Raw genomic sequence first — 56,166 nt, forward strand, 5'->3', positions numbered from 1 at the left:
TTCAGTTTTCAAAGGTCATAAAACCGCGATTTCTAAGCATTCGCTTTTGTTTTTCGCGACTTTTAAATCATATCATTTCAACGCTCATCTGTCAACAACTTTTTAAAAGTTTTTTTGACGGCTGTTAGATTCAAAAGTGATGAATCAGTAGCGCCGAGAACTAATATACCAAGTTTCTGGAAATAAGTCAACACTATTTATGCATAAAATTTAAGAAAAATAATCATTTTCTTTTTCCAGCTATATTGATGATAGGCGCTTATCCTCTTATAACAATTGATGTATAAGATATTCATCCACACCTTATAGCCCTTTTCAGAAAAACTGCCCCGCCAATTTAGCGGAGCAGCCAGATGATTATTCATTTATTTTTGATGTTTGGCTTTACATTCCGGACAGATGCCGTAAACTTCCAACCGATGCTTATTGATTTCAAAACCTGTGACATGTGCAGCAAAGTGCTCTACTTCGTCAAGTCCCGGATAATGGAAGTCAACTATTTTTCCACACTCGTTGCAGATGGCGTGATAATGATTGGATGTTGAGAAATCAAATCTACTTGATGAATCGCCATATGTCAACTCTTTGATTAACCCCGCATCTCGGAAAACACGCAAATTATTATATACTGTCGCTACACTCATATTAGGAAAGTTTCCTTCAAGCGCGCGGTAAATTTCATCTGCGGTTGGATGCGAATGAGAATTAATTAAGAATTCAAGTATCGCATGACGTTGGGGAGTGATTCGAACTCCGGTTTTTTTTAAGACGTCTATTGCCTCTTTAAGATGAGCATTAGACACCGTCATGCACTCCTTTCTTAAATAGTAAAAAACTTATCTATCTCCTATATTACAGGAAACCTTGATGGCGTGTCAATATTCCATCTATTAGTAACCCCTGTGCAAATCCACTTTATTAACAATCGGCAAATTTTGGCGCATCTGTTCAAGACTTGCAAACCAAATGGCAAAACTTCGATCCAGATAGCGTTCTGAATGCCCGGAAACGTGCGGGGTAATGGTGACATTTTCTTGTTCCCATAGCGGATGATTGGCTGGTAACGGTTCTTGCTCGAGCACATCTAAATAGAAATGCGCCATTTTTTTACTGCGGGCCGCTTCGACTAAGGTTTCTAAAGAGACGGCTGGACCTCTGCCAATATTCACAAAAACCGCTGAACGATTTGCTGCTTCAAAAAAGGCCTGGTCGTAAATATGGTAGGTCTGTTTTGTATTAGGCAGAACGGAAACAAAGAAATCCGCTTCGGCTACTTTCTGAATACCTTCTTTTAGATTGTAAACTTTCTCAAAGTTGGGACTTTCATGACCGCTCGTATTGATGCCGATGGTCTGCATATCAAAGGCCCGCCCGATTTGCGCAACCTTTTGACCAATTGCCCCTGTTCCTGCAATTAGGAGCTTTTTACCTGCAAGTTCAGAGACAGGATGCGTACTGTGCCATTCTCTTTCGCGGGACTTTTCTGCGAAATAGGACAATTGCTTCACATGATCAAGTAAATAGCCAAAAACATATTCAGCCATTGGGACTGCATGGATCCCTCGAACATTTGAGACGGTGATCGATCGGTTCAAAATAGCTTCTTTGGGTAAATTATCTACACCTGCTGAGAAAATCATCAGCCATGTCAATCTTTTTGCGCTTGAGATAATTTCATCAGTCAAGCCGCCTCCGTAAGAAACAATCGTATCCATTTCGGCTAACTTTTCAAACTGTGCCAAATCCTCTGTATAAAATGCTTCGATTTCTGGAAATTTTTCTTGTTGTGCTTGCTTTAAATGTGCGGGTATTGGCATGGTAAATACAACTTTCATCTGCACCGCCTCCTTTTTTCCAGTGTATGACTTTTTTTAGAAAACGGCAATTAACTTGTCCTGGTTGTGCATTGCGAGAATCCTTTTTTTCGCATAGAATGAAAAAGACAGGCTTTATTATGTAGAAGGAGATGGAAAGATGAACTATTCAAAATCTGAAGAACTTTATGCCGAAGCTACTCAGCATATCGTGGGTGGTGTAAACAGTCCCAGTCGTTCTTATAAGGGCGTTGGTGGCGGCATCCCAGTCACAATGGAGCGTGGTGAAGGAGCTTATTTCTATGATGTCGATGGTAACAAATATATCGATTATCTGGCAGCATTCGGCCCAATTATTACAGGTTTCGCACATCCGCACATTACAAAAGCAATTACGCATGCGGCAGAAACAGGTGTTTTATTTGGCACCCCCACTGTTCATGAAGTTACTTTTTCCAAAATGCTGAAAGAGGCAATTCCCTCGCTGGAAAAAGTTCGCTTTACAAATTCTGGAACTGAAGCCGTGATGACAACGGTTCGTGTGGCGCGTGCCTATACGGGTCGTGATAAGATCATTAAATTCGGCGGTTCCTATCATGGACACTTTGATTTGGTGCTTGTTGAAGCAGGTTCAGGTCCGTCTACATTAGGCACGCCGGACTCGGCGGGTGTAACGGAAGCGACGGCTAAAGAGGTTATCACGGTTCCCTTCAATGATTTGGATGCTTTCAAAGAGGCACTCGACGTTTGGGGGAACGAGGTGGCAGCTGTCTTAGTGGAACCGATTATTGGGAATTTTGGAATTGTTGGTCCGGAAAAAGGATTCCTGGAAGCGGTCAATGAGCTGACTCATGCGGCCGGGGCACTTGTGATTTATGATGAAGTGATTACTGCTTTCCGCTTTATGTATGGTGGCGCGCAAAATTATTTGGGTGTGACGCCTGATCTTACTGCAATGGGCAAAATTATTGGTGGTGGACTGCCGATTGGGGCTTATGGCGGTCGGGTCGACATTATGGAGAAAGTGGCGCCGCTTGGACCGGCTTATCAGGCTGGAACGCATGCGGGGAATCCGGCTTCCATTTTGGCTGGCATCGCTTGTTTGGAAGTTTTGCAAGAAGAGGGTGCATATGAACGGATGGCGGATTTTGGGGAGCAGTTGAAAAACGGGATCTACCAGGCGGCAGAAAAATATGGTCAGACCATTACGATCAATCAAATTGGTGGTGGCTTGACGGTCTTCTTTACTGACAAGATTATCAAAAATTATGCAGATGCAGAAGCCAGTGATGGAGTGAAATTCGGTCGATTCTTTAAATTGATGCGCGATTTAGGCATCAACTTGGCACCTTCTAAATTTGAAGCTTGGTTTTTGACAACGGAACATACACAGGCGGATATTGATGAGACTCTTCAAGCTGTCAATGAAGCATTTCGCCTGATGTCACTAGATGACAAGGGTCAGAACTAACATCTTCTAAGCAGAGCATGTATAATGGAACTAACCAAAAAGATCGCTAAATAGAGAAAGGAATTACCTACTATGAAATTTGGAGCTCGGATAGTCAAAACCGGGATTGCGATCAGCCTGGCACTTTTTATCGCCCAGCTTTTCCATTCTCCTTCGCCATCGCTTGCAGGTATTTCCGCAGTCTTTGCGATACAGCCTTCCATTTATCGTTCATATTTAACGATTCTTGAGCGGGCACAGGGGAATGTCATTGGAGCACTCATCGCGATTATATTCGGACTTTTTATTGGCAACGATTTTATTTTGATCGGCGTTGCTTCCATTTTGTGCGTGGCACTGCTCATTCAACTGAAACTGGAAAATACAATTGGGCTTGCGGTTGTGACACTGGTCATCGTAATGGATTCACCGGGGAATGATTTCCTTGAAGTCGCGCTGATCCGGTTCGGCACGATCATGCTGGGTCTTGTTGCTGCGTTTATTGTCAATTTAATTTTTATTCCGCCGAAATATGAAGTTTCCCTTTTTCAAACGATCTATCATACCAACACGGAGATCATGAAATGGATTAAGCTGAATTTACGTCATGCAGCGGACTTCCCGCTTTTGAAAAAGGATATGGAATGGATGCAAAAGCAAATCGCCCAAACGCGCAACACGTATCAGCTTTATCAGGAAGAGCGGACAATTTTCAAAAAAAATGCCGATCCAAAAGCGCGCAAGCTGGCCGTTTACAGACAGATGATTCAATGCTCGCAGAAAGCCTACGAACTGCTGAAAATCCAGCATCGTTATGAAAATGACTATCTGCTTCTGCCAGCTGAGAAACAAGAATTAATCCGGCAGCAGGTCGATTATTTGACCGATAAGCATGAACAGCTTCTCTTAGCTTATATTGACAAGGTCTCCATCAACATCGAGTATGTGGAGGATCATATTAAAGAGGACCCCAAAGAATTGCTGGAACTCTTTTTAAGCGAGATGGAAATGCGGGATTTAGCGGTGGAAAATGAGGATGAAATGGATCCCTATCACCTCATGCGGATTGTTGCCAGTATATTTGCCTATCAGGAAACGATCGATTACTTGGAAAAGCTGATCCACAGTTTCAAGCTGCGGCATAAAGAAGCGAATAAGATTGACATTAGCGTAACTGAAAACAAATAAAAAAACAGGTATCTGCTCCTTTGATGAACAGATACCTGTTTTTTTAACGGTATTCTTTGTACTTTTCGTACCAGATATCGATATAGTCTTTTGAAAAAGGACCTTTTTTATCGAGAATCCAGTGACTGAGGATGTCAACTTGATGGCGCAAAATGCGATCGATAGAATCAGGATATTTCATCTGTCTGCGATGCTGCTCATATTCCCCTTCGTCAAGCAGGTGGAAGCGGCCATCTGGAAAAACTTTGATATCAAGATCATAATCAATATACTTGATTGCCTCTTCATCAACAGCAAATGGGGTGCCCAGATTGCAATAATGATAAAGACCATCTTCGCGAATCATGGATATGACGTTAAACCAGTAATCACTATGGAAATAGCAGATTGCTGGCTCGCGAGTGACCCATTTTCTGCCATCTGATTCGACGACAAGTGTATGATCGTTTCCTCCGATAATCACGTTTTCGCTTGCTTTTAATACAATTGTTTTCTTCCAAGTACGATGAAGTTTACCGTTATGTTTATAGCTTTTGATTTGTACGATTTCTTTTTCCTTAGGCAGGTACATCCTCTATCCTACTTTCTTCATGTACTTCAATACCGGGTTCATCGTATATTATAACACATGAATGGAAAGAGGTGAAAATATTACACTGTTCCATTTTAAAACCTTTAAACAAGGAGGGTTCGGCCGCCATCCACAACGATTGTTTGACCGCGAATCATCCCTGCTTGGTCGCTGATTAGAAAGAGGACGGCATTCGCTAAATCGGCTGCTTGCACCATTCGACCGGCTGGTGTATTTTCTGCTGCATCTTTCAGCATTTCTTCGCGATTGGGGAAATGTGTGAGTGCATCCGTATCAATCAGACCGCCTGATACAGCATTGACAGAAATGCCAAGTGGCGCCAGTTCTACAGCCAGATAGCGCGTTAGATTTTCAACGGCTGCTTTTGAGACGCCCACCGTTGTATAGTTGTTCAAATAACGAATCGCACCGATCGAGCTGATGGCAACAATTTTGCCGCCGCCTTGTTTTTCCATCCGTTTTGCTGCTTCCTGTGCCGCAAACAGCAGCGCCTTGGCATTGATATCCATTGTCCAATCCCAATGATTTTCTTCTAGTTCCATTAGCGGACGTAATACGCCGCTCGCTGCATTATTGATAAACACGTCTAGGCGACCAAAAGTCTGATCAAATTGGTGAAACATTTCTTTGATTTTTGCCACATCGCCTACATTTGCCCGATAGATTTCGCATTTTCGTCCAAGTGCTTGGATTTCTTCTTGAACAGCCTCTGCTTTTTTACGGTTTCTGGCAAAATTCAACGCTATATCATAGCCTTGTTCTGCGAGTCGAAGGGCAATTTCTTTCCCCAACCCGCGACTACTTCCAGTAATAAATGCTACTTTTGTCATGTTAAATTTCCCCCTTTTGCTTTAAAAACGCTTGCCAAACTTTTTGGTAAGGTACTGGAAAGGCATACTGCGCCATTTCCGATTCATTCATCCATTTTACTTGCTCTGTATGATTTTCTGCAACTACTTTTGCCGTGTAAGCATCCATTTCCCACACTAAATGGGAAAATATATGCCGAACATGGACGAATGGTGTTTCTTGCCACTCAAGGTCTAAGCCATACTCTTTTTGAATGGCAAGGCGAATTAATTCCGGATGATCAGAAAGAGACACTTCAATGGTTGGAAATTGCCATAAATTAGCAAGCAGCCCTTCTTCTGGGCGTTTTTCTACTAGCACCTGCCCCTCTTTTTCAACAATCATGGCAATCCGGTCAATTTTTTTGGTTTTGATTTTCTTGATTTTAACCGGGTAATCTGTTTCTTTGCCGTTTATATGCGCGGAACAAAATTCTTGAAGCGGACAAAGGAGGCACATTGGTTTGGTAGGTGTGCAAACTAACGCCCCTATTTCCATTAACCCTTGGTTGAAAGAAGAAGGATCATCCGGGTCTATCAGTTGATAGAGCAGCTCTTCAAAGATTTTGCGCGTCTTGGATTTCATGATATCATCTGGAATTTCAAAAATACGGGAGATCACCCGCATCACGTTGCCATCTACAGCTGGTTCAGGCAATCCGTAAACGATACTCAAAATCGCACCTGCTGTATAAGGGCCGACTCCTTTTAAACTTAATACATCTTTTAAGTCGCGCGGCATCTCGCCGCCAAATTCCTCTATCACTGTCCGCATGCCAATTTGAAGATTGCGGACGCGTGAATAATAGCCAAGTCCTTCCCATGCCTTTAAAATCTCTGCTTCCTCGGCATAAGCGAAATCGGTCATCGTTGGAAATTTTGTCATAAATCGTTCAAAATAAGGGATCACTGTGTCCACACGTGTCTGCTGAAGCATAATTTCTGAAACCCAAATGCGATAGGGATCCTGATTCATTCGCCAAGGCAGATCACGTCGATTCTTTTTATACCAGCCGACAAGCGCACGACGAAAAGCGTCTATCTTTTCTGGAGTTAGTGTTTTCATTAGATTTTCAGTCATTTTCTCACCGTAATTCTCATAGTTTTTTAATGTGTAGTTGTGCGCAATGTGTAGTATAATTGATACAGGGAATAGATGAATAAGCAAGACTTTTTGAGTCCTGTTCCATTGTACTTAAAAAATCTTGTGTTGGGCAATGATTTGCTCAAATTCATCCCTGTTCATCAATTGTGACAATCATCAAGTTGTGAAACATTCAGAGGAGGAAGGCTTTTGGACACTGGCACTCACGTCGTTATGGGGATTGCACTCGGGGCGCTCGCTACGATTGATCCCGTTGTTGCAAGTAGTTCACACGCCGCGGTCGGTATTATGACGGCGACGATTATTGGTTCTCAGATTCCAGACGTTGATACTGTATTAAAACTTAAAAACAATGCGGACTATATCCGCAATCATCGCGGGATTACACATTCCATGCCGATGCTTGCTATTTGGCCGCTACTCATCTCATCTGTACTTTACCTGTTCTTTCCGCAAGCAACCTTTTTACACTTATTGTTATGGAGCTTTATCGCGGTTGGACTGCACATTTTCGTAGATATCTTTAATGCCTACGGAACACAGGCGATCAGGCCGTTCAAGGATACTTGGGTGGCATTCGGGTTCATCAACACATTCGACTGGTTTATTTTCGGCTCGCATGTGGTGGCCATTGTACTTTGGCTGTTAGGTGCTCCGGCTGGGCCAACATTCTTCACACTCTACGGCATTTTAGTTTTCTACTATCTTGCAAGATTTATTACGCAGCGAATGATTCGGCGCGTTGTTCTCAATCTGATTCCAGATGCGGAGGAAGTGATTATTGCTTCAACAATCCATTTCTTCCAGTGGCGCGTGGCTGTTACAACGAAGGAACATTATTATGTGGGTCGGGCTTTCAAGCGAAACATTTCCATCTATGAAAAATTTGATCGTCTGCCTGTTCCAGATAATGAAATCATTCGAGCTGCTAAAAAAGACAAGAATCTGGCCGCTTTTGTTTCTTTCTCAAAAGTGTATAACTGGCGGATCGAGGAAAAGATGGATGCCACCTATGTGACATTTACTGATCTGAGATACCGAAGCAATGGGCATTACCCATTTGTTGCCGTCGTTCGTTTAGATGATGATTTAAATATCCTGTCATCGAATACCGGGTGGATTTTCTCTACAGAAAAATTGCAGAAAAAGCTCATCCCGGCGGCTGTCTAACTTTTATCTCATAACAAAAAAAGTCCAAGTATCGCAAGTAGCGATGCTTGGGCTTTTCTTTATTTACCGGTACTGCCGACGCCGCCAATTCGCGCTTCATTTTGTACGCAATCTTCGTCTGCCACAAGATATTTACTAAAAATCCCTTGGGCGATCCGCTCGCCTGCACCAATTTCTACAGGGGCTGCGGTTATGTTTTTCATTGCGATGCCAATATTGCCGTCATTTCCGGGGTTACTGTAATAGGAAGAATCAATAATGCCGGTCGAGTTTGATAAGATGAGTCCTCGTTTAATTCCGATGGACGAGCGCACAAAGATGCTCAGCACTTCATCTTCCAGCATATAGGCTTTGATGTCCGTCCAGAAAACATGTTGTTCGCCCGGTGCAAGTATGGCCGTTTCATTGGAGAAAAAATCATAGCCGGCTGAGCCTTTATCCCCTCTTACAGGAAGCTGTACAGTTTCTTCAGGAAATTTGCGTTGTGATGGTGTAACGATTTCAAATCCTCTTTGTTTCATTTTTTGTCCTCACTTTTCTTTTTAGGTTCTAAATGATGCAGCTTGTCGCCATGAATGGCAATTTGTTTTTTGACATAGTCATAGGCGTATTCCTCGCCTCGATATGGATAGCCAGCTTTCGCATAGGAACTTTCAAAATCGCTCCACAAGGATTCAATCCATAAAAGCGCCTGTTCTTCACTAAGCGCCGGATTTTTTTCTAAAAGCAGGGCTGTGAGTTCTTCAATATAACGATTCATTCTTCCTCTCCCCCAAACCGAATTTCATGCTCACTGATGTAAGAGATAATCGTATCATAAGAAAAGCCTTTTTGCATCAATGATTGGATGATTTTTTGTTTTTGCTTGGCTGGCTCAAAGCGGGCATTCTTGCGGAGCAGCTTGTCGAACTGTCCACTTAACAGGTCCTCTTCGTCGCGCGGGGCTTCTTGGATGACTTTCCCCGCCAGGCTTTTGGCCGTCTCAGCTGGATAGCCTTTTTGCATCAGTTCAGTCGTGATTTTGCTGGTAAGCCGATGCCCTGTCAGTGATTTGCTACGTCGTAAAATTTTTTGTGCCAGCTTTTGACCGTTTTCTTCCAGACTTTTTTGACTGTATGCTTCCAGTGCTCGTTCGATCTCTTCTCGTGTAATCCCTTTTTCGATCAGCTCACGTTCGATTTGACCGGGGCCTTTTTGCGTGGTATTGATTTGCGTACGTGTATAAAGCAGGGCAAATTCCTGGTCATTCACATAGGACATTTCACTGAGCTTTTGGAGTACCTGCTGAATGACCGCACTTGAAAACTCATATTTGCGCAAATACTGGCGAATTTCTTTTTCAGAACGGATTCTGCTTGAAAGGAAATGGATCGCGCGGTTGAGTGCTTGGCGGCTTGTATCCGCTGCTTCTACTTTTGCTAGAAATTCTTCTGTAACTTCCTTATCTTTAAGAAGTTGAAAACGCGCCAGTACCTCTTCATCCACACTTAATCGGTACTCACCGTCAATATAAAGATTATAGCGCTCCTGATTGCGCTTGCCTTGACTGATGGATGTAATTTTCATATTTGAACCTCCTTTTTCTATCGATACCTCAAAGAAGCGTTTTAAGACGAGCTGAAAGGGAATAAGCTAAAAGAAATGAGGTGATCTTACATGAACATTTTGCTCGCAGGCGGCACGGGTTTTATCGGTAGCCATCTGGTTCATGACTTTGAAAAGCAGACAGACCATATCTATATTTTAACACGCCACAAGCAGAAAGATTACGCAAATGTCCATTTTATTGAATGGCTACAGGAAGACGTGCCTCTGCCTGACCTCTCTCCTTACGAAATTGATGCTGTGATCAATCTGGCTGGTACCTCTTTGTCAGAAGGACGCTGGACAGCGGAGCGAAAACGTGAGATTGTCACAAGTCGGATTACTGCCACATCCGCTCTCACGGCAATGCTCAGAAAACTCGAAACCAAGCCTCAGGTACTCTTGAACGCTAGCGCCATTGGGATCTATCCACCCTCTCGTTCTGCGATTTATCTGGATACGGAAATTTGTGAGAAGGATTATGATTTCCTCGGACGGACGGTCATTGAATGGGAAAAAACGGCCAGTGAGCTGACCCACTACGGTATGCGGGTCGTCTATCTGCGATTTGGCATGATTCTCGGGACAGACGGCGGCGGCTTTCCATTATTTGAAAAGACCTTTCAAAGTTTTCTTGGTGGGCGCTATGGAAATGGCAGGCAGTGGTATTCTTGGATTCATATAGAGGATGTCGTTCGAGCGGTGAATTTTATTTTACAAACGCCGGAACTTAGCGGTGGAATCAACATAACGGCGCCGCATCCCGTTCAGCAGAAAAAATTTGCTGACTTACTGGCGAAAAAACTTCACCGCCCTTCCAAACTGCCCATCCCTAAAGCCGCACTCAAACTGGCACTCGGGGAAAAAGCCCAGCTCGTTCTTGCCGGGCAGCGTGCCTATCCTGAGAAACTTTTAAGCCACCATTTTGAATTTCAGTTTCCTACATTAAGCGAAGCCTTGGATGATTTGCTTGAATAGCCGTATTATTTTCCAAGGAATAAAGAACCAGGAATTGGGCAGTCTCCATTTTAAGAATGGCTGTATGGCTCAATTTCTGGTTCTTTTTATTGGACGGGGTCCCTCTATTCCTTCTCGTGATAAAGATGCTCGGATAGATAATCGTTATAGTAGCCCCACCTATTATTTCGACGGATGGCACGGATGATTTCATCGGTAAGAACGCTTGGTGGCAGATCCTCAATCTCAATATAGGGTTCCGTAACATCTAGTAAAGTAATAAGCGCCGTTTCAGTCCATGCAGATTGCCAAACTCTTTCCAGAAAACCCTTGTATCTAGCTTCATGCTTTTCATCTGCTTCAATTTTCTTCAAATATTGCGCATTATATCGACCATATTGCCAGTAATTCAGTCCATGTCTTTCTTTTACTATTGCCCATTCTGGTTGCTCTTGATAGCTTGATTCTGCATACTGAAAAAGATTTTTATCCACATAGTATCCAGGTACCTTATCAAAATATTTCAGGCCATGATCAATCACATATTTGAGGAAGTTTTCAATATGATGAGCAGATGGTTCATATTTATCCAGCTCTTGCAAAGCGAATTCAATGATGGAGAAACTCCCTTTTTTAAGTGCCGTGAGCATGAAAAGATAATTAACTTGAGGAGCCAAAATTTTCTCTTTTGGAAGCCCTCTAAACGTGTAACCGTTGTATTGAATCATTTCTAAAAGCAGTTCATCATCATTTTGTAGTTCTTCGGGCAGATCAGAAATCTCCACACCACGAACCTTTGCCGCTTGCATGCAAAGAGCTCTTGTTCTGAATTTCATCGGGACATATTCCATGATTTGCGGCCCACATTTGTCTGAGTAAAAGGCTTGTTCACATAGCGCCATGGTAATCTGTTCTTTCGGCACATAGGCTAAACAATAGGGGTCTCTTGCCACCGCTTGTTCACAGATTTTTTTCGAGCGAAACTCTTTGGGAATGAAGCCTAGCAATTCTTCCGAAGAACTGTCTTCTCTTTGAAGGCGATCTTGAAAAGTTCGGTCATAAAAAGCTTGATCAAGTATCTCTATTTCTCCAGTTTTAATGACCTTTTTGCCTGATAGAAGTCTTGAAAGGAGATCATCCCACAAAAAGATATCCGCAAGTAGGAGCTCTTTCAACTCTTCAGGAAGCAGGCGCTTGCCATCCTCATTTTCTTCAAACGATTGACTCAATATATCTATATCAGCAAATTCCCCGTAACTGAATTGGGATGTATTGCTGGTATACTCCACATGGTGATCATCATTGATTGCTAGTTGGGCATGCAGATTTTCGCCAATCACAGCAAACCCATCGTTATAGTAAAAATACGCACACGCGCGAATGACCGCATCTCTATTTATTATCACACTGCTACCGCCTGCAATCAGGTTGTCTGCTGTAACACTTCCGCTAACAGCAAGCGCCGCGCCATAGTCACTGTTTTGATTGATAATTGAGCCACGAACATGTAAATCACCTAGAATAAACAAGCCGGTTATGCCATAATTCTTCTCCATTTCCGCGTTGTTCTCAAAATGAAAGACCGTTTTGAGCCATTTCTGACAGTTGGTCCCCCAGTTTTCATTTTCTATTTTATCTAAAATTAAATCTCCGTCTATTTCCAGATCGCCATTAACGACTAAAACAAAATAATTTTCTATATCACGTTCATAAAACCAACTTAATTGCGAAAAAGTTTGATTGAGCGGATATTTTTTCACTGCCTCTCGCCCAACTATGAGTTCGATGTTTTTCATCATGTTTGCTACACACTCCATTCATTTGTTCTATCTATTTTAACACATAAATTTTCTTTCAACGATTACGAAGACATTCACAAAAAAGCGCCGCTCCTTTAGAGCGACGCAATGACTTATTTTTATGGAACGTTTGACAAAAGGCGATCAATGGATGAAAAATTACGATTGATCCTGCTGCTGATTCAATTCATCAAGCGGGATCTCCAAGATGATTTGATTTTTAGCAAGTGGACGTTTTTTCCCGACGAGAAGCATCAGTTGGATCATGGTAAAGGCGATCGAGCTGCGCTTCCGGAAGGCCACATATTTCTGAACCCACTCGTTTACATATTTATCTTTGTAACGACGCAGGCCTTGGAAACCGTAAAAGCCTTGACTGTAGCGATAGACGAGTCCGGCAAGTCGTTCTCCGAGGAAGGCAAATTTTGTTTCGCCGACATTCGCAAGTGGCGCCATACCGATATTAAAGACTCGATATCCTTCACTTTTTGCTTTTTCAAACAGGTTGATAAAGAGGACATCCATAATGCCACTCGGTGCATCTTTTCCATAACGCATTAGGTCGATCGAGGTCATTTTTTCATTATAAGCAGGCATCAAAGAGGCAAAGGCTACAATTTCTCCTTCTGAATCGCGAATTACTGCAATCCCTGCCTGTTCTAAATAATAACGGTCAAAAAAGCCTAGTGAGAAGCCTTTTTCAGTACGTCCGTCTAGCCATTCATCTGAAATTTGACGCAGTCTGCTCCAAGTTTTAGCTGAATAAGGTGCTTCTAAAATCTCAAATTGATACGATTCGCGCTCCATTTTGTTCATCAGTGCCCGTTCGCCCTTTTTCTTCTTGCCGGAAAGCGTAAAGTTTTCTACATCCACAAAGCCTTCTTCACCTAGTTTGATAAAATCAAAGCCTAGTTCATGAAGGTAAGGCAGCATGTCCCCTGTTACTTCATAAAAGACAGGTCGATAGCCGAATTTATCCGCCGTTTCCATCACTTCGAGCACGGCATCCTCTTGTTTGGAGAGATCTCCTGTCGGCTCCCCCATGATCACCATCTTATCCGCGATGATTCGAAAGGCAAACAAAACACTGCCTTCTTGTGCCCAAAAAAGCAACTTGTCCCGCAGGAAAACCGTGTGGCTGACTTCATTGCCGCCCCATTTGGCTAAATGCGCGCGGACGCGTGTTTCCTCAAATGGTGAGCCTAGTTTGTCGGGTGACAAGGATAGATAGATATAGATCACGATTAGGCAGATGACTGCGATGATCATGCCGATGAAGCCAGTCACCCAAATATGTTCAGACGCGATGGCCAGATATTCGGGAATTTGTTTTTTGTGCGGGATATTTGGTGAATTGTAAATCCCGATGACGACATACCCGGTCAAACACGCTAGGAAAAGGCAGATGTCAAAGATGATTTTACTCCATGTGTAGACAAATTTTTCACGGTAGAATTCATTGCGCGCCAAGTACACGCAGAGCAAAACAATCCCGAGAAAAATCGCCTGCTTGATGGAAAATACTCGAGCCAGCGTATTGAAAATGGCACAGCCGAGCACGATAACGGTGGTCAGATAGGCTTTTTTCGTCTTGCTTTCAATTCCTCGGGCAAGTCCTAAGAGCAGAAAGCCAAATGCCACATTTGTCACTTGCGAAATGAACAGGAAGCTAAACGGTAGCAACTTATATAGAAACGGTACGTGGTAGATCGCAAATGGCAGAACGGAGGATAGGATGAGCATCAAACCGCTAAAATAAACAAATAGCACCAAAAAGCGATGGGCTAATTTTTGTAAGAAAAGGATGGGCAGCCCTTCTAAATAATCATTGAAACGTTTGCCGGCTTTTAAGATGAAGCAGAGAATTCCGACTAAAAATGGGATAATGTAGTAAAAAATACGATAAAACAGCAGCCAGACCAGCGCCAGTTCTTCTGCCACGCCTAGTTGTCCGAGGCCATACACCATCACGAGGTCGAAGGTGCCGATGCCGCCTGGAATCATCGAAGCAACCCCGATGACAGAGGCGATCACAAAGAGTGGGAATACTTTGATGAGGTCAACCGGCTCGTTCATTAAGAAGCCGATGATGACGAAACAACCGTAAGCAAACAGCCACTCGAAAATGGAGCCGCCGATGAGCACCAGTTCACGCTTTAATGGAAGATCGACAAAGAGCGACTTGCTTTTCCATTTGGTCATTGTAAAGAGGATGGGAAAATACAGGCCGCCCCCGAGTAGCCAGGGCCAGTAATTCCGAAAGTGGTCGGCAAAGCCTGGTATTGGCAATGTCGCAAGCCCTACGAGACAGAAGATCGACAGGCCGGACACAAGAAATAAGGCAATCTTGGAAATGGCCAGCAGGATTTCTTTATGGGAGGCATTTTTTCCGTAAAAGCTAGCACGCAGCGAAGCCCCTAGCACACCGCCGAAGCCGCCGATATTCGTGAAGGTATTCGTAATCCAGCCGGACATGATAATATGTGAGACTGGGAATTTACCGGGCAGCAGTTTGACGATCATAAAGTCATATACCAGCATCGGCGTGACGGCCAGCAAGCCAACGACCAGCATGATCAACAGACTTTCCGGGCTTTGACTGGTCATATTTGTTTTTAATGATTGATAATCGATTCCTGTTGCAATATTGATGATTTCATAAATGACAAAGGCGGAAATCAGTGAAACAAAGACGATTTTAACGATCTTGCTATTTTTTTGGAACCATGCATACATTTGCAGCAGTTTTTCTTTCATTTTCATTTCTCCTTTAGCTCTTTCAAATAGCCTCCCTAAGCTATCCCCGTTTGTTTAACGTTTCCCAATTCTTTTTCGAACAGAGGGAATCATGAGCGCAATGACTGCCCCAATTCCCCCACTGATTGTATTTAAGATGATGTCATCTATATCTGTGGATCGTTCTAGTGGAAGTGTCATCCCACTGAAACCCGTAATCAGTGTGGTTTGAATGAATTGAACGACCTCGATCCCACACGAAGTCAAAAAAACAACAAATACGGCACTGCGAACGCGCTTGACAATTTTGAAATACAGAAGAAAGAAGGCAAGCGGCGCAAGCATGAGTATATTTCCGACAACTTGCACGATTGTCGGCATGGTTGGAAGCGCCTGTCTAAAGGTATTTTCGATGGTGGTAAATGGCACTAAATTGATTAGTTCCTTTTGGATATGAAAATCACCCGTATATGTGCTGCTCATAAAGTCCCCCACAGCGATATACGAAACTAAATGATGTAGAATAAAGATATAAAGAATAAATACGGCAAACCAGATAAAATCAATCCAATTTCGAAGCTTAGCGCGTTTTGTAAGCCAGCAGGTAAATAAAAAAAGGATCAGCCCATTAGCCAAGGAGTTGACCAGTTCAGTCTGGCTACCAAATTGGAGCGCTAGTGTGGCGCCGTAAGCCATATAAAGCAGCGGAAGACATAAAACCAAGTATTTCAAACGCTGGAGATTCAATTTTGTTTCACACGCCTTCCAATTAATGTTTCAAGTCTACTAACAGTTTAGCAGATAGGCCCTTGAAATGAAAGCTAGATCGACATGGTGGCGGCTTACATTTTTGAAAGTTTTTCTTCTTGAACGAAAAGATTGATTTTTAAGCTTGACCTTAACGTAGCGTTAGGCTTTATGATAACTTTAGAGGAGGAATCACCATGGAATATACGATACAAAAATTGGCGCTGCTGGCAGGCGTCACACCACGGACATTGCGTTACTATGACCAGATCGGGTTATTAAAGCCGGCGCGCGCTTCGACAAATGGCTATCGGATTTACGGACAAGCGGAAGTTGACCGGCTGCAGCAGATCTTATTATACCGGGAGCTCGAACTTGGACTGGATGAAATCAAAGAATTGCTGGACGATCCGTCATTTGACCGCAAGAGTGCGCTTATGAATCACCAGCAGAAGCTCCTCGCAAAAAAAGGCCGGCTGGAGCGGATTATTGAACTTGTTGACCGTTCGATCCAAGCCGAAGAAAGGATGATTACAATGACTGATCAGGAAAAATTTGATGCATTCAAGGACCAGCTTGTGCATGAAAATGAAGCGCAATATGGGAAGGAAATCCGGGAGCAATATGGTGACCAGACGGTTGACGCAAGCAACGCCAAACTGATGGGGCTTTCAGAAGCGGACTTTGCTGAACAGGAGCGCTTAAATGCGGCTTTACTGGAAGCATTAAAACGGGCACTGGAAGCGGGTGAGGATGCTCGATCGGAAACGGCTCAGGAGGCTGCCAGACTGCACCAAGCCTGGATTCATTTTTTCTGGCCCAGCTATACCAAGGAAGCACATTTGGGACTGGTCGACATGTATGTGGCGGATGATCGTTTCAAGCGCTACTATGATGAGCAGAGTGGTACTCACGCAACTGAGCTGCTTCGAGAGGCTGTACAGATTTATTTAGCAGAATAATTTTTATCCAGTTCGCAGTGGGCGGGCTGGATTTTTTTACTTTTTTAGAAAGTGTGATACGCTTTTAACATGGATTTTCTTAAAAGGAGTGACGAAGATTGACAAACAAGCAAAACACGGATAAAAAACTGCTGCTTAAGATCACTTTATGGGTGCTTCTCGGACTGGCTGTTTTTGATGGTGTCATTATTTGGGCATTAATGCAGTGACCGGCCATATCGACTTTTCTGCCATTCTGTTGTAAGATTAGAACAGTTTTGTATTCCTATTTTTATTTAGAAAAGAGGCTGTGAAAAATGCGAAAATGGCTACTCATCTGTCCATTTTTATTTATTCTTGGCGGTATCCCCTTTTTCAATCAAATTGAGCCTAAGATTTTCGGCTTGCCTTTTGATTTAGTGTGGATCGCTAGCGGCGTGGTCTTTTCTTCCCTTATTCTGGCGATTATCTATCGAATCGATCCGCAAAACAAGAAGGAGGAAAAATCTTGATCATTGCTTCACTGATTATTATGCTCTTTTTCATTTTAACGCTCGCAATTGGGATTCGGGCGCGCAAAAAGCAAGCCATGACGCTTGAAAACTGGGCTGTAGGCGGTAGAAGTTTTAATACCGTATTTGTCTTTTTGCTGACAGCTGGTGAAGTCTATACGACGTTCTCTTTTCTCGGCGGCAGCGGCTGGGCTTATTCAAAAGGGATTTCGGCTGTTTATGTGATGGTGTATATTGCACTCAGCTATGTGACAAGCTATTTTTTACTGCCGCTGATTTGGCGTTATGCGCACGAACATCGGCTCGTTTCACAATCGGATTTTTTTGCGGCGAAATATCAAAGTCCTCTTTTAGGGATTCTTGTAGCCTTGATTGGCGTGATTGCTATCATTCCCATTGTCGTGATTCAGTTAAAAGGGCTGTCGATCATCGTCTCTGTGACGAGTTACGGGATGATTCCTGCAAGTGTCTCGGTCATTATTGGCACACTGGCCATCATTTTATATACGGTGATTTCAGGGATTCGCGGGACAGCCTGGGTTTCTGTTTTGAAAGATTTGATGATTCTGTTTGTGATTGTCTTTATGGGGATTTATTTACCGCTTCATTACTTTGGCAGCTATGGCGAAATGTTTCAACAAATCGAGCAGGTTAAACCGGAACTGTTAACTTTTCCAAATGAGACCTATTCGGTTACTTGGTTTATTTCGACTGTTTTGTTCTATGTTCTCGGTTTTTATATGTGGCCGCAGGTTTTTGCTTCTACCTATACAGCCAAAAATGAACGGACCTTCCGCAAAAATGCCCTGATCAGTCCGCTCTATACGTTGATGCTTTTGTTCGTTCTTTTTATCGGTTTTGCGGCGGTTATTCAGGTGCCTGGACTTTCTGACAGCGAAAGTGATTTGGCGCTGCTCAAATTATCCGTCCAGTCGTTCAGTCCTTGGTTTGTCGGGGTGATTGGGGCAGCGGGCATGCTGACGGCGATTGTGCCGGGTTCCATGCTTTTGATGACAGCTGCCACTTTGCTTTCTAAAAATATTCTTTTTGGATGGAAATCGGATTTTAACGAGCAAAAAGTCACTCGCTTGTCGAAACTATTTGTCCCGTTTCTCGGAGCTGTCGCCTGCTTTCTCGTTTTCTATGATTCAAGCGCTTTAGCACAGATTCTTCAAGTGGGTTACAGTCTGATCGTTCAGCTTTGCCCGGCACTGTTCTTTAGTTTGATGAAGCGAAATCCGGTTACAAAGCACGGCGCAATCAGCGGAATGATTGTGGGGATCATCTGTGCACTGGTTGTCAGCCAGAACAGCATGACGATGAGTTCAATCATTCCAAATCTGCCAAGCTACTTGCAGGACATCAATATTGGCTTCGTGCCTCTTTTGATCAATTTAGTGGTGACACTTCTGGTCAGTCTGTTTACGCGAAAAACAGTAGCGGAGAGTTTGAAGGTACGTTAAAAGTTGGACCCGTCTTACTGAAAAAAAAGAACCTAAGATCAAGCGATTCTATCCATTTCTCAAATGGACTTTTCGCCTGATTTTAGGTTCTTTTCTTGATGCCATCTGTCACGTATTCGTTGGGACATGATCCCAATCTTCCCCGTAACCAATCAACCAGTTCAGCGCGCGGTGACGTTCCAAAACGACACTGCTGTCCAGCTTCCCTGCTGCCGGTTGATTCTTTAACCGCGCCTCTACACATGCCCAGTCATAGCGGAAAATCAAGTCTGCCTCGTCTAAGATCTCTGCTGTCGTACGAGGTTCAGCTTGCTCGATCAAAGCGTCCAGATCGGCAAACTGGCTGACCGTCTGAATAGCCACGTCACAGTCACAGGTTGCAACGGGAACATCCAATTGCGAGACAAAGCCCAACGCCCAAATCAGCACCCAGTAGGCTTCATACTTCCAGACCATATCAAGAATTGCCTGTTTTTCGGCTTTTCCGCTGAAAATTTGCTGCTCTTTCTGTGTAAGTTCACTTTGCAGTCCCCACTGGTCCAACAAATCCAGAAAAAACGTTCGTGATTCCTCTATCTCCTCATTTCCCATCAAATCACATGCATGTTGGATGGTCATGAGTGTGCATACCGCACGGCGGGCAATCTCATCTACCGTTCGGACTTTTACTTCTCGACTGCTTTCAATCACGGGCAGGTGTTGGATGTAAGGTATCGCCCATTTTTCCAAAATAGCGATTGAACGGGCTTTTCGTTGTTCTGCTTCTGTCGTCATTATTCTGCCTCCTGTGGCGAAACGAATTATTTATAGTTTCTACGTTTTAAAATCGTGATGGATTCTGTATGAGCAGTCTGCGGAAACATGTCCAGCGGCTGAATCGAGCGGATACGGTAACGTTTGTTAAGGACTGCTAAATCCCGCGCCAGTGTTGATGGATTGCAGGACACGTAAATCACCTGTTTCGGTTTCATTTGCATGAGTGAGCGGATTAGTTCCGCGTCAAGTCCTGTCCGCGGTGGATCGACTACGACTGCGTCCGGTTCGTACCCTTCCTGCTGCCATTTCTGAAAGACCGTTTTGGCATCGCCCACTTCATACTGCACATTGTCGAGCTGATTTTTCGCAGCATTTTTGCGTGCATCTTCAATGGCCTCTGGAATGGTATCCATCCCGCGTACTTCCCCGGCAAATGGTGCGAGCATTAGGCCGATCGTCCCTACTCCACAATAAGCATCGACAATTTTTTCCTTGCCGGTCAATGTCAGTGCATTCTTTACTTCTTGATACAGTTTTTCGGTTTGCGATGGATTCAATTGGAAAAAGGCGCGCGCTGATAAGTCATACATCATGTCGCCCATTTTTTCGGTGATCGTTTCTTTGCCCCATAGCAAAATCGTTTCCGCACCAAAAATACGTGCTGTCTCCTCTGGCTGCCGGTTTTGCATGATCGAGACGACTTCTGGATGGGTTTCTCGAATGATTTTGAGCAGCTCTTCAAGATGCGGGATTTCTTCGGTCCGCGTGACAAGGACGAGTTGCATTTCGCCTGTTTGAACGCCAATCCGTGTGACGATTGTTTTGATGATGCCGGTTTCCTTCCGCTCATTATACGCCGGAATGTGGAGCTTGTTCAGTGCTTCTCTGACCGTCTGCGTCAGCTCGACTGTTTGCGGAGTTTGGACGAGGCAGTCATCAATTGGAACCAAGCGATGACTGCCGATCTGAAATAGACCACTTACCAGCTCACCACGCGCGTTCGTCCGGGTTTGAAACTGATTTTTATTGCGATAGCGGAACGGTTCGTCCATACCGATTGTTTCTTTCAGCTTCACCTTTTTCAAATCTAGTTTCGTATATTTTTCAAGTGCCTGACGAATCAGGTCCTGTTTGAATGTTAGTTGGGCTGAGTAAGCCAGATGCTGCAGTTGACAGCCGCCGCATACCTCATATACGGGACATGGCGGGGTAATTCTGTCAGGAGAGGGCCGCTCGACTTTTTGGAGTTCGGCCTCCGTGTAGCTCGCTTCTGGCCGGGTCACAAGTGCTGTTACTTTCTCGCCCGGAAGTGCCCCTTTTACAAAAATGACCTGCTTTTGATGGTAACCGATCCCCTCGCCGTTGATACCAAGCCGCTTGATTTCGAGCGTCAGCTGATCGCCGTTCTTTAAATTCGTTCCCTTCACTTTGTCTGCCTCCATTTCATATCTTTTTCATACTAGCAGAAATAGAAACGTTTGTCACTGGCGCATTGTACTTTTTAAAAATAAGGGTATAATGAAGAGTTGTAATTGGTTGAAAAGAAAGGGGTTCCTACCCGATGACCTTGGAAGGAGAAAAGAATGTGATTGTACTTGCTGGAATGATTGGCGCTGGAAAAAGTAGCTACACGGAAATGATTGCGCGAAATCTAAACTCGACGGCTTTTTATGAAAGTATCCGTGATAACCGGATTTTGGAGAAATTTTATGATGATCCAAAACGCTGGGCTTTCGCGCTGCAAATCTATTTTTTAAATACGCGTTTTCGTAGTATTAAGGACGCTTTGCAGGATCAAAATAATGTGCTTGATCGAAGTATTTATGAGGACGCGCTTTTTACACAGATTAATTTTGAAGAGGGCAACATTTCAGAACCGGAAATGGATACATATTTGGATCTGCTTGATAATATGATGGAAGAGCTTGCTTTCATGCCGAAAAAATCGCCTGACTTGTTGATTTATCTGCGGGGCAGCCTTGATACGGTCTTAAAGCGCATTGAACTACGCGGTCGGCCTTATGAACAGACGGATTTGAATCCGGGACTCATTGATTATTATAAACATCTTCACAGCCGCTATGACGACTGGTTCCATTCCTATGATAAGAGTCCCACCCTTGTGATTGACATTGATACGGTGGATATTGCACGACCGGAAGATCAGGAAAAAGTGATGGCACTGATTCATGCCAAACTTGCAGAAATCCGCTCAGCAAAATGAAAAGCAGCGAAACGATCATGCGGATCGTTTTGCTGCTTTTTAATTGATATCGCCAACTTTTTGCTTTACTTTTAATAAGTTGATCGTGGCATTGAGCTCCCCGCCAGTCATCAAAATGATACCTGTAATATAAAACCATAACATTAAAATAATGATGACCCCAATGCTTCCGTAAGTCGCTGAGTAGTTGCCAAAATTATTGACGTAATAGGCAAACCCCAATGAGGCGACCGACCAGCCGACTGTAGCAAAAACTGCCCCTGGTAGTACGCCGAGAATGTGATTTTTTTTGGCAGGCGCCACCCAGTATAAAAAGGTGAAGACGACAAAAATGACGATCACCGTGACAATCCAGCGAATATTATTCCAAAAATCAAGCACCTCTTTTGAAACATGTAGGTGGTTAAAAATAAACATGCCGATCTGCTGCCCAAAGACGAGCAGTAAAAGTGTACAGGCAATCGTGCCGATCATGGCCACTGTAAAGACAATCGACAGAAACCGCTTGATAAAATAATTCCGTCGATCCGTCACACTATAGGCCTTATTAAGCGCTTTTGTCACAGCATTCATCCCATTGGAAGCAGACCATAGTGTTGCTAGGATCCCGACGGACAAAAGTCCTCCGTTTCGGTTGGAAAGCAGATTGTCCAGATTATCCTCTAAAAAGGAAATAATCTGTTCGGGAGCAAATTCTTGAATGAGATTAAAGACAGAATCACGATCGATATTTAAGTATGCAAGAAGCGTTGCGGCAATAAGAAGCATTGGAAAAATCGAAAATAACATATAGTAGGCGAGTTGTGCGGCATTACCCGACACATCATTTTTCCCGATTCTGCCAAACAGCACCATTGTCAATCGGTAAAATCTGCTCCTTGTTATTTTTTTGAAAAACTTCATGAAACTTGTCCCCCTGTTCTGTTTGCTTTTCCCGCTTTAAAAGTGTACCAAACGCCCCGACTCGTGACAAGTGTTAAGAAAATATGATAGAATCAAGCGTATATCTTGCAAAGGAGTTCCAAAAAATGAATTTGAATGAGCCATCTCAACAAAATACGGACTTTATGTTAAAAGAAATAACCGATAAGCTGAAAATGGTCAACTCGGGTGTGTTTGAACATCTATCTGTTGAGGCAATCCATTATGAGAAACTACTGGAGCTATATCAGCTGATTAAACGTAAAAAGAGTTTCAGCACGCGTGAAATGCAGCTTTTTGCAGAAGAATTACGGTTGATTCGTAAAGATTAATGAGTATCCAAATAAGAAACCGCAAAATCGACCAGCTCGCGCATGGGATAGATTTTTGAGGCGGCTCCTGCGATATGTACCGTGCAGGAGCCGTTTTCTTTTTCGTATGCACGACCGATCTCAATAAAGCGATCACTATCATAAGCCGCTTCTTCAAATGTTTCGGTCACGCGCCTGCCGTTTTTGAGCAAGACCGCTCGATTTTGGGCGACAGGAATTTTGCTGGACCGCTCTTCTGCCAGATGAAGCGACGTGTTTCGATCATTGTCCACACCAAATAAAACGATTTTTGCTTGCGGCAGCGTATATAATTTGGCAAGCGGCGAATTTTCACCAAGGCCGTGTGCGAGTGTCTGACCATCTGTCAGATATTCCGCCTCTTTTCCCCAAGCTGTTAACGATAGATAGGGATGGCTGCTACGCATAACGTCCGGCAAAGCTCGAAAGGTTTCGGCCACAACCCCCATATGGAAACATGGCGTACGGTCTTTATCAAATACAGGCATCTCCTGCCTGATTTCCTCCCACCATTCTTTTGGAACGGGCGGATTTTCCCAAGTACTGGGATCCGTCAAGCCACCTGTTTGAGAGGCCATCATCAAATTTCCTTCTGTTGTTATCGTCTCTTGAAGGGCATTGATCAGGGCGATTGCTCCGCCGCATATCCAGCCAGCTTTGCTCATCGCCGAATGGAAAATGACGGCATCTCCCGCCTCTATTCCCTGCAGTTGAAATTCCTTTTTCAAACGTGTGACCGTATAGGGGTGCTGCGTTTTCCAAATCGCCAATTTTTCGCCCATCGATTCGCCCTCCATTTCATTAAAAAAGCAGGCACAAGCGGCCGTCCCGCTCCTGCCTGCTTTCAGTTATTTAGTCATTTTCGCCTTGATAAGTCAGGATTTCCGGACCTTCTTTGGTAATCGCAATGGTATGCTCATACTGGGCAGAAAGTGAACCGTCGACCGTCCGAGCCGTCCAGCCGTTATCGTCCATCTTGGCTCTCCAGTCACCGATATTGACCATTGGTTCGATCGTGATGACCATGCCTTCTTTTAGACGCGGACCTTTGCCCGGTTGACCGTAATGCGGTACTTCTGGTTTTTCATGCAGTGTCGGGCCGATACCATGACCGATAAAGTCCCGCACAACAGAAAGCTGTTCCCCTTCTACATAAGTCTGAATCGCATGGCCAATGTCGCCGATTCGATTGCCGACTTGCGCCTGTTCAATCCCAAGATAAAGCGATTTGCGTGTCACTTCCATTAAACGTTCCACTTCGTCGCTCACTTCACCGACACCATATGTCCAGGCCGAGTCCGCAAGTGCACCGTGAAAATTGACGACCATATCGACTGTGATCAGATCGCCTTCATTCAAGACTGTTTTCCGCGGAAAGCCGTGACAAATTTCATCATTAATACTGGCACAAATGGCATATTCATAGCCTTCAAAGCCTTTTTGCTCAGGAGTTGCTCCGTGTTTACGCAAGAACTCATCTGTGAAAACTTCTAAATCCCAGCTTGTAATGCCAGGTTTGATTAATTTTTTAATTTCTTTATGTGTAGCAACTAAAATTTCACCGGCACGTTTCATCTCATCGATTTCGCGGCGTGATTTAAGTGTGATCATTCTATTTCGTCATCCTCTCCAAAAATTCCACTATCTATAATTATACCTCTAAATAACAAGTTTTGCTAGTAAAAGTAAGAATTTATGCGCCTTTCCTCTTTCAAATTCTGAAAAAAGGTTGCAGATTTTGCCCAGACAATTATAATAGAAGTGATAGTGAATTCTTTTACAGAAGAAATCACGTGTTAGAACCTATAAATGAATCAAAAATTTCAGAAGATGGTGGTTAGAACATGTCAAAAAAAGTAATGATCGTTTATGCGAGTATGACAGGAAATACACAAGAAATTGCAGACATTCTTGGCGAAGAGCTTGAAAAATATGAGATTGAAGTTGAAATCGAAGAATGTATCTCCGTCGAACCGGAAGAACTGCTTGATTATGATGGCGCGCTGATTGGCGGCTATACGTATGATGACGGCCAGCTTCCAGATGAGTTTGTGGACTTTTATGAAGATATGGCAGATGTCGATTTCACCGGCAAAGTCTGCGCTTCCTTCGGGTCTGGCGATACGTTTTATGATGAATTCTGCTTAACGGTTGATTTGATTGAACAGCGTCTGAAAGAAAAAGGCGCGACGGTTCCAGTTGCCGGGCTAAAAGTCGATCTTGATCCTGACGAAGACGATGTTGTTCGCGCTGAAGCTTATGCGAAAACATTTGTCGAAGCACTGAATGCCTAATTCCAATGAACCAGCTGCTCGTTGCAGCTGGTTTTTTGTGCCTTTTATGCTACAATAAGAACCAAGAAGGGAGGCTTTTTTCATGAGTGTGAAATTGAATGGCCAGAATCCAAAGCGAAAGATACCTGTTAAACTGATTATTAGTGCCCTTTTAGTTATTTTGATTATTGTTTTTGCGGCAGTGAATGCAGAAAATGTCCGTGTGAATTTTATTTTTGGTTATGCGGAATTCCCGCTTGTTTTGATCATCTTGGGCTCTGCTTTGATCGGCGCCTTGATTATGCTCGGATTCAGTTATTTCAAACGAAAATAATCCGGCAATCGTACCGCTCTCTACTAGGCGGTACTTTTTTAATGCAAAAAGACTCTGTTTCCTATGAAAATTTAGTTAATTCTTAATTAATCGATTGCTTTCATCCTCTTTTTAAGCTACTATTATACTGTTGAATTTAATCAGGTAGGAGTTGTAAATATGACAACATTTAATGAAAAATTAGCCAAATATGCTGAATTGATCGTAAAAGTTGGTGTGAATGTCCAAGCAGATCAAAAAGTAGTAGTCTCAGCGAATCTTGATGCGGCACCGCTTGTTCGGCTTATTACCAAATTTGCCTTTGAAAATCAGGCGAAGGATGTCATCGTCAACTGGAATGACGAAGCTGTGACGCGTGAACGTTATGTAAATGCCCCACTCAGCGTTTTTGAAGAAGCTCCTGAGTTCCGTGCAAAGGAACGTACAGAACTTGCCAAAGAAGGTGCATGCTTTATTTCCATTGCTTCTGATGACCCTGATTTATTGAAAGGTGTAAGCGGCGAAAAAATTTCTGCCAATCAAAAATCAATGGGCAAAGTTCTCGTGGAATTCCGCGAGCTCATGATGTCCAATACTGTAAGCTGGACGGTCGTTGCAGCAGCTTCTTCTGGCTGGGCAAAGAAAGTCTTCCCGGACAAACCGGAAAACGAACAAGTTGATGCACTTTGGGACGCTATTTTTGAAACAACACGTGTCAATACACCCGATCCAGTCGCTACTTGGAAAAAACATGATGAAACACTTAATAACAAAGCAGATGAACTCAATGACAAGCAGTTCAAAACGCTTCATTATCAAGCACCGGGCACAGATCTTTATATCGGCCTGCCAGATGATCATATTTGGGTCGGTGCTGGAAGCTACAATAAAAAAGGCCATGAATTTATGGCCAATATGCCAACTGAAGAAGTGTTCTGCTGTGCTGAGCGTAACCGCGTTGACGGCTATGTTTCCAGTACGAAACCGCTTAGCTATGGTGGCAACATTATTGATAACTTTAAATTAACATTTGAAAATGGACGGATCGTAAACGTCGAAGCTGAAAAGGGACAAGAAATTTTGGAAAACCTGATTGCAACGGATGAAGGTTCCCATTATTTGGGTGAGGTTGCACTTGTACCGGATCCATCACCGATCTCACAGAGCGGCATTCTCTTTTTCAACACCCTATTCGACGAAAATGCTTCCAACCACTTGGCAATCGGAAGTGCATATGCGTTTAATATCAAAGGCGGCGAGGAAATGAGCCGTGATGAACTAGAAAAACGCGGTGTCAATACAAGTCTTACACACGTTGATTTCATGATTGGTTCTGACAAAATGAACATTGACGGCATTACGAAATCAGGTGAAACGCTTCCTGTATTCCGAAATGGCGACTGGGCTTTCTAAAAAACTTGACACAGCTTGCCTTTTGAACTTGTCCTAGGTTGGAAAAGCCCTTGCGCTCCGTGCGTCTAGGGCTTTTTTATCCGTCTGTATCAACAGAAAGAAGGGACTTACGTGAAATTTAAAACTTGGGACATCAATTTAAAAGTTCGGCTTTTCGGGGAAGCCTTGCTGGATATTTCTTTTTGGACGGTCTTCCCCTTTTTAACACTTTATTTTTCAGCAGCACTTGGACGGACAACGACCAGTATGCTGCTAATTTTCTCCCAGATTCTCGCAGTTTTTGCAGCCCTTTTAGGTGGCTACTTTGCGGATAACTTTGGGCGAAAACGGATGATGAGTATTTCTGTTATCGGCGAAGGCCTTGGCTTTCTTATTTTTGCTGTGGGGGCAACGAATCTGCTGCACTCGCCTTATTTAAGCTTTTTCGGCTTTACGCTGGCCAGTATTTTTATGTCGTTCTATCAGCCGGCCAGTCAGGCGATGATCGCTGATGTCGTTTCACCCGAACACCGTAGCCATGTTTATTCCGTCTTCTACATGATGGTCAACATTGCGGTCGTTATCGGGCCTGTTCTGGGGTCAATCGTCTTCCATGATTTTACAGTTCAGACGCTTCTCACGATCACGGCAGCCGATCTGCTACTGCTGTTTCTCCTTCAAAAGTTCGGCCATGAGACAGCCCCGCTCGTCATTCATCCTGAACTCCGGGCTTCTTCTGACCGGAAAAATATCTGGGCTGTCCTAAAAGAGCAGCTGACGAATTATCAGTTAATTTTTAAAGATAAAATTTTCTTCCTGTATATCATTGCCGGAATCATCGTTGCCCAGGCTTTCATGCAGCTTGATCTGCTTTTCCCGCTCTACATTCAGGAAGTCATTGGCGATACGTCCTTCCTTGGGATTACCATTTCCGGCGAACGGCTATTCGGCGTCATCGTCTCAATTAATGGTTTCTGTGTGGCGCTTCTAACCGTCGTCGTTACTCGGCTAATGACACGCTATAAAGAAAAATTTGTCTTTATGAATTCTTCGTTCCTTTATGGAATCTCGATTTTAATGTTCGGTCTCTTTACAAGTGCATGGGGGGCCATCTTAGCCATCATCCTGTTTAGCTTTGCAGAGCTGATGACAGTTGGTATTCAGCAGAATTTTGTCTCTCAGTTAGCTCCTGAGGATAAACGGGCCATGTACTTCTCGGCTGCTGGGCTTCGTTATACGCTTGGAAAAGTGATTGCCCCGCTTGCCATCACGCTCTCTACATTGATTGGTTATTTTAGCACATTCTTCATCATTGCGATTTTAGCTTTCATCAGTGGGATTATTTATTATTATATGTATAAGCAATTTGAAAAAAGGCAGCAGCTTCAGAAAGGTCGCGAGTAAATCACTTGCGGCTTTTTTGTTATTACTTTTTTTACGAAAAATTTACGAATAAACCGAAACCACGAGAAAACACTTGATTTTTTTTATAATTTGATGTCAGCTATGTATATTGGTTTTCACTTCTCCCGAAAAACATTATACTGATTAATAGGCAGCACGAACGGCAGGAAATCATGGATAAAGAAAGCAAGGTGTAAAAAATGTTTGGTAATACGACCATCGGGATCGACCTTGGAACGGCCAATATTCTAGTTTACAGCAAATCTAAGGGGATTATCTTAAATGAGCCTTCCGTTGTAGCACTTGATACAAAATCGAAACAAGTCTTGGCCATTGGTCAAGAAGCTAAAGAAATGATTGGTAAAACGCCCGCATCCATTGTGGCTGTCCGGCCTATGCGTGACGGTGTGATTGCAGATTTCGATTTGACGAGCGGCCTCTTACGGGAAATCATGCGACGGATCACCAAAGAATCAGGCACGAGTTTTAGAAAGCCCAATGTGGTAGTCTGCACGCCAACTGGAGCCACCACAGTCGAACGGCGCGCCATTCAGGATGCCGTCCAATCAATGGGCGCCAAATCAGTCGTCCTGATTGAAGAACCTGTTGCAGCAGCAATTGGCGCGGATCTTCCGGTTGATGAACCGATTGCCAATGTGATCGTCGATATCGGGGGCGGCACATCTGAAATTGCGATCATTTCTTATGGGGGTGTTGTCTCAAGCACATCCATCCGAACAGGCGGCGACCATATCGATGATGAAATCGTTCAGTATATCCGCAAAAACTATAATGTGCTAATTGGTGAAGCCACAGCCGAACGGGTCAAAATGGAGCTGGGGTATGCGCCGATTGCCCATACAGAAATCCATGCAGATATACGCGGTCGGGATTTGCTGACAGGACTTCCAAAAACGATTACCGTCTCCTCCACCGAGATTCAGGCGGCCATTGAAGAGACGCTGAACAAAATTCTGGAAGCCATCCGAACGACACTTGAACAGTGCCCGGCAGAACTGAGTGGTGACATTGTAGACCGCGGCATCGTTCTTAGCGGCGGAGGCTCACTGATTCACGGCTTCAAAGACTGGCTGATCGAATTGATTGATGTTCCGGTACATATGGCGCCGAATCCAATGGAGTCTGTTGCAGTCGGCACCGGTCGCTCCCTTGAATACATCGAGAAACTAAATAAAACATTAAAATAATAAAAAACTCGCGGTCTGGTCATCACTGGACGCGAGTTTTTTGTGTTAAAATAAATCTATTAATTTGATGAAAAATACTAGGAGGAAAATCCAACATGCGCATCGCTGACCAATCACGTGACCAACAATTACGAACACTTCTCTCCATTTGCGGCTACCAACCTGAAAGGCAATTTCATCCACATGGCTTCAAAGAATTCGCTGCTCAAAATGGCTTTCCGTGGAGCGCTGCTTGCAGAATTTTTGTAAAAGCGTACGCCAATTTACCACATACGTGTATTTATTTGGGTGATGTGGCAGACGGCTGTGCCAAGTATGATTTTACGATGGACATTTCAGTCAAGGCGGCAAAATTGGAGCAAGCAACGCCGGACTTCCAGAAAATGTGTGCACATTGCGAAGAGGAGCTGCTTCCTGTAGGCACATTCGGCTATTATTACCCTGGTATTCTGGCGCTGGACGGTGCTGGAAAACTGTACCTTTATCATGATTATGATGAACGGGTGGTTCAATATGACACGCTACATGAAGCGCTCGATGGCGAGTTGCAGAAAAACACGCTGGGATTTATCAGCCGAGTGCAGTTCTCAGTTATTGACTAAAGTGAACATCTGAATAAAAGACCTCTATGATTGAATCCGCTTGAACTTCACCATACTATCAACCGAAGCAAGAACAATTTCTTCGTTATTCGCTACTGGCTGCCAGTTGAGTAGCTGTTTAGCTTTCGTATTGCTGATATCGCGGTTTAATTTCAAAAGTAAAGCCGCCTCTTTCGCCTCCTGGTTAAATAAAGCCCCCAAGTTGACAAGCCAGTTTGGGACTCTTTTAGATGAAATTTTGGTGGCCAGTTCTGGGCGTTTTCTTTTTAGTAATTCTGCCATTTCCGGCAAAGTGATTTGACCGTCTGCCGAGGCAATAAAGCGCTCTCCATTTGCCTGCGGGTTCGTCATCGCCCGGATATGCATGTCCGCCACATCCCGAACGTCGACAATATTGAGCGGGATATTCGGAATAGCTGAGCCGCTCAAAACACGTTCTAAAAGCATAAAGCTTCCCGAAATGTGGGCACTTAATGCCGGGCCAAAAATGGCGACAGGATTGATTGTGACAAATTCCAAACCGCGCCCTTCTTTTTGAATAAAATCCCAGGCAGCTTTTTCTGCTAATAGTTTCGACTTTTCATAAATAGAAAGACCTTTCTCGTTCGGATCTGTCCAATCGGCTTCTGTTGTCACAACATTTTTATCTTTATTACTAAAGCCTACTGCCCCAAAATTCGATGTCATTACGACCCGTTTCACCTTGGCTGCCTTCGCGGCTTTAAGAATGCGCGTAATCCCCTCAATCGCCGGACGCATCACTTGCGCCTCTTCTTTCGGCACTTCAAAAAAGACAGGTGAAGCGACACTTAGCACATAATCACATCCATCCATGGCTTCATCCCAGTGGTCATCTTTTGATAAGTCTGCTTCGACAAATTGCAATTGTTCAAAAGAAGAAATGCCATTTTGCTTTAGTACATCAAGCAGCTTATTTTTGCTCGCCATGGACCTCACTGTTGTCTTGACTTCATAGCCCTTTTGCAATAATTGAAAAATGATTTGTGTGCCAACAAATCCTGTTCCACCAGTTACTAATACTTTTTCTACCACTATTACCGCCTCAATTTCTAATTGTAATGATTTGCTTTATCCGATATACTTACTCTATCAGTTAGAGGATACTCTAAGTCAAGCTTTTTATTTAGGAGGCATTTCCATGACCTATTCCATTACCGAAGTGGCCAACCATTTCCACATTTCGCCCTATACCATCCGTTATTATGAAAAAGAAGGGCTGCTTCCTTTTGTTTCCCGTAATAAATCTGGTGTTCGGGCATTCACAGAATCAGATATTCGCATTTTTGCGACCGTCTGTTGTTTGAAAGACACAGGGATGACCATTAAAGAAATCCGCACCTATATTGAGCTGGTTATGCAAGGGCCAAGTACTGCCGAAGCACGAAAAAAACAATTGCAGGCTCATCGCGAGGAAGTTGTCGAACAGATTAACCGACTGAAAAATAATTTAGCACAATTAGATGTAAAAATTGAAACCTATCAGTCGCCCGATGCTGAGCAGATTATTACGGAACAAATCAAATGGATTTCACAAGAAAAAAATGCGGCTGGGCTGCGGTCAGCTTTTGATGACGCATCAAGTAACGCTAGTAGGTAAGCTGGCAATGACTGCTTTCCCATGAAAAAAGGACCCGGTTTTAGGCCAGGTCCTCTTCTTCATTTTCTTTTAAAACGTCCCCTGCAGGAATCTCCCATGCCATAATAACAGTCTTTTCAAACATTTTGTGCGTTTTTTGTGCAACTAAATTAGTTATCTTAGACTCAAAGGATACTTCTCCAAAAGCTTAAATCCTTTTTCAATACTATGATTAATCCATTTTATTTCCTTATTATTAATTTACTCCTTTCTAGTTAACAAATCATTAAGCTCTTTTTCCAATTTTTCTCCTAAATCGAATAATTCCTGAGTATCAGGTTTAGATTTTCTGGTAGTACTCATTTGAAGGGTCTGCCCATATTTACATAATTCATGAATATCAGCATCCTTCCAACCAGAAATATAGAAAATTTTTTGTGAATAAGATGGAACAATGCTTCCATCAGGTGCTCTTCCAATACTTTCTATGGTTAAAGAATCGAATATCAGCTTTAATCCCTTATCAAAAGTTACAAAAATTGGTATCTCCTCATAATTTGTCTGCTCCGACAATTGGCTAGCTATAGTTGGTAACGTCAAATCAATTGCAGCCCCATATAAACTATCTAAAACACCCTTTATTCCGTTTGTTCTGTTAATCTTTTTTAAAACGCTCTTGGCATTTCCTAGATAATGAATCCCAAAACTCATTGAAATTGGAGAAAAAACCCTTAATTCTTCTTCGCAAAAATTCAAAAAGATTTTGACTTTTGTTTTATCATCAATGTCTTTCTTGTCATATTTTAATAAATAAGCTTTTAATACAACTATATAAGTAATGATAGATTTCTCATAAAATAATCCATTATCTTTTAAAAGAGGTATTTTACTTTTAGTTACTTCTCCATAAATTTTACTAGGTTTAGATATAAGATTATAATTAACATCTATGTCAAATAATTTTTCTATACATTGAACCATAAATCGATATTTCTCTTGATCAATGCTTCCATCTGTTTTATTCCTAGATGCCTCTTCACAAGCATATTGATAAATAATACAGCATTTATGTTTTTTGATAATATTTACAGTAGATAAGAAAATTTTTTTCATTCCCCCATAATGTTTTTCAAATGCCGATGTATCCTTTTGATATTCTCTAATCATTATCGCCAAATTAGTATCTAATATAAACATGAACTTTCTTGAGTTGTTATCTTGAAAAAAAGATTCCTCATCAACCATACGACCTTCATAAAATACCGTCGAAAAAGTTCCACTTGTAATTAACTCTAAAGCCTTATTTTCACTTAATTTTTCATAACTATCGAACCTCTCATGACTTTTTTTCCATAGTCCATCAACTAATTCAAAATTATTTCGTGCCGTAAACTTAACTATTTTTTGCTTACCCTCTTCATTTATCATACCGTATTCTACAGGCAAATTTATTACACCTCTGTCCTTCTTATGATTTTAAAATAATGTTACAATTAGTAATTCAAAACGCCCATTTTCGTATACTTTATATGATAATTATACTATAAATCCATAAAGTCAGCACCATCAAGTTTCAGGTTCTAGTGGGAGGTAATCCCGTGGAGGTTCAAGTCCGCTCGGCCGCATTTAGAGTAAGAAACAGAGATTACATCACATTAATTCTGCGCCCATTATATCAGAAAACTTGAAAGTTCTAATTCTTTCATCCGGATTTTCAAATTGAACTTCTTGTCTCAAATAATTAAAGAAAACCGGAACAAGATATTCATAAGCTTTGAGAAATCCTTTATTGTCATATATTGTAAAATCATATATGTTTTTTGGTTTATAATTTACCTTCTCAAATACTTCTATTCTGACTGACCAATTACGTTCTTTCGCATCCTTCAATGTGAACATAATATCTTGCATTTCCTGTTCGTCAAGCTCTCGTCGCTCAACAAGTTCACGAAGTTGCTCATTGATCTTTTGTTGATCCGTTTGTTCGCTTAAAATAAAGCCTCTGTATTTCAACATTTTTCGATCTTGATAAAGCATACTTCCTAATTCAGTTTCTGAAAAATCAAGATGCGAATAACGACCTTCATCCTCAACCATCGTAATCACTCCTTTAAACGATTATACGAACAAACATTCCTTTTATCAATGGGTAATTGTATTCAATTAACAATCGGATGCATCAATATATCCAATATATGATTGACTGGAAAATGTTTGTAATGCTACTATTATTTTGTGAGCATTCCCTTTTTCGCTCACAAATCTCCTGCTGTAATTACAGCAACCACACCAGCAACTTCATCATTGCTGGTGTTTTTTGTATTTACATATAAGATGCAACTATTGAAATGTTATTTACCTTCCATTCCTTTTTTTCTTTAACAAGTTCTGTTCTTACAATCATGTGTAGCGAACTTGTTGTTCCAGCATAGGTATTTTTTACTTGAACGTCATTCAAAAAGAGCGTTCGATCATTCGAGACTTTCTTCTCATACATCTCACTTGATGCAAGTTCTGAACTCACTTTAGCGTCGCTTGTCGGATAAGGAAAAGCAATATCCATTCCTTCATCCGTCAACATTTTTTTACATTGCTTTTTCTGTTCGTTTGTCGAGTCATACGTGAAGAACGAACGTAGAAACGCATCGTTCGTTTGTTGCGCTTCTACACTTATTTGTTCTTCTAAATCTGTATTCTGTTTTTGTACTTCCGATAGATCATTTTTTAATGATTTTATTTCTTGTTTGTCTTGAATCATGAAGAAGCCCATTACTAGCACAAGCACGATACAGACAACGTTTAATAGGTATTTCATTTTATCCTCCTTCTACATTCCTGGTGGACGTCCAAATCCGGCAAGATGTTGTCTCCAATAACCGGATGAAATATCACTGTAGCCAACGCCGGAGTCGTTTGAGTCATACATTTTTCCATTACCTTGATAAATTCCAACGTGAGTGATTGTTGCGCCAGCGTATGTTCCACTAAAAAATACCAAATCGCCCGCTTTTGCTTCGGACTCTTCGATAGACTGGCAATAATTATATTGTTCTTGTGCCGTGCGAGGTAAGCTGATCCCCGCAACTTGATAGCAGTACTGTGTCAATCCTGAACAGTCAAACCCAGTTGATGGACTAGCACCACCCCAAACGTAGGGGTCACCCTCATATTTTAAAGCTTCATTCATAACGGCAACTGCCACTCCGTCAGCTGGAATTCCACCTGAAAGGTACCTTTTAACATGCGGCACATAATCTTTGTCACCATATCGTTTCCATCCCATTTTCATCGCTTGATAATCTGAAAACTCGTATGCAAGTTCTAAAGAATACTTGCCACCTCGACCGTCATTCAGCCACGAGATAAAGCCTGTACCAAAGTTGTAGCTTTGGATTGCGGTGTCTTGATCGCCATTCGCCATCTTCAAGCAACTAGCGTAATACTTTACACCCGCATCAATTGACTCTGGTGGTTGCAAGCTATTAGGTGGAAATCCCATGCTTTCGCTTGACTGCATAACATCCGGCACGCGGCCACCTGATTCTTGCATCATAATCGCTAAGATAACGTTGACTTGATCTGGAATACCATATTTATTACAAGCAAGGATGACTAGATCCTTGTAACGCAACACGTCTTGACTAAGACCAATTGCGTTAGTCGTCGCGTCTTCGGATGTTTCAGTAGACGAACTTGTCTCTGCTTCGTTACCGCAAACCGCAAAAATCAACCCGACTGCTATGAAAAAAAGAAGCAAATAGAAAGATAAGCTGCTAATAATTGCGAGTTTAAATCCTTTCATTTTTGCCTCTTATAGGTTTATTTTTATTTAATTGCGGTTTTTGATCGAGTTGATTTTTCTGTACTCTTCTTTCTGCAGTAGTTGGCTTATTGGTAGTGCGTGTTTGAGGTTGATTTGAACTTGGTGATTTTTGTACACTTGATGCCCTTTGCGTTGATTTTGGCGCTTCTTTACGTGATGGAGCGCTAGATGATTCACTCATTTTTGATCGAGCTTTTGCTGCAGCTTGTTTTGCATTTCGGTTCACAACTGAACTCGAATTTTGTTGTGAAGTCTTTTTCGACTGCAGACGCTTCTGACCATTATCTTTTGCTTTTTCTAGTTGTTCTTGCGACACAGAACGTTTGCGACGAGGTGATTGTTCGTCCTCTTCGCGATTTAAGAATGAGTTACTGTTATTTGTTGAGGATTGTCCAGCATTCAAACGTGAAGACTCAGCCATGCGTTTTAGCCGACCTGGTACACGTTTGCCTGCACCATTCAGATTACGTTCAGGAATTCCTTTTTTACGACGCGGATTTTGACTTTTATCCGCGTTTGGATCCTTACCAAGGTCTTTATTTCCTTTTTCATTAGGATTATCTGGCTTGTTGGGGTCTTTGTCCGATTTTTTTCCATTTGTTTTTTTCTTGCCAAACATGCCTTTCACACCATCCCACGCCTTCCTCTTCAAAAAGCGTTTCGATGGATCAACAAACGGACGTTTAATATGTCTGTTATATCGTCTAGATGCAAAGCGTTTTGCCGGATCAGTAATGTTACTTTTAATATCTCCCATGGCGCCACCAGTAGAGCTTACTTTTCCAGCAGTCATGAAGCGTAATAACTTATCACGTTTTTTATACATTAAGAAAAACACAACGATCAAGGCTATTGCGTATAAAAAATAGCTTCCTTTACCCGTTATTGGTATTAGGGTAGCTATTAGGAAACTTGTCATATAAACAAATAATACTACAAGAGATAGAAAAGTCTTCATAATAAATAGGCTAAACATTTGTCCAAAAGCCGAAAACGCCGAGTTTGAAAACATCGGCAGCAACGAAATAATCAGCATTAATGGCAGTATATATGCTACTGCAATAATCATGATTTGGAGAAAGAAATTCAAAAATGCAATACCCAAGAAAATGATTCCTAGCGATACGCACACCGCAATAGAAGTTAGAGCAATGATGATTTTATCGTTTACGTAGACATCTTCCATAAATGCATTTTCATTTTTCCCAATCTCGTATTTTTTTACGTACGTTTCTTTTGCATCCTTCCCAGCGTGTGTAAGTTTAAATGATAGAAGCGTATCAGTCCGGCTCATATCGTTTAAACCTTCTTTTTTGTTGATTTTTGATTTATCTGTTGTTCCATAATTCATCAAGTAATAAGGCGTTTCGATGGCAAGGTTGAAGTACAGATTTCTCATGATTGCCACTGTTCCTGCGTTTGAATCTGTAATTTGACCCGCATCTGAAAATGCGTTATCTGTCGAATCATCATTACAAATATCAATCACTTTCGTTCCTGCTGACATGATAACGCCTTGCAGTTCATTCGAGACGTTATTAAGAGTTTTTAGGTAAAAAGAAGTGTTTGAAAAATATAATGTCGCGATACACAGGACAAAGATCATTTTTAAAATTTTACTCGTTCCGGCTCGTGCATTGCGTTTGGCGATGATGTCATAAGCTGCAATGCCAAGGCAGATAATACAGAGCAAGACTGCAAACTCATTACCTAGCGTGTCGTAAAGGGCTTTGCTGATGGTCTCGATGTCATCAGCGAACGTATCAATGACTTCTAATGTGAAGAAGGTTTCCATGCCCTCGTCAACAACTTGTACAACTAATTTGTTAATGCCAAATGACATATTGGCAATTGAGAGTTCGGTTTCTTCTATGAAGTTTAACTCTTCTGCTACGGGATCGTACTTATCAATATCCCATTCTTTTATCTTGAGAGGAACCCCACCTGATTTGACCGTTTTCTTCTTTTCCATCTGCCCTTCAACATCTTTCGTCTGTTGCGACTGGTCGGAGGTTTGGGCTTCGTTTTCCGATTGCGATTCTTTTCCATCGTAATCGACTGGAACATCTGCATAGGCAGTTGGAACACAAAACAGCGTGAAGATCAAAACTGTTAAAATCGTTAATAAAATCGTTTTTGTTTTTTTCATATTCCTCACTTCCTATGCAAATTTTTCTTCTGCTAGTGCAACAGAAGATTTTTCAATTGTTTTGAGCGCTTCCGTCCATTCGTCAAATAAGCAGTCAACTGTCAGTTTGCCGACATTGCCGTAGAAATCTTTGTACAAACATTGTCCTTGCAGAAAGTCATCAAACATTTCTAAGTTCGCTTCTGTAATATCCATCTTCATCATTTCCAGTATCCCGTCGCGATTTTGCGGTTCGTCGAAAGCAAAATGAGAACCGAAATTTCCTTCTTCTCCGTCATCTTGCGCATCACGGACGCCTTGACTAATAAATACAAATGAATTATCGTACGAACGTCCCATCCGCAACATCGATTTTTTCTGTTTTTTCCCTTGCGAGCTAGCAGTGAGCGCCCATGCTTCATCGAAGAAAATTTTGGTTTTGACCGTTTTATCTCGACCAAAAAGTTCGCAGAACTTAGCTAACACGCACATCAACGCATTCGATTTTCTTTGTGATTCTGTATAAGCACTGATGTCTGTATCAGCGTCTGCGGTATCAAGATTTTCAATTTCGATAATCGTGTTTCGATGATCAAGACTTAATGTAGGACGTGATCCATCACTAAAAATCAGTTTAAGGATGCTGCTGTCGATTTTTTCGTTTAACAATTCACCCATCGTCCGTACATCTTCATCGCTGTGGTTTAACAATTTTTCAATAACATGTGCAGAACCAACTTCTTGCCCGCTTTCACGTTCTTCAATGGTTTGTGTTAAACATTGAAGGAAAAATTTTTCAATCTTATCTTTCCCGTCGAAAGTATAGATAGACTCAACTACTGAAATTAAAAGTTCTTTTGCTTCCATGCGTGGTAAAAATACTACTGGATCAAGAAGTCCCCAGTTTTCTTCAACGGACGCATCCAAAGTTACAAACTTACACGTTTCTACCAAATCCGTGAACCACGGAATTTCTAAAGCAAGCTTTTTATTTTTAGTCACTGTATCAAACCACTTACGCATTTCTTTCTTAGGATCAATGTACAAATTTTTGATTTGCATCATCATTGAATATAAGAAAATCATTTTAGCAAGGAACGATTTACCACCCCCGGTATCGCCAGTGACCAATTCATGTGGTGATCGAGACTTTGAGCCAGCGATCTGTTGGTTTGCCAATAATGGATGATAGAGAACCGGCATTCGACTTGCTTTTACTGCATCTTCACGAGACAAATGTTCGCCAAAGCGGTCTACCATACCAATGTACCAGCCAACATTTGTACCGAGTTCTTGTCCCATTCCAAAACATAGTTCCGCCAATCCGCACTGTAACGTTTTCTGAATCCAATCTTTGTCTAAGTACTCCATCTTTTCGCCATGGAGCATTTTGTAAAACAAATACAATTGATCAGCCCGAGGAATGCGCGCAGTCGTTTCTTCTGCTTTCAAGAAACGCCGGACTAGCAAAGCTCGTTCATGCGCTTCGTCTTTTGTACGACCAGTTACGATCGCGACAGCTAGCCAGTTAAAAATGAATTTTTCTTCTTTTTTTAATTTTTCCTGCAGATCTTTTACCATGATTGCAGATATTTCAGCATCATCTTCAATCATGTCACCAGCACGATATTGGGCGTTAATGTCATCTTTAATGGCTTGTTTTTTGAATGACATACTTGCTTTCGTCGTGGCCTTTTTCTCTCGCTGCGCTTTGACCGTCACTTCAACAGGAAAAGGTAACATCTGCAGGTTATAAAACAGGTCTGCATCTGCCATGTTTTCTAAGAATTCATCTAGAACAGTGAACGCAATATAGCCATCGCCTGCTTCTGCTTCCATTTTCAGCGCTTTCGATTCACGCGGATCGATAATCGTACTGTTAATGGAAGAAACTTTTCGATTGAAGATTTCTTCTTCAATGTCATGCGGTACACCGCGCAAGAATTGGCGTTTATTTAAATAGAACGTTTCTTCCGCAGATGTCGGTCTGCCACCAGCTGTCAAAACAATATTTTCCAGCACACTAATTTCCGATTTACAGCGATCGAAATACGAATCATACAAGGTATTCTCGTACCCCAATGAATCAATCACCACATCTGTAAATGCAGAAAAGGCGCTTTTGATATTGTCTTTTAAACTGTTTTCCATTGTGAAAAGTTCTTTGCGAAGCTTCACAATTAGTACGTATTTATACCTGCTAATTTCGCCTAATCGGAAATTCAGCATATTTACTGTTTCTTCTGCATAATATTGTGGCGTCTCACCAATATCATCTGCAAATTCAACAGATAGCTCCTTGAAGCGTTCTTTCAGCTGGAAATCGCGTGGATACATAACAAATTGAAGGTCTTCATAATCTGTTAGCTCTTCCAAGCGCTTCAGCCAATCTCGTTTGTAGCGATTTTTCTTTTTACTATTTTGCATCGAAATTGACGTTGCGGGTATATCATAAAACGCGAACACGTCGTCCGTTTTCGTTAACAGTAAGTTGTCCTTTAATGCTTTGATGGGCGTCTTTAGACGCATTTTTCGTCACAACCTTTCTAGGCGCCGAGAAAGAAACTTTCTCTCTCGGCTTTTGAATTTTTCTATCTTGATAAATTACGTATCTCTTATACTTGTGTTGGTAAAAAAATACAGCCATCCGCCATAGATAGCTGTACAACTTTTTGCCTTCTGGCTTTATTTTTTGCAATAAAAAAGCACCTGCAATTGGAATCGCAAGATACAATACAATGAGCACGGATAGGCTTGTGATATTGAATCCTGTAAAACAAGAGATAATAATTGTGATCAAGATTTCTAACACAAGTACCACAACCGCATGAATTAAGAAACTTTGAGGTATTGCAAAAGCAAGGGGTGTTCCTTCTTTAATTTCACGGATATATTTTTCGCTGTTATAAAGTTTCCTGTAATTGAGGACAATTCTTTCGTTTTCTTCCATCACTTGAACAACCCCATGAAGGCTTCAATCCATCCCATCCAAACGCTTGGGTATTTGATCGCCCATGTGATAATGCCGCCAATCAAAAAAATCATGACAACTTTTTTGACTTTAAGCGTCGCAAATTCTTTAATACAAAAACTCGCCGTGATGACCCATGCAATAGCAATTACTGCATCAATCACCCATTTTTCTGCAGAATCCCAATTTGGGAGACTTGCGGCCAGTACAAACAATTCATTCATTATTTTCACCTCATTTATTTTTATTCTAATTATTTGTGTTCGAGCTTTTCGACAAAGTAGTGATTATTAGAATCTGTAATTGTTAGTTCAAAGTTTTCAGTCGTTGTAATATTCGTCGTTGGATCAACAAATTCTACTTCGACAGCAGCCAAACAATCAGATTTTTGTTTGTATAAATCACATTCAACAATTTTTGAGTATGATAGCAAGCCATTCAAGCTTTCAGGCTCAGCCATCATGTACGCCATGTCTTCTGTTTTAGAAGAAGCGTACTTTTGAAAGAATTCAGTTACGAATGCTTCCATTTCTTTTTCATCAGACTTATCATAAGCATCTAGTTCAATCGTTCTATTTTCGCCTTTAATAGAAGCTTGAGAACTTGCGACTGCAGTTAGATAAGGAAGACTTGCAACTGCATATTTACCGTCTTTTTCAGCTAGTTCAATATGCAAATCCGCATCCTGTTTTTTTGTAACAGGAATTTCTTTTCCGTTTTGTTGCGTTTTTCCTGCAGACGTAAAATTAACGCGATAAACGACGTTGTAATTGCCTGCTTTGTTTTTCGTTGCACTTACTAACGCCTTGCTGTTGAGTGTCTGATCACCAGTAGCTGACGTATCAAACGCATTTGAATCTACGTTGTCAGCTAAAAAGGCTTGAAGCAATTCAAGCCTCCCATCTTGTTTTTCTCGATCTTGTGAGACGTTCATGTATTCATTTATAAACGGATCAGTGTAGTTTTTGATTGACGCGACATTAATCACATCTTGTTTCACTTCTTGTTTCTGCTGCGTTGTTTCTGTTGCATTATTTGACATTGAAACGAATAGTGACATAAAAGAAGCCATGAGTGTTAGACATAAAATTGAATAAGTGATAAACACCGTTCGTTTTCTAGTATCTTTCTCATAGCGCAACTTAGTTTTTTCAACCTTTTTCGCATTTTTAATTTTATCCTTGATACTTACCATCTTTTTCTCCTTTCTACCTTATTAAATTAATGTTCAGTAAATAGAATTTCTATAACCAAAACGTCCCCTGCGGTTTCTGGTAAAACTCTAAAACCAACTTCTAAGCCAAACGTAAAACTGTTTGTTATTTTATAGGGCTCTCCGATCACTAAGTCTAATGAAGCAGCCCAAAATAATATTGTTTCTTCCTCGATTGCCCATTCATCTAAAACTGATTGAAAATCAGCTTTATTGACAATCCTTAATTGTTTATACATTATTATAGTTCCTCACTTCCAGCATTTTTTTAATCTGGTGTAATCGTAGCAAGCAGCGTTTTAACAACGAGAACGTCCGACGTGGTTTCTGGTAAAACTTCAAAATCTGCTGCTACAGTATATCTGTCGCCAGCAGCGTCTGTCCAACCTACATATTTAAAGCGATCGCCTACATCTACATCTAAGGATTCTGCCCATGCTAGAATATCTTCTTCTTCTTTGCCCCCTAGCCAAAATTCATCTTTATTTACGACCTTCAATCGCTTGTACATTATTAACACTTCACTTTCTGTTTATTATTTACCATGCTTCGCCAAGGCCGATGTATCGAACCACAATTACTTCAGGCGTTTTTTCAGCGACTTCATAAAGTACTTCTTGAAAGCAAGGGGATCCCCCTGTAATCACAGCAAAGCGTTCACCAACTTCTTTTTCACGAGCTATTTCAAAGTCGCGTTCTTCCCTCGGATCTACTTCATACGCTCTTTCATCATCAATAATTTGTATTCGCATTTTAATTCCTCTTTTCTTTTTTAATAAGGAACTTCAACATAGAAGCCTTGTTTCACCTTGTGATAATTACCTTCAATAAGCATATCCCTGCCTAATGCTTCATAATCGAAATAGGTAGATAATGTGGAATCTACATCACTTAATAATCCGGTAGAATCAATGTATTCATACGCTAAATCTTCACCTGTCGTGCAACTTTCGTGAATAATCACATCATCAATTTTTTCCAACGCTTCTTCAATATTGCTGAAAAAGGCGTTATCCATCAGCTCTCCAATAAAGTCAATCGCTGGATGGTTGCTGTTTTCTTCATAAAGTTCTGCAATATTATTTAATCGCTCTAGCGATTCAAATTGGTCAATTCGAAAAGGCGCTTCATAATCATGAATGGCATATTCTTCATACTGCGAATTCAAACCAATTTTTTCAGCAACTTCTTCAAAAGTCGCTGGCAAAGTAAACCAAGCGCCTTGCGATTCACCTTCATTATATTTGCCTAAGTTTGCTATCCATACTTTAATTTCTTGCATTATTTCCACCTCACTTTTTTATTGCATGAGTCCGATTTTATCGATCTCATATAAAACTTGAATTAAGTCTTCATAAAAACCACGATCTATCAATTCGTCCAAGCAAGAAAAATAACTTGCGTAAGCTTGTTTTTCAATTGCTAAGTTGGCTATTCTATTCAATTCTTCCATTGAATAGCCTGAAAGGCTGAACGGCGCTTCGTAATCCCAAACTTCATAGGTGCATTTTTTCGTTGTTCCAAAAGCTTCTGCTAAAACATCATCGCTGGCTGGAAGATCAACCCATGCAAACATTGTGTCCCCATCGTCATCTCCAACTGTTAAATTACTTATATACACACTTAGCTGTGCCATCTCACACCCCCAACTCTTCATTTACACTTGATCAACGCCTAAAAAATTTTCCATTTTTTCAATTTCAGTCAGCGCATGAATTAAGTCTTCATAAAAACCTTGAGCTATCGCCTCATCCAAGTATATAAAATAGCCCCAATAAGCCTCTTTTTCTCTAGCTAAAGAGGCAATAACATTCATATCTTCTAACGAATAACCCAAAATGTTAAAAGGTGCATTATCGTAAGCCAATACCACATATTCACATTTTTTAGTTGTGTTAAATATTTCCGCTATTCTTTCTTCCGTGGCTGGTAACTCTACCCATTCATATGAATGTTCGTCAGCACGATCAAATGAATTATTCCGAAGAAGTATTTCCAATTTAGTTCACACCTCCAGTAATTTCATATATTGCAAATGACGATAAACACGTTGCAAGACTTGCCTTGCTGGTTTATCCACACAGTAGACTTTCACCCGTGACATTTTTCCGTGAAATCTCGGTTCATAACTCGCTTTGTAAAAAGTGAATCTAAGGTCAGATGCACCTTTTACTCTTCTTCCTTCTACAATTAACATGGTCTGCTTACCTATGTCACGTGTATAGACCAGACGAGAAATACCGACGTTAAAGCCCGCTTCCTTAAAGAATTGGTCAAGACTTTTAAATTCACGTGTAGATGGTTTCAATTTTTTCCACCACTTTTTCGTAGACCCTGTTAATTGCGTATTGCTGAATCTCTTCATCGATTTCTTCTGGTTTATTGTAGAAATAATTGTTCAAAAAATATTTTGCTTTTTCTTGCCACTCCGCCGCCTTTTTGTGAAGTTTTATCAACGCCTCACGTGCTAACATGATTATTGACAATCGTTCTTCAAAGAGAGAATTGTAAACAAATTCTTGCCATTTTTCCTCCAAAACTTTAAATTGACGCGCAAACGTATCTTCAAAAGCTAACCATGCGTATGCGGCCGTCATTTCTGCCTTTACATAATCCAAAACTCACCACCTCCATTTTTAAGTTTGTTTTTTAAACTCGTCGTAAACTAGTTGAAGGAATGCCAATTAGTCCATATCCATAGCGCACCCAAACGACTTTACCGCCTTCCATCAGATCCACAACTTCAAAAGTTGTACCAACAGCAACTTGTGCCGTTCCGCCTTCATCTAAAAACGGTAACTCAATCTCGGTTGTCGCTTCGACAACATCGCCAATTTTCAACATATTCATCACCTCCTTTCAGTTTTTCAGACATAAAAAAATAGGCGTTCTTTTTGAACACCTACCAATAAATCAAATCGGCTGTTTCAGCTAGTTTTACCTCTAACATTTTTTCTTGTTTTTCGGACATTGACGCATTTAAGACCATATCTGAAAGATGACTTGTGCCCATCACCTTGTCCATTTCATATACCATTTTCATTGATGGTGAACAAGACGCTTCTAACCACCCCTCCGTTTTTTCATAGAATTCTTTTTTAGGCTCTACAGCTAAGCGAAGTTTGCCCACTTTATCGACAAATCTCAACCATTTTGGATTACTTTTCGCTTTTTCCCGTACTATTCCAGCTTTTATATTTACAAATCGTATATAGTGATTAATAATGCTTTTAGCAATATACATCAGGTCACCGTGTGCAAGCAATTCCTGAACAGCTATTGCCGCACGATCATCTTTTAGACGCAATTCATACCTATTCCAGTCACCAATTTCATCCACTGAAACTTTTAATTTTTGTGCCTGCTCAAAGTTTTTCTCGTAAAAACAGAAGTAAACAGCTGACTTTTTGCTGCCAAAGTAAATCGTCGTCCCCAGGCTTTCGCCTGTTACCATATCAGCAGACCCCGTAAAATCAAATTTACGAAACTTTGATATACATTCGCCTTTTTGCATTTTATTGAACAGCGTTCGTATATTCAAATTCTTCATCCGATCGTCAATCGCAAGATCAATTCGTGTAAAGTTACCTTTATGCGCTATGCAATCCTGAAAAAAATCAATCCATGTCTTTTTGCGGCATTCTAAAATAGCTTCAAACTCTCTACACCCTTGACCAGACATCTCGATTAGCACGCCGCGATCATCATGATCAGCAGAAAAGTAAACCTGAATAAAATCCATTATCCACGTTCCTATGTAACCATATCGGCCAGACTGTTTTTCGTAAAAATATTCTTCGCGCAAGTGAAGCACTTCTTTCATGATCATTTTTACGTCATGTGTTTTGAATGACACACGAACGTAATCGATTTTTGCTTCCAAAACAAACATCCTCACTTTTTATTTTTTTCTTAGCGTTGTTAAAGCGTTGATACAACGAGCTTCAAGAAGCTTTTCTTTGGAATTACTACCCCCCTGTTAGCAGGAGGGGGTTACAGTTGTTTTGCCGCATAGCGGCAAAACAAAAGAACATTGAGTACGGCTTATCGCTGCCGCTAGCGACTGCCGTCGCCAGCGCCGCACTCAATGTTCTTATTTTTTAATATTTAATTACTATTTCTTTGTTATCTACCTCTAAAAGCACACACACCTAAAACTCCTAGAAAGCAAACTGCTAGAATTGCTTGGAATATAGGGATACAAATAAATTTAATTATTAGAACGATGGAGATAATGACCATTAAAAATAATAGAACCAATAGTATAAATTCCCATGGTTCAACATCTCTCCCGAAACGGATACAACGACTCAATAAGTAAAGGAGTACAGCTCCACATATTACCAGCACAAGAGTAAACGCAAAATACTTAATAGGTTGACCATCATTATAAGCTAATAAAGCAAAAGGGTCTTCTTCGTATCCCTTAGAAAGCAAAACTTTATTTAGCTTGTTTAATAAAATCAAAAAGATCGTTGTTATTACTGCATAGATGCCCGTAAGAACATAAGCTCCTACATATCTTATATCCGCCATTCTTCCCCATCCCTATATTTCATTTTTCTCTCTACTTATTCTTACTTCTTCAATAATCAATAGTGTTTTTTTAGTGATATAAAGTTCTTTTAAATAAATTATACATACTAAGAACACAGCAACAGCAAGGAATACAAAAAAAATCATTGCAATCATTATGATAATGCTGGTCTCTTCCCTTGTCCTCACACCATCTGTATAGAAAAGCTGCATACATTTTATCGTAAAATTATAGAAATATTTCCATCCGCCTGTTAAAGCCGTTAATAATATAGCACCTATTAAAAACGAGAAAATATTCCTGCGATATTCGTATTTAGCTTTTAGATGAACAAACCGCGAGCTTAACTCTCTTTCAGACAAGGCTTCGAGTTCTTGACATTCGCTCTCATAGCGAGCATATTGCCGCTTTTCTCGTTCTTCAATCTTCATAGACAATATCGCTTTTTTTAGCTTTCCAATTCTTTTATTCATATCACACTCTCTCCTAATTATTAGCATACCACATAATAATTCTTTGTTTCAAACTGAACAATCAATTTTCAACTAAAAAGCCCATTTTTTTAAAAGTAATATTATGGTAAATATTATTTAATACTTCAAACCCTAAACAGACGTAGTCATCCTTAGTGAAAGCATCGGTCATGTAAGTAACGCGCACATACAGTTTATTTCCGGTATATCCATTCTGATCAAATTCTTTTAGCATCAATAGATCACCGACTTTGTAATTTCGGTCATTTATTCTGTTTTCAAATCGTTTGTGCTGGTACAAAATATCCTTAAAGTATCGCGGAGCAATCTTGAGCTCATGAATATCAATCGAATTTCTAAGCCTTTTCCCAAACATTTGTAGAATAATTGCCATTTGTTCGGGAGCAGGTAGACTAATCCCTCGTTCCCATTTTGATACAATACTCGGAGTCGCTGACGGATTAAAAAGTGCTCCAAATTCTTCTAAAGTTAGTCCTTTTGCCAATCTTAATTCGTTGATACTATTACCAAACTTTTCTTTTTCTAGCCTTGATTTCACATATATTCACCTCATCACTTATTCAAATTCAATTGAAGTATATAGGTACTGCAAATGAATACTACCCTGTCCAACTTGAAGTATTTCAAAAACAACGCATAAACTAACTTTGTTCACTGCTTTGCCCTGTAAACGAAAAAAACCTTCTTTCAGTTCAAGGATTTCAGGCACTGCTTCTTTCAAACTTTGAATGATTTTATCAAAAGAAGCCATCTTATCACTATGACAAGAGGCTTCTAGTTCAGCTTGATTTCTAACAATAACTTGCATCTTCATTTTCACTCCTTCACATCTGAAATTACTCAATGCAACCAAAAGTCTTTATAAAAACCAAAGGCATGTGTTACTTCATTTCCTATTTGGATTTCCATTTCAATCACCTCGTTCTGTATTTATTTACAAATACGCTTTTTTAAAATTTTCACGAATCAGTTCAAGTTCATTTAATAGGGCATCTTCTGCCATTACTAGAGCTGACTGCAACGTACAATCCAATGCTTCTAAATATCTTTCGTGAATCGCATAGAATTCTCTTTTTAGCCATCCGGCGGCGTAATTGATTGCACGTTCTTCCGAGAAATACGCGCTAATGATTTCATCTGTAATTACTTCACAGAAATCATCAAACGAAATTTTTACTTCTGCTTGTTCACTCATTTTTTTCGCTTCCTTTCAAATCACCATCATCAAATCGCTTCTTTAAAAACTTCCATAAAATCAAAGTCTGCAGGGACGAACGGTGAGTAAAATTCTGAAATAACACCTTTCCCAGAGTCCACATAACCAAAGCCTCTTACATCTTTGAAGGTAAACTTCTTGTTGTTTTCACCGAACATCATGCTATAACCGATGTCGCTGTTCCTACCCAGAGCAATCCTAAAATGAAATTGATCACGGATGCCGTCGCCTAAATACTTCGCATCTGGGCGTTGTAAGCCGACAATCATAAAATAGCCTGCCTGTCTACCTAGCATCACAACCTGCTTTAGGTTAGACAAAAGTTCTTGCTGCTCTTTGAAATCTAACATTTCCATAAACGCAACGAATTCATCAAACACCAAAAATTTTGGTGGAAGCCCTAACGCGCGATAGTTTTGACCTGTCCGATAATTTTCCATGTTCTTCATTTCCTCGGAGCGCTTCAACATATCATCCTTGAACTCACGAACTGCCTTTTCAATCCCAGCCTTTTTGGAATAGACACTTGGGAAAACACCCTCAAGATCAGCCAAATCGGCATTTTTAGGATCGCAAATGATAATGTCTTCTTTTTTGCAAGCACCACGCAATAAGCCCAATACTACAGACAAAATCGTATAAGTCTTACCAGCCCCGGTACCGCCACACAGTAACATGTGAGGAAGTTTATCAAATTCCCAAATTGCCCGTTTCATAAGTGGAAGCTTACCTTTAGAACTTGATAATTCTTGAATGTTCAAACGGTCTCTGCTGATCGCATACAAGAATTTATAACAGATGTAGCCTTCTTCCATATACTCTGCGTCAAGTTCGGCATAGAGGGCTGTTGCGAGAGTTGGTGCCATGTTCAGAAATTGATCTTGATGCTTACCTTGTGACACCGGAAAACGAATATACAAGTAGTTATCTTTTACGCGATAGTAAACACGAGGAAAGAATGATACTTTCTCGACCGATTTTGTCTTTCCCCCTGTTCCATCCCAAGTCCAATCGAACGTACTTTCTTTTTGTACAGTTTCTTTTTCGAACTGTCCAGCTCCGACAATCAACCGAGCAATTATCTGTTTGTGTTTGAGAAAAATGTATTGATTGTAAAAAATGACTTTACATAAAATCAATACAATCCCAGCCAAACAGGCTGATAAAAATATCATTTCGGCGATAGTTATATAATCAATCTGTTTGAAATAATCAATTGAAGCTGTCCACGTCGGAAAAGGATCTACTAGCTTCAAAAGCAAGAATAAGAGCAACAAAAAAGTAGGAATGAAAATGATCATTCCTACTCTTTTAATCGCATCTTTCGTTCGATAACGGATACGCCGTCCTTTGTACTTAAAAAAATGTTTTTCAATAAATTGAATCAATTTTTGCACCTTCTTTTTATAATTGTGCAAGCATTAGTAAACAAAAATAAATGATACATAGACCAACACCAGCAAGAAAAAGCAGCGATAGCATGATAAACACTACAATCAAACCTATCCCAGCCGCTTCTCCCAACCAGTTGGCTATCTTTTTATAAGACTTCACTTAATTTATTTCTTGTCTTGTTTGGGTGTTGATTGATTAACCGGCACGATATCATCCGCATAGATAATCGTGTCAGCATCTGCACTATAACCGCGCACATTCCCAATCACTTGAATTCTGCAACCTACTAGCTTTACAGGTGTATTAATCGCAAAGTCTTTTTCGCCTGCGGCCGGATTTAAAAGCACTGTAATCGCATCTTGTTGCGCGGATGACTTTAAGCTAATTCGACGATTGGCAATAAAGTTATTTCCTTCTTCGTCTTGTTTCATTTGATCGCTTGTGTAGCCAAAGAACTTTAATACTCCAAAAGTTTTTTCTACATCAATCTTGATTTTTTCTAAATTTAATTTCATTTTCGTTTTCCTCTTTTCGTTTTATTTTTTTATCAAGCTTTCACAATGTTATCAGCAAACACAGTCCAGTCGATCGAAGCAAATTCGCCTTTTCGTTGTGCGGATACAACTAGCTTTGGATTTACTAACTTAACTTCTTGTTCAAAAGCAAATTGCGGAATCGCGACATTCGCTGGAACGACTACTTCCATCCGGTTCATTTGATCGTGACATAACACTTTGTGAACAACGCCTTTTTTCACACGTTTCCCATTAATAAATTCAAAGTAATCTTCTAAAACTCCTGAATACTCCATTTTTCCCATTCCGTCATCTGTTGGTACAATATAATTTAAACCCATGTTTTATTCCTCTTTTCATTTTATTTTTTTGTTTTTATTAATTAATCATGACCTACATATTCAATAATTCTCTTGCCATCCTCTGTAGTTACATTAAAGAAAAAGACAGCTAATTTATTTACTTTCGGATCAAGGTGTTCCTTCCTAAGTTTGACTGTAAAAGAAGCACCCGGGCTTAGATACTTAGAATAAACATCTAATTCCTCCATAGCTTGCTTGATACCGATGCGTTCTTTACTTTTTACATAAGAGTTATAAGCTTTTACAAAGAGTTCAACATTTTTGAACTCGATTCCCCCGCATTCCATTTGTCATCACCTCCTTTAATTTGTACCTTCTTATCACTAATAGTCATGCCCTTTGTATTGGAGGACACTTTTGCCATCTTCTTCAAATACCCAAAAGTAAAAAACCGCTAATTTATTAACCATTGGATTCAGTTGATCTTTTTTTAGCCTGATTGAAAAACCATCATTTAATTGAACAGCATCAGCATAAACCGTCAATCGTTCCAAAGCTTTTTCAACTTTAAGTTGTTCTGACTCCTTTACATAGAAGTTGTATATTTCACAGAAATCATTAATTCCACAAAACTCCATTTTCTATCACCCCCTTTAAATTATTTATATTTGATTAAATCTATAGAGAACTGGTTACATTACGCTTTCAAACACAGTAGAACTCAATGTACTAGTTCCGGTGTATTTTTCAATTTCCCGGAGTACTTCTTCAATCGACCAAGTGCTAACAGAAAAGAATTCCCAATTTTCAATCGTTTTATCTTCTGTTTCTGTTAGCAATTGCAACTGTATGTTTGCATCCATATAATATTTTTCATAAATCACATGTGCTGCTTTATGCCCATCTACTGTTAAAAGTAGCAAGTATACATCATTAAACATGTTCGCCTTCGTCCTTTTCAAGTTTAATAAACGGTTCTTTTTTTGTACTCCCTGTTGTGCATTTGATTGTCCCAATAATGCTTAAAGGGATTATTACCGCACAGACAAACCCTTGCAATAAAAAAGCAAAGCCTCCAATCATTGCAAATAAGTATACTGAACCGATTAATTGAAAAAACACATAAACTGCAGCTATGATTTCACATGTCCATAATAGAATTTTTTTCATTATTTCCTCCTAATATTAAATTCTTATCATTGTCTTAGTTTTCCCACTTCGTACTTTCGCATAAAAGCTCATATTCTTTTATACTTCGTGTGAAAATAATCCTTTTACCGTTTAGTGTATCAATCATCCACTCGTCCTTTTTTATATGCCAAGGCGTAAAGAACGCATTTTGCACACCATGAGGTAAAGGATACTTTTTTCTCGAAAAGAAAGTAATGATCTCCTTATCTGTACGATCGTTATATTGAATTTTTAATATATATCGATAACGAGAATCATCCATCGGCACTCTCGTTACTCGATCACGATGATAAATATGTCCTATTAAGAACACCATTGCTACTGCAAGCAACAAAGCTGGAAAAATCGCAAATACAAACATCTAACCATCCTCCTTTTAATTCCGGTGTCGTCTTTCTATCAGTATTTTTTATTCAAAATATTCGATAAAACATTGCATCATGAGGAATTAGTTTAGGCTCAACGATATCCACAGCAAAGCTTAACAACGTGTGATTTCTTCTCGCCCACCGAAATTTATCATCCCGTGACAATAAGCTTGACTTTCTCACAAGTCCGTCAAAATATTTATAAAGTACAGCATCATTTTTTATCAAAGTGTCATTGGTGATTGCGTCTAGCGCCTCTAAAGTTTGGATTATTTCGTAAAGCATATTTCGTTCTTCGTCTTTATCGCAGTGAGTCGCATGCCTAACTTCGTTTAATAAAATCAATTCCGATAGACAAAGATGACGCATAATATTCACTATTTTTTTCATGTCTTTTTTTGAATACGAGGTTGAAATTTCAATCCATCCAGTTGAATTTTGAATATTTTTCGGTTTGATTTTTACTTTTTTTCGGCAGCCAATGACTTTCAAAAAATCCGTTAAAATCATTCCTAAAATAACACCTCCAGCAATTCCCAACCAATAATCTAGAGACATTTTTTCCCCTCCTTTTTTCTCCATACAAAAAAGCATAGTCAGAAAAAATTCAAACTATGCTTTCGGATTTATTTAGTTAATGAGAAAAATATTATCAAAATCACATCAATTTTTAATAAAACAGGTGTAAAGTTGCATGTGATACCTCGTACACAATGTTATTTAGTCTAATACTGTCAATTAATGGATTTCTATAGGTCTTTTACACTCTTCATATTGAACAAGAGCGTTCCAACACCCAGATTATTAAACATCAATGTATAACCAAGACGTCCTAAGACTTATTTAGGGCGTCTTTTTTAATCTTAATTATTTGGGTTTATAGGTATATCCCCTTATTCAAGAAAAAACCTAACTATATAATCGAATGGAGGTGTCTTTATGGATAACATTATGACTTCATTTGAAGCATTTCCAAAAATAATGATTACAGTTCTTATCCTAGGCGGCATTGGTTTCCTTTGCGCGCGTTACGGATTCAGATCATTATTTGCTTATGGAGGAAGTGTTGCTTCGATTGGTTTTTCAACAATCGGTAGTCTTGCCCTTTTAGGTGCACTTATAGTCATAATTGCAAACGGAGCAATCATCCTAACTTGTTTGGTTGTTTTAGCAGCAATCTATCTCATCATTAAATATTGGGACTAGAGAATTTTTGATTAAAGAGGCAGTGATGGCCGTCACTGTCTTTTTAATTTGCTATCAAAGTCTACTCGTTCTCCGTAAAGACACCTCAATTTATCACTCGACTATTATAATCATAATTATCACACAATGTCAATGCGTTATATTAATATGACGCAAACAAATACCTTTTTAAAGCTAATTGATAGTCTCCTTTCTTGTTCTATTACTTATTCTTTTTCTTGCGAGATGGTTGTTTGAAGAGATACATGCCTGCTGCACCTACTAGCACGCCAGCGATTAGATACATCCAACCCGGTGCACTATCATCACCTGTTTTTGGTAGTGGTTTTGCCTCATTTTTCAGCACACATTTTGTGATCTGCTGATCCTTGACAACCACTGTAATTTTTTCATCAGACTTGATGTAGCCTGCAGGCGCTTTTGTTTCAGTTAGTTCATAGGTACCATCTTTTAGAGCAAAGCGAGTCGGTTCTTTCTTAGACGTGAACGTAAAGTCAGTGTCTTCGCCTTTAATGTTGATTTCGGCACCTTCCAGTTCTTCACTTGTTGCCGCGTCAGTCTTCGTGAAGTCTACGGTACCTTTTTTCAGGTCGTTTTTCACGATAAGGTCATGTTGATCATTGACTACCTGACCTTTTTCATCACGAATAATGACTTTTGTTGGCGTAACATCGACTTCATAGGTAGTTTCATTCAACCGATAATCATTGTTACCAAGAGCTGTTTCTTTCAAGGTGTATTTGCCACAAGGGATTGCTTCAAAGTGCGCCTTACCGAAAGCATCTGTCACTTCTTTCATAGCTACATTTCCAGTCGCATCATATAATGTGAACTCATATCCTTGTGCCGCTTTGCCGGACTCGTAGTTAGAGTCAAAACCATCAGCGTCTTGTTTGTCAAGAATTTCGACTTGTTTTTCTACATCGAAATCTTGTTTAATTAGGTCGTTTCGGACAGTGAATTCATCATGACCAACCACTTGATTGTTGACATCTGTAATGAGAACATCTTGCTTTGTGATTGTGACCGTGAAGACTTGTTCGTTTAATTTATACACATCATCACTCACGATTGTTTCAAAGACTTTGTAAGTTCCGACTGGCAAGTCTGCACTTGTGACCTGACCTGTTTTATCCACTTTCATGGTGTCCACAAGTTCGTCTTTTTCATTCAATACTTCAAAGGTTGTACCTTCGGCTAATTGACCTCGTTCATAACGATAATTGAATGCGCCTTTTTGAACATCAAAGACTTCCATTTCTTTGTTTAACGTGAAATGATTTTTATACAGATCATTCTCAACGATCGCTGTACCATCTTTAGAGATGACTTTGCCTTGATCGTCTAAAATGGTCACACCGGATTTCCGAATTTTGACCGTGTAAATCATTGGATCAACCACTAAGCGATCATCATCAGCTGACATGGTTTCTTGGAAGGTGTAGTCACCAACTGGAAGTTGTGGACTTGTGACTTGACCTGTTTCATCAATCGTCATTGTGTCAATGACTTGTCCATCTGCATTTTTCAGCTCAAACGTTGTACCCGTTGTACGGACACCTGTTTGATCATTATATGCGTAAGAGCCTTCTTGTGCAGTAGCCACCTCATTGAATTTCATAATCGTGAAATCATCTGTATACAGATCGTTTTCGATTGGTTTTAGGTCAGCGCTTTGTTTGTCTAACGTCATGCCATCAGCATATACATAGATCGTTTGTTTGTTGGTATTGTCGTCTGCAGCGTAGGTCAATGGAATTTTATCTGTATTCTTCACATGCTGATCGGTTGTTTCGAGTTCTTGCGCATAGAAAGTCATGTTATTCGGTACTTTGACTGTACTAGAGGCAATACCATCTTTGCCTGTTTCAGAAATTGCAATTAGACTGTCTTTTGGTACAACTACTTTGTTATCAACTTTATAATCTTCTGCTGTGTAGATACCAAACGTGATGCCAGAAGTTGGCTGATAGCTTGAGTTATAAGTGCCATCTGCGTTCCAGCTGTCAACTTGTTCAGCTACTTTGACAATGTTGGTATTCAGTTCTTGCCATGTGTTCTTGGCTTTCGCATTAGCAGAGGTTACTTCTACATCTTGTCCAGCGTAAGTTAATTCTACATGGATTTTTTTAGTTGGCAGAATGTAACCTGCAGGTGCTTTGGTTTCGATCAAATCATAACCACCGAGGTAAAGTTCATCACTTGAAGCTTTGCCTTTGCTGTCTGTTACGATATGATCCACTGTATCGCCTTTGTGTGCACGGGTTGTGCCGTCCGGGGTTACAATGTCTTCACTAGCGATAACATCAAATTCTGCGCCTTCAAGAGCTTCTTGTGAAAAACCAAATTTGTAGAGATCGCCATATTCAGAATCGGATTTTGTGGCTGTTGTAGCAACTTCACCCGTTTTAGTGAGATTGATTTTGCCTTTTTGGGCTTTGTCTGCAAACTCAACCTTGACTACGCCATCGTCATTAATTGTGCCGTTTGAGACTGTAAATTCTACAGGGTCTTTAGACAATACGTACCCATCCGGTGCTGTTAATTCTTCAATTTGATAATGACCAGCTTTTAGATCAACTGGTACATAAACTTGTCCAGCATCATCTGTTTTGAATTCCGTGTTTCCTTCAATGCTTACATATTTATCCGTTGACAGGTCTTTGACTTTGAAGGTTGTGTTGGCTGCTGGAATGGTTTTTCCAGTCTCCTTATCGACCTTCACAATTTTTAGAATTCCAGTCAAATTGTCGTCGAAAAGGTTATAATGATATATCTTTCCTTGCTCATTGACAAAGACTTCAAAATCAGGAACTGGTAACACGCCTTCCGGTGTTTTGGATTCGTGGATCGTGTAATGA

General features: G+C 40.8%; 68 protein-coding genes (1 of these 68 only partly in view). 17 read left to right on the forward strand and 51 right to left on the reverse strand.

Translation table 11 applies throughout. The features are described 5' to 3' along the window. Positions 1–365: 365 nt before the first annotated feature. Entirely contained in the window at positions 366–809 is a 444-nt protein-coding gene (gene perR, locus CS921_RS04180) for a peroxide-responsive transcriptional repressor PerR (RefSeq protein WP_099221808.1), read from the reverse strand. 81 nt (positions 810–890) lie between these two features. Beyond that, the gene (locus CS921_RS04185) at positions 891–1,835 is read right to left on the reverse strand and encodes an NAD(P)-dependent oxidoreductase (RefSeq protein ID WP_099221809.1); all 945 of its coding nucleotides are present in this window, start codon (positions 1,833–1,835) and stop codon (positions 891–893) included. Between the two features lie 139 nt (positions 1,836–1,974). Here CS921_RS04185 and CS921_RS04190 point away from each other — a divergent pair, with 139 nt between their 5' ends. After that, positions 1,975–3,285, forward strand: coding sequence for a glutamate-1-semialdehyde 2,1-aminomutase (locus CS921_RS04190; RefSeq protein ID WP_099221810.1), 1,311 nt, complete (start codon positions 1,975–1,977; stop codon positions 3,283–3,285). A 72-nt stretch (positions 3,286–3,357) separates the two neighbouring features. Continuing rightward, positions 3,358–4,452 (forward strand): aromatic acid exporter family protein, encoded by a 1,095-nt coding sequence (locus CS921_RS04195; protein ID WP_099221811.1) that lies wholly within the window; start codon positions 3,358–3,360, stop codon positions 4,450–4,452. Positions 4,453–4,495: 43 nt separating this feature from the next. Here CS921_RS04195 and ntdP read toward each other — a convergent pair whose 3' ends face one another. The 3 genes from ntdP to mutY form a co-directional block, all read right to left on the reverse strand. Further along, positions 4,496–5,023, reverse strand: coding sequence for a nucleoside tri-diphosphate phosphatase (gene ntdP / locus CS921_RS04200; protein WP_099221812.1), 528 nt, complete (start codon positions 5,021–5,023; stop codon positions 4,496–4,498). A 104-nt stretch (positions 5,024–5,127) separates the two neighbouring features. Continuing rightward, positions 5,128–5,874: an enoyl-[acyl-carrier-protein] reductase FabL gene (fabL, locus tag CS921_RS04205; RefSeq protein ID WP_099221813.1), complete on the reverse strand. Its 747-nt coding sequence runs from the start codon at positions 5,872–5,874 to the stop codon at positions 5,128–5,130. 1 nt (position 5,875) lies between these two features. Beyond that, entirely contained in the window at positions 5,876–6,958 is a 1,083-nt protein-coding gene (mutY, locus tag CS921_RS04210) for an A/G-specific adenine glycosylase (protein ID WP_099221913.1), read from the reverse strand. A gap of 228 nt (positions 6,959–7,186) precedes the next feature. Between mutY and CS921_RS04215 the strand changes: the two genes are divergently transcribed. After that, positions 7,187–8,167, forward strand: coding sequence for a metal-dependent hydrolase (locus CS921_RS04215; RefSeq protein ID WP_099221814.1), 981 nt, complete (start codon positions 7,187–7,189; stop codon positions 8,165–8,167). 59 nt (positions 8,168–8,226) lie between these two features. Here the strand turns inward: CS921_RS04215 and CS921_RS04220 are convergent, their stop codons facing one another. The 3 genes from CS921_RS04220 to recX are packed head-to-tail and all read right to left on the reverse strand — an operon-like array spanning position 8,227 to position 9,733. Continuing rightward, positions 8,227–8,688, reverse strand: coding sequence for a dCTP deaminase/dUTPase family protein (locus CS921_RS04220; protein ID WP_099221815.1), 462 nt, complete (start codon positions 8,686–8,688; stop codon positions 8,227–8,229). Further along, entirely contained in the window at positions 8,685–8,927 is a 243-nt protein-coding gene (locus CS921_RS04225; RefSeq protein WP_099221816.1) for a YfhJ family protein, read from the reverse strand. The genes CS921_RS04220 and CS921_RS04225 overlap by 4 nt, the downstream gene beginning before the upstream one ends. Further along, complete coding sequence (gene recX / locus CS921_RS04230; protein ID WP_099221817.1) at positions 8,924–9,733, reverse strand: recombination regulator RecX; 810 nt, start codon at positions 9,731–9,733, stop codon at positions 8,924–8,926. The genes CS921_RS04225 and recX overlap by 4 nt, the downstream gene beginning before the upstream one ends. A 90-nt stretch (positions 9,734–9,823) precedes the next feature. Here recX and CS921_RS04235 point away from each other — a divergent pair, with 90 nt between their 5' ends. Further along, positions 9,824–10,729, forward strand: coding sequence for a TIGR01777 family oxidoreductase (locus CS921_RS04235; RefSeq protein ID WP_099221818.1), 906 nt, complete (start codon positions 9,824–9,826; stop codon positions 10,727–10,729). A 104-nt stretch (positions 10,730–10,833) separates the two neighbouring features. Here the strand turns inward: CS921_RS04235 and CS921_RS04240 are convergent, their stop codons facing one another. The 3 genes from CS921_RS04240 to CS921_RS04250 all read right to left on the reverse strand — a co-directional run bounded on the left by CS921_RS04240 (position 10,834) and on the right by CS921_RS04250 (position 15,990). Then, on the reverse strand, positions 10,834–12,507 hold the full coding sequence (locus tag CS921_RS04240) for a DUF4116 domain-containing protein (protein WP_099221819.1): 1,674 nt from the start codon (positions 12,505–12,507) through the stop codon (positions 10,834–10,836). A gap of 159 nt (positions 12,508–12,666) precedes the next feature. Continuing rightward, positions 12,667–15,264 carry a bifunctional lysylphosphatidylglycerol flippase/synthetase MprF gene (gene mprF, locus CS921_RS04245; RefSeq protein WP_099221820.1) on the reverse strand — a complete coding sequence of 866 codons (2,598 nt, stop codon included), beginning with the start codon at positions 15,262–15,264 and terminating at the stop codon, positions 12,667–12,669. A 54-nt stretch (positions 15,265–15,318) separates the two neighbouring features. Then, positions 15,319–15,990: a VanZ family protein gene (locus tag CS921_RS04250; protein ID WP_099221821.1), complete on the reverse strand. Its 672-nt coding sequence runs from the start codon at positions 15,988–15,990 to the stop codon at positions 15,319–15,321. Positions 15,991–16,187: 197 nt separating this feature from the next. On the opposite strand from CS921_RS04250, the gene CS921_RS04255 reads away from it, so the two are divergent. The 3 genes from CS921_RS04255 to CS921_RS04265 all read left to right on the forward strand — a co-directional run bounded on the left by CS921_RS04255 (position 16,188) and on the right by CS921_RS04265 (position 18,906). Further along, positions 16,188–16,952 (forward strand): MerR family transcriptional regulator, encoded by a 765-nt coding sequence (locus CS921_RS04255; RefSeq protein WP_099221822.1) that lies wholly within the window; start codon positions 16,188–16,190, stop codon positions 16,950–16,952. A 296-nt stretch (positions 16,953–17,248) separates the two neighbouring features. Further along, positions 17,249–17,443 (forward strand): DUF3311 domain-containing protein, encoded by a 195-nt coding sequence (locus CS921_RS04260; RefSeq protein ID WP_099221823.1) that lies wholly within the window; start codon positions 17,249–17,251, stop codon positions 17,441–17,443. Then, complete coding sequence (locus tag CS921_RS04265) at positions 17,440–18,906, forward strand: sodium:solute symporter family protein (protein ID WP_420843737.1); 1,467 nt, start codon at positions 17,440–17,442, stop codon at positions 18,904–18,906. Before CS921_RS04260 ends, CS921_RS04265 begins: the two co-directional genes overlap by 4 nt. A gap of 108 nt (positions 18,907–19,014) precedes the next feature. Here the strand turns inward: CS921_RS04265 and CS921_RS04270 are convergent, their stop codons facing one another. Together CS921_RS04270 and rlmD are read right to left on the reverse strand one after the other, a co-directional pair. Then, on the reverse strand, positions 19,015–19,680 hold the full coding sequence (locus tag CS921_RS04270; RefSeq protein ID WP_099221824.1) for a DUF4272 domain-containing protein: 666 nt from the start codon (positions 19,678–19,680) through the stop codon (positions 19,015–19,017). A gap of 26 nt (positions 19,681–19,706) precedes the next feature. Further along, the gene (gene rlmD, locus CS921_RS04275) at positions 19,707–21,089 is read right to left on the reverse strand and encodes a 23S rRNA (uracil(1939)-C(5))-methyltransferase RlmD (RefSeq protein WP_240422298.1); all 1,383 of its coding nucleotides are present in this window, start codon (positions 21,087–21,089) and stop codon (positions 19,707–19,709) included. A gap of 140 nt (positions 21,090–21,229) precedes the next feature. Here rlmD and CS921_RS04280 point away from each other — a divergent pair, with 140 nt between their 5' ends. Then, positions 21,230–21,886 (forward strand): deoxynucleoside kinase, encoded by a 657-nt coding sequence (locus tag CS921_RS04280; RefSeq protein ID WP_099221915.1) that lies wholly within the window; start codon positions 21,230–21,232, stop codon positions 21,884–21,886. A 39-nt stretch (positions 21,887–21,925) separates the two neighbouring features. On the opposite strand, the gene CS921_RS04285 is transcribed toward CS921_RS04280, so the two are convergent. Then, on the reverse strand, positions 21,926–22,789 hold the full coding sequence (locus CS921_RS04285) for a YihY/virulence factor BrkB family protein (RefSeq protein ID WP_099221826.1): 864 nt from the start codon (positions 22,787–22,789) through the stop codon (positions 21,926–21,928). Between the two features lie 125 nt (positions 22,790–22,914). Here CS921_RS04285 and CS921_RS04290 point away from each other — a divergent pair, with 125 nt between their 5' ends. Then, positions 22,915–23,139: a DUF1128 domain-containing protein gene (locus tag CS921_RS04290; protein ID WP_099221827.1), complete on the forward strand. Its 225-nt coding sequence runs from the start codon at positions 22,915–22,917 to the stop codon at positions 23,137–23,139. Here the strand turns inward: CS921_RS04290 and CS921_RS04295 are convergent. Continuing rightward, a complete protein-coding gene (locus tag CS921_RS04295) occupies positions 23,136–23,939 on the reverse strand; it encodes an AAC(3) family N-acetyltransferase (RefSeq protein WP_099221828.1) in 804 nt (267 codons plus the stop codon). The two genes, CS921_RS04290 and CS921_RS04295, sit on opposite strands and share 4 nt — an antisense overlap. Positions 23,940–24,009: 70 nt before the next feature. Next, complete coding sequence (map, locus tag CS921_RS04300) at positions 24,010–24,768, reverse strand: type I methionyl aminopeptidase (protein ID WP_099221829.1); 759 nt, start codon at positions 24,766–24,768, stop codon at positions 24,010–24,012. Positions 24,769–25,001: 233 nt separating this feature from the next. Here map and CS921_RS04305 point away from each other — a divergent pair, with 233 nt between their 5' ends. The 6 genes from CS921_RS04305 (at position 25,002) to CS921_RS04330 (ending at position 30,349) form a co-directional block, all read left to right on the forward strand. Then, on the forward strand, positions 25,002–25,451 hold the full coding sequence (locus CS921_RS04305) for a flavodoxin (RefSeq protein ID WP_099221830.1): 450 nt from the start codon (positions 25,002–25,004) through the stop codon (positions 25,449–25,451). A gap of 82 nt (positions 25,452–25,533) precedes the next feature. After that, positions 25,534–25,764 (forward strand): LapA family protein, encoded by a 231-nt coding sequence (locus CS921_RS04310; RefSeq protein WP_099221831.1) that lies wholly within the window; start codon positions 25,534–25,536, stop codon positions 25,762–25,764. Between the two features lie 159 nt (positions 25,765–25,923). Then, the gene (locus CS921_RS04315; protein WP_099221832.1) at positions 25,924–27,156 is read left to right on the forward strand and encodes an aminopeptidase; all 1,233 of its coding nucleotides are present in this window, start codon (positions 25,924–25,926) and stop codon (positions 27,154–27,156) included. 111 nt (positions 27,157–27,267) lie between these two features. Next, complete coding sequence (locus CS921_RS04320; protein WP_099221833.1) at positions 27,268–28,539, forward strand: MDR family MFS transporter; 1,272 nt, start codon at positions 27,268–27,270, stop codon at positions 28,537–28,539. 200 nt (positions 28,540–28,739) lie between these two features. Next, positions 28,740–29,747 carry a rod-share determining protein MreBH gene (gene mreBH / locus CS921_RS04325; RefSeq protein WP_099221834.1) on the forward strand — a complete coding sequence of 336 codons (1,008 nt, stop codon included), beginning with the start codon at positions 28,740–28,742 and terminating at the stop codon, positions 29,745–29,747. A 95-nt stretch (positions 29,748–29,842) separates the two neighbouring features. Further along, entirely contained in the window at positions 29,843–30,349 is a 507-nt protein-coding gene (locus CS921_RS04330) for an SUKH-3 domain-containing protein (RefSeq protein ID WP_099221835.1), read from the forward strand. A 24-nt stretch (positions 30,350–30,373) separates the two neighbouring features. Here CS921_RS04330 and CS921_RS04335 read toward each other — a convergent pair whose 3' ends face one another. Then, complete coding sequence (locus tag CS921_RS04335) at positions 30,374–31,402, reverse strand: NAD-dependent epimerase/dehydratase family protein (protein WP_099221836.1); 1,029 nt, start codon at positions 31,400–31,402, stop codon at positions 30,374–30,376. A gap of 106 nt (positions 31,403–31,508) precedes the next feature. Between CS921_RS04335 and CS921_RS04340 the strand changes: the two genes are divergently transcribed. Beyond that, positions 31,509–31,967 (forward strand): MerR family transcriptional regulator, encoded by a 459-nt coding sequence (locus CS921_RS04340; RefSeq protein ID WP_099221837.1) that lies wholly within the window; start codon positions 31,509–31,511, stop codon positions 31,965–31,967. 240 nt (positions 31,968–32,207) lie between these two features. On the opposite strand, the gene CS921_RS04345 is transcribed toward CS921_RS04340, so the two are convergent. The 33 genes from CS921_RS04345 to CS921_RS04505 form a co-directional block, all read right to left on the reverse strand. Then, positions 32,208–33,392, reverse strand: coding sequence for a hypothetical protein (locus tag CS921_RS04345; protein WP_099221838.1), 1,185 nt, complete (start codon positions 33,390–33,392; stop codon positions 32,208–32,210). 204 nt (positions 33,393–33,596) lie between these two features. After that, entirely contained in the window at positions 33,597–34,043 is a 447-nt protein-coding gene (locus CS921_RS04350; protein ID WP_099221839.1) for a YolD-like family protein, read from the reverse strand. 226 nt (positions 34,044–34,269) lie between these two features. Next, positions 34,270–34,761, reverse strand: coding sequence for a hypothetical protein (locus CS921_RS04355; protein ID WP_099221840.1), 492 nt, complete (start codon positions 34,759–34,761; stop codon positions 34,270–34,272). A 12-nt stretch (positions 34,762–34,773) separates the two neighbouring features. Beyond that, positions 34,774–35,748, reverse strand: coding sequence for a bifunctional lytic transglycosylase/C40 family peptidase (locus CS921_RS04360; RefSeq protein ID WP_099221841.1), 975 nt, complete (start codon positions 35,746–35,748; stop codon positions 34,774–34,776). Next, positions 35,735–37,918: a CD3337/EF1877 family mobilome membrane protein gene (locus CS921_RS04365; protein ID WP_099221842.1), complete on the reverse strand. Its 2,184-nt coding sequence runs from the start codon at positions 37,916–37,918 to the stop codon at positions 35,735–35,737. Before CS921_RS04365 ends, CS921_RS04360 begins: the two co-directional genes overlap by 14 nt. 12 nt (positions 37,919–37,930) lie before the next feature. Beyond that, positions 37,931–40,426, reverse strand: coding sequence for an ATP-binding protein (locus CS921_RS04370; RefSeq protein ID WP_099221843.1), 2,496 nt, complete (start codon positions 40,424–40,426; stop codon positions 37,931–37,933). Continuing rightward, the gene (locus tag CS921_RS04375; RefSeq protein WP_099221844.1) at positions 40,347–40,847 is read right to left on the reverse strand and encodes a TcpE family conjugal transfer membrane protein; all 501 of its coding nucleotides are present in this window, start codon (positions 40,845–40,847) and stop codon (positions 40,347–40,349) included. Before CS921_RS04375 ends, CS921_RS04370 begins: the two co-directional genes overlap by 80 nt. Continuing rightward, positions 40,847–41,092: a hypothetical protein gene (locus tag CS921_RS04380; protein WP_099221845.1), complete on the reverse strand. Its 246-nt coding sequence runs from the start codon at positions 41,090–41,092 to the stop codon at positions 40,847–40,849. Before CS921_RS04380 ends, CS921_RS04375 begins: the two co-directional genes overlap by 1 nt. A gap of 29 nt (positions 41,093–41,121) precedes the next feature. Continuing rightward, positions 41,122–42,063, reverse strand: coding sequence for a conjugal transfer protein (locus tag CS921_RS04385; protein ID WP_099221846.1), 942 nt, complete (start codon positions 42,061–42,063; stop codon positions 41,122–41,124). A 26-nt stretch (positions 42,064–42,089) separates the two neighbouring features. Beyond that, the gene (locus CS921_RS04390) at positions 42,090–42,320 is read right to left on the reverse strand and encodes a hypothetical protein (protein ID WP_099221847.1); all 231 of its coding nucleotides are present in this window, start codon (positions 42,318–42,320) and stop codon (positions 42,090–42,092) included. Positions 42,321–42,349: 29 nt separating this feature from the next. Further along, a complete protein-coding gene (locus CS921_RS04395) occupies positions 42,350–42,592 on the reverse strand; it encodes a hypothetical protein (RefSeq protein ID WP_099221848.1) in 243 nt (80 codons plus the stop codon). Positions 42,593–42,620: 28 nt separating this feature from the next. Continuing rightward, positions 42,621–42,833 (reverse strand): hypothetical protein, encoded by a 213-nt coding sequence (locus CS921_RS04400; protein WP_099221849.1) that lies wholly within the window; start codon positions 42,831–42,833, stop codon positions 42,621–42,623. A gap of 20 nt (positions 42,834–42,853) precedes the next feature. Beyond that, positions 42,854–43,363 (reverse strand): antirestriction protein ArdA, encoded by a 510-nt coding sequence (locus CS921_RS04405; RefSeq protein ID WP_099221850.1) that lies wholly within the window; start codon positions 43,361–43,363, stop codon positions 42,854–42,856. An 18-nt stretch (positions 43,364–43,381) separates the two neighbouring features. Next, the gene (locus CS921_RS04410) at positions 43,382–43,717 is read right to left on the reverse strand and encodes a hypothetical protein (RefSeq protein WP_099221851.1); all 336 of its coding nucleotides are present in this window, start codon (positions 43,715–43,717) and stop codon (positions 43,382–43,384) included. A 21-nt stretch (positions 43,718–43,738) separates the two neighbouring features. Further along, positions 43,739–44,080, reverse strand: coding sequence for a hypothetical protein (locus CS921_RS04415; protein WP_099221852.1), 342 nt, complete (start codon positions 44,078–44,080; stop codon positions 43,739–43,741). Positions 44,081–44,086: 6 nt separating this feature from the next. Then, on the reverse strand, positions 44,087–44,389 hold the full coding sequence (locus tag CS921_RS04420; protein ID WP_099221853.1) for a hypothetical protein: 303 nt from the start codon (positions 44,387–44,389) through the stop codon (positions 44,087–44,089). After that, positions 44,370–44,699: a hypothetical protein gene (locus tag CS921_RS04425; RefSeq protein ID WP_099221854.1), complete on the reverse strand. Its 330-nt coding sequence runs from the start codon at positions 44,697–44,699 to the stop codon at positions 44,370–44,372. The genes CS921_RS04420 and CS921_RS04425 overlap by 20 nt, the downstream gene beginning before the upstream one ends. Before the next feature lie 31 nt (positions 44,700–44,730). Continuing rightward, positions 44,731–44,925, reverse strand: coding sequence for a hypothetical protein (locus tag CS921_RS04430; RefSeq protein WP_099221855.1), 195 nt, complete (start codon positions 44,923–44,925; stop codon positions 44,731–44,733). Positions 44,926–44,983: 58 nt separating this feature from the next. After that, complete coding sequence (locus CS921_RS04435; RefSeq protein ID WP_240422299.1) at positions 44,984–45,964, reverse strand: replication initiation factor domain-containing protein; 981 nt, start codon at positions 45,962–45,964, stop codon at positions 44,984–44,986. 242 nt (positions 45,965–46,206) lie between these two features. After that, on the reverse strand, positions 46,207–46,617 hold the full coding sequence (locus CS921_RS04440) for a hypothetical protein (protein ID WP_099221857.1): 411 nt from the start codon (positions 46,615–46,617) through the stop codon (positions 46,207–46,209). Between the two features lie 12 nt (positions 46,618–46,629). Beyond that, positions 46,630–47,091, reverse strand: coding sequence for a hypothetical protein (locus tag CS921_RS04445; protein WP_099221858.1), 462 nt, complete (start codon positions 47,089–47,091; stop codon positions 46,630–46,632). A 61-nt stretch (positions 47,092–47,152) separates the two neighbouring features. Further along, complete coding sequence (locus CS921_RS15515; protein WP_162921691.1) at positions 47,153–47,650, reverse strand: DUF3850 domain-containing protein; 498 nt, start codon at positions 47,648–47,650, stop codon at positions 47,153–47,155. Positions 47,651–47,668: 18 nt separating this feature from the next. After that, positions 47,669–47,920, reverse strand: coding sequence for a hypothetical protein (locus CS921_RS04455; protein ID WP_099221859.1), 252 nt, complete (start codon positions 47,918–47,920; stop codon positions 47,669–47,671). A 126-nt stretch (positions 47,921–48,046) separates the two neighbouring features. Beyond that, on the reverse strand, positions 48,047–48,307 hold the full coding sequence (locus CS921_RS04460; protein WP_099221860.1) for a hypothetical protein: 261 nt from the start codon (positions 48,305–48,307) through the stop codon (positions 48,047–48,049). A 29-nt stretch (positions 48,308–48,336) separates the two neighbouring features. Next, the gene (locus CS921_RS04465; RefSeq protein WP_099221861.1) at positions 48,337–49,716 is read right to left on the reverse strand and encodes a cell division protein FtsK; all 1,380 of its coding nucleotides are present in this window, start codon (positions 49,714–49,716) and stop codon (positions 48,337–48,339) included. A gap of 171 nt (positions 49,717–49,887) precedes the next feature. Further along, positions 49,888–50,238 carry a DUF961 family protein gene (locus CS921_RS04470; RefSeq protein WP_099221862.1) on the reverse strand — a complete coding sequence of 117 codons (351 nt, stop codon included), beginning with the start codon at positions 50,236–50,238 and terminating at the stop codon, positions 49,888–49,890. Positions 50,239–50,270: 32 nt separating this feature from the next. Then, a complete protein-coding gene (locus CS921_RS04475; protein WP_099221863.1) occupies positions 50,271–50,579 on the reverse strand; it encodes a DUF961 family protein in 309 nt (102 codons plus the stop codon). 41 nt (positions 50,580–50,620) lie between these two features. Further along, entirely contained in the window at positions 50,621–50,887 is a 267-nt protein-coding gene (locus tag CS921_RS04480; protein ID WP_099221864.1) for a hypothetical protein, read from the reverse strand. A gap of 36 nt (positions 50,888–50,923) precedes the next feature. After that, positions 50,924–51,178, reverse strand: coding sequence for a hypothetical protein (locus tag CS921_RS04485; RefSeq protein ID WP_099221865.1), 255 nt, complete (start codon positions 51,176–51,178; stop codon positions 50,924–50,926). 54 nt (positions 51,179–51,232) lie between these two features. After that, positions 51,233–51,481 (reverse strand): hypothetical protein, encoded by a 249-nt coding sequence (locus tag CS921_RS04490; protein ID WP_099221866.1) that lies wholly within the window; start codon positions 51,479–51,481, stop codon positions 51,233–51,235. Then, positions 51,474–51,710: a hypothetical protein gene (locus CS921_RS04495; RefSeq protein WP_099221867.1), complete on the reverse strand. Its 237-nt coding sequence runs from the start codon at positions 51,708–51,710 to the stop codon at positions 51,474–51,476. The genes CS921_RS04490 and CS921_RS04495 overlap by 8 nt, the downstream gene beginning before the upstream one ends. A 34-nt stretch (positions 51,711–51,744) precedes the next feature. After that, positions 51,745–52,092 carry a hypothetical protein gene (locus tag CS921_RS04500; RefSeq protein ID WP_099221868.1) on the reverse strand — a complete coding sequence of 116 codons (348 nt, stop codon included), beginning with the start codon at positions 52,090–52,092 and terminating at the stop codon, positions 51,745–51,747. A gap of 52 nt (positions 52,093–52,144) precedes the next feature. After that, positions 52,145–52,657: a hypothetical protein gene (locus CS921_RS04505; RefSeq protein WP_099221869.1), complete on the reverse strand. Its 513-nt coding sequence runs from the start codon at positions 52,655–52,657 to the stop codon at positions 52,145–52,147. A 381-nt stretch (positions 52,658–53,038) separates the two neighbouring features. Between CS921_RS04505 and CS921_RS04510 the strand changes: the two genes are divergently transcribed. Continuing rightward, positions 53,039–53,305 carry a hypothetical protein gene (locus CS921_RS04510; RefSeq protein WP_099221870.1) on the forward strand — a complete coding sequence of 89 codons (267 nt, stop codon included), beginning with the start codon at positions 53,039–53,041 and terminating at the stop codon, positions 53,303–53,305. 202 nt (positions 53,306–53,507) lie between these two features. Here the strand turns inward: CS921_RS04510 and CS921_RS04515 are convergent, their stop codons facing one another. Then, on the reverse strand, positions 53,508–56,166 hold the 3' portion of the coding sequence (locus CS921_RS04515; RefSeq protein ID WP_162921692.1) for a SpaA isopeptide-forming pilin-related protein. 890 nt of this gene lie beyond the right edge of the window; 2,659 of the gene's 3,549 nt are visible here — the last part of the coding sequence; its start codon lies off the right edge, out of view — the gene reads right to left on this strand; the stop codon is at positions 53,508–53,510.

The organism is Listeria costaricensis (assembly GCF_900183385.1).
Classification (GTDB): domain Bacteria; phylum Bacillota; class Bacilli; order Lactobacillales; family Listeriaceae; genus Listeria; species Listeria costaricensis.

What these genes read in the sequence shown, in the direction of transcription:
- CS921_RS04350 (WP_099221839.1), bottom strand. Translation starts at nt 34,043, where the DNA reads ATGGTTGAGGATGAAGGTCGTTATTCGCATCTTGATTTTTCAGAAACT.
- CS921_RS04505 (WP_099221869.1), bottom strand. Translation starts at nt 52,657, where the DNA reads ATGTCTCTAGATTATTGGTTGGGAATTGCTGGAGGTGTTATTTTAGGA.
- CS921_RS04295 (WP_099221828.1), bottom strand. Translation starts at nt 23,939, where the DNA reads ATGGGCGAAAAATTGGCGATTTGGAAAACGCAGCACCCCTATACGGTC.
- CS921_RS04480 (WP_099221864.1), bottom strand. Translation starts at nt 50,887, where the DNA reads ATGGAATGCGGGGGAATCGAGTTCAAAAATGTTGAACTCTTTGTAAAA.
- ntdP (WP_099221812.1), bottom strand. Translation starts at nt 5,023, where the DNA reads ATGTACCTGCCTAAGGAAAAAGAAATCGTACAAATCAAAAGCTATAAA.
- CS921_RS04495 (WP_099221867.1), bottom strand. Translation starts at nt 51,710, where the DNA reads ATGAAAAAAATTCTATTATGGACATGTGAAATCATAGCTGCAGTTTAT.
- CS921_RS04410 (WP_099221851.1), bottom strand. Translation starts at nt 43,717, where the DNA reads ATGGCACAGCTAAGTGTGTATATAAGTAATTTAACAGTTGGAGATGAC.
- CS921_RS04395 (WP_099221848.1), bottom strand. Translation starts at nt 42,592, where the DNA reads ATGTACAAGCGATTGAAGGTCGTAAATAAAGATGAATTTTGGCTAGGG.
- CS921_RS04510 (WP_099221870.1), top strand. Translation starts at nt 53,039, where the DNA reads ATGGATAACATTATGACTTCATTTGAAGCATTTCCAAAAATAATGATT.
- CS921_RS04185 (WP_099221809.1), bottom strand. Translation starts at nt 1,835, where the DNA reads ATGAAAGTTGTATTTACCATGCCAATACCCGCACATTTAAAGCAAGCA.
- CS921_RS04190 (WP_099221810.1), top strand. Translation starts at nt 1,975, where the DNA reads ATGAACTATTCAAAATCTGAAGAACTTTATGCCGAAGCTACTCAGCAT.
- CS921_RS04355 (WP_099221840.1), bottom strand. Translation starts at nt 34,761, where the DNA reads ATGAAATACCTATTAAACGTTGTCTGTATCGTGCTTGTGCTAGTAATG.
- CS921_RS04255 (WP_099221822.1), top strand. Translation starts at nt 16,188, where the DNA reads ATGGAATATACGATACAAAAATTGGCGCTGCTGGCAGGCGTCACACCA.
- mreBH (WP_099221834.1), top strand. Translation starts at nt 28,740, where the DNA reads ATGTTTGGTAATACGACCATCGGGATCGACCTTGGAACGGCCAATATT.
- CS921_RS04470 (WP_099221862.1), bottom strand. Translation starts at nt 50,238, where the DNA reads ATGAAATTAAATTTAGAAAAAATCAAGATTGATGTAGAAAAAACTTTT.
- CS921_RS04240 (WP_099221819.1), bottom strand. Translation starts at nt 12,507, where the DNA reads ATGATGAAAAACATCGAACTCATAGTTGGGCGAGAGGCAGTGAAAAAA.
- CS921_RS04225 (WP_099221816.1), bottom strand. Translation starts at nt 8,927, where the DNA reads ATGAATCGTTATATTGAAGAACTCACAGCCCTGCTTTTAGAAAAAAAT.
- CS921_RS04330 (WP_099221835.1), top strand. Translation starts at nt 29,843, where the DNA reads ATGCGCATCGCTGACCAATCACGTGACCAACAATTACGAACACTTCTC.
- CS921_RS04285 (WP_099221826.1), bottom strand. Translation starts at nt 22,789, where the DNA reads ATGAAGTTTTTCAAAAAAATAACAAGGAGCAGATTTTACCGATTGACA.
- CS921_RS04235 (WP_099221818.1), top strand. Translation starts at nt 9,824, where the DNA reads ATGAACATTTTGCTCGCAGGCGGCACGGGTTTTATCGGTAGCCATCTG.
- CS921_RS04405 (WP_099221850.1), bottom strand. Translation starts at nt 43,363, where the DNA reads ATGCAAGAAATTAAAGTATGGATAGCAAACTTAGGCAAATATAATGAA.
- CS921_RS04485 (WP_099221865.1), bottom strand. Translation starts at nt 51,178, where the DNA reads ATGGAGTTTTGTGGAATTAATGATTTCTGTGAAATATACAACTTCTAT.
- CS921_RS04390 (WP_099221847.1), bottom strand. Translation starts at nt 42,320, where the DNA reads ATGTATAAACAATTAAGGATTGTCAATAAAGCTGATTTTCAATCAGTT.
- CS921_RS04305 (WP_099221830.1), top strand. Translation starts at nt 25,002, where the DNA reads ATGTCAAAAAAAGTAATGATCGTTTATGCGAGTATGACAGGAAATACA.
- CS921_RS04340 (WP_099221837.1), top strand. Translation starts at nt 31,509, where the DNA reads ATGACCTATTCCATTACCGAAGTGGCCAACCATTTCCACATTTCGCCC.
- fabL (WP_099221813.1), bottom strand. Translation starts at nt 5,874, where the DNA reads ATGACAAAAGTAGCATTTATTACTGGAAGTAGTCGCGGGTTGGGGAAA.
- CS921_RS04490 (WP_099221866.1), bottom strand. Translation starts at nt 51,481, where the DNA reads ATGTTTAATGATGTATACTTGCTACTTTTAACAGTAGATGGGCATAAA.
- CS921_RS04270 (WP_099221824.1), bottom strand. Translation starts at nt 19,680, where the DNA reads ATGACGACAGAAGCAGAACAACGAAAAGCCCGTTCAATCGCTATTTTG.
- CS921_RS04455 (WP_099221859.1), bottom strand. Translation starts at nt 47,920, where the DNA reads ATGCAAGTTATTGTTAGAAATCAAGCTGAACTAGAAGCCTCTTGTCAT.
- CS921_RS04475 (WP_099221863.1), bottom strand. Translation starts at nt 50,579, where the DNA reads ATGGGTTTAAATTATATTGTACCAACAGATGACGGAATGGGAAAAATG.
- perR (WP_099221808.1), bottom strand. Translation starts at nt 809, where the DNA reads ATGACGGTGTCTAATGCTCATCTTAAAGAGGCAATAGACGTCTTAAAA.
- CS921_RS04260 (WP_099221823.1), top strand. Translation starts at nt 17,249, where the DNA reads ATGCGAAAATGGCTACTCATCTGTCCATTTTTATTTATTCTTGGCGGT.
- CS921_RS04445 (WP_099221858.1), bottom strand. Translation starts at nt 47,091, where the DNA reads ATGAATAAAAGAATTGGAAAGCTAAAAAAAGCGATATTGTCTATGAAG.
- CS921_RS04375 (WP_099221844.1), bottom strand. Translation starts at nt 40,847, where the DNA reads ATGGAAGAAAACGAAAGAATTGTCCTCAATTACAGGAAACTTTATAAC.
- mprF (WP_099221820.1), bottom strand. Translation starts at nt 15,264, where the DNA reads ATGAAAGAAAAACTGCTGCAAATGTATGCATGGTTCCAAAAAAATAGC.
- CS921_RS04440 (WP_099221857.1), bottom strand. Translation starts at nt 46,617, where the DNA reads ATGGCGGATATAAGATATGTAGGAGCTTATGTTCTTACGGGCATCTAT.
- CS921_RS04290 (WP_099221827.1), top strand. Translation starts at nt 22,915, where the DNA reads ATGAATTTGAATGAGCCATCTCAACAAAATACGGACTTTATGTTAAAA.
- CS921_RS04370 (WP_099221843.1), bottom strand. Translation starts at nt 40,426, where the DNA reads ATGCGTCTAAAGACGCCCATCAAAGCATTAAAGGACAACTTACTGTTA.
- CS921_RS04400 (WP_099221849.1), bottom strand. Translation starts at nt 42,833, where the DNA reads ATGCGAATACAAATTATTGATGATGAAAGAGCGTATGAAGTAGATCCG.
- CS921_RS04500 (WP_099221868.1), bottom strand. Translation starts at nt 52,092, where the DNA reads ATGTTTGTATTTGCGATTTTTCCAGCTTTGTTGCTTGCAGTAGCAATG.
- CS921_RS04430 (WP_099221855.1), bottom strand. Translation starts at nt 44,925, where the DNA reads ATGTTGAAAATTGGCGATGTTGTCGAAGCGACAACCGAGATTGAGTTA.
- map (WP_099221829.1), bottom strand. Translation starts at nt 24,768, where the DNA reads ATGATCACACTTAAATCACGCCGCGAAATCGATGAGATGAAACGTGCC.
- CS921_RS04310 (WP_099221831.1), top strand. Translation starts at nt 25,534, where the DNA reads ATGAGTGTGAAATTGAATGGCCAGAATCCAAAGCGAAAGATACCTGTT.
- CS921_RS04315 (WP_099221832.1), top strand. Translation starts at nt 25,924, where the DNA reads ATGACAACATTTAATGAAAAATTAGCCAAATATGCTGAATTGATCGTA.
- CS921_RS04220 (WP_099221815.1), bottom strand. Translation starts at nt 8,688, where the DNA reads ATGAAACAAAGAGGATTTGAAATCGTTACACCATCACAACGCAAATTT.
- CS921_RS04385 (WP_099221846.1), bottom strand. Translation starts at nt 42,063, where the DNA reads ATGGTAAGTATCAAGGATAAAATTAAAAATGCGAAAAAGGTTGAAAAA.
- CS921_RS04195 (WP_099221811.1), top strand. Translation starts at nt 3,358, where the DNA reads ATGAAATTTGGAGCTCGGATAGTCAAAACCGGGATTGCGATCAGCCTG.
- CS921_RS04360 (WP_099221841.1), bottom strand. Translation starts at nt 35,748, where the DNA reads ATGAAAGGATTTAAACTCGCAATTATTAGCAGCTTATCTTTCTATTTG.
- mutY (WP_099221913.1), bottom strand. Translation starts at nt 6,958, where the DNA reads ATGAAAACACTAACTCCAGAAAAGATAGACGCTTTTCGTCGTGCGCTT.
- CS921_RS04365 (WP_099221842.1), bottom strand. Translation starts at nt 37,918, where the DNA reads ATGAAAAAAACAAAAACGATTTTATTAACGATTTTAACAGTTTTGATC.
- CS921_RS04380 (WP_099221845.1), bottom strand. Translation starts at nt 41,092, where the DNA reads ATGAATGAATTGTTTGTACTGGCCGCAAGTCTCCCAAATTGGGATTCT.
- CS921_RS04460 (WP_099221860.1), bottom strand. Translation starts at nt 48,307, where the DNA reads ATGAGTGAACAAGCAGAAGTAAAAATTTCGTTTGATGATTTCTGTGAA.
- recX (WP_099221817.1), bottom strand. Translation starts at nt 9,733, where the DNA reads ATGAAAATTACATCCATCAGTCAAGGCAAGCGCAATCAGGAGCGCTAT.